Source organism: Streptomyces sp. NPDC002809, from assembly GCF_040295435.1.
In the GTDB taxonomy this organism is placed as follows: domain Bacteria; phylum Actinomycetota; class Actinomycetes; order Streptomycetales; family Streptomycetaceae; genus Streptomyces.
Map to the genome: position 1 here is coordinate 1 of NZ_JBEOVJ010000049.1, position 56,493 is coordinate 56,493.

The window sequence follows — 56,493 nt, forward strand, 5'->3', positions numbered from 1 at the left end:
AGTCGTTCAACCGTTGTTCAACCGTTTAATCTGTCTCCCGCGCGCGTCGGGCGCCGCACTGGGGGCGGCGCCGGACGGGACGTGCTGGTGCGGTCCGGGACGTGCGCCCCGGACTGCCGGCTAGACGTTGACGCCGAAGTCCTGCGCGATGCCGCGCAGACCCGAGGCGTAGCCCTGACCGATGGCACGGAACTTCCACTCCGCACCGTTGCGGTACAGCTCGCCGAAGACCATGGCGGTCTCCGTCGAGGCGTCCTCGCTGAGGTCGTAGCGCGCGAGCTCGGTGTTGTCGGCCTGGTTGACCACGCGGATGTACGCGTTGCGCACCTGGCCGAAGCTCTGCTGGCGGGACTCCGCCTCGTAGATCGAGACCGGGAAGACGATCTTGTCGACGTCGGCCGGGACACCGGCCAGGTTCACCTTGACGACCTCGTCGTCGCCCTCGCCCTCACCGGTGAGGTTGTCACCGGTGTGCTCGACGGAACCGTCGGGGCTCTTGAGGTTGTTGAAGAAGACGAAGTTGCCGTCGTTGCCGACCTTGCCCTCGGCGTTCGTCAGCAGCGCGCTGGCGTCGAGGTCGAAGTCTCCGCCGGTGGTGGTACGAGCGTCCCAGCCCAGACCCACGATGACCGCGGTCAGGTTGGGCGCGGCCTTGGTCAGCGAGACGTTGCCGCCCTTGCTGAGGCTGACTCCCACGAGTCCTCCCATTGGTTTCTTTGGGGGCCGGCCGGTGCCGGCGCCTCCACGTCGTGTTGGCATCCGATCAACGACTGGATCCTAGTGACCGGTTCCCGGCCAAAACAGGCTTTTGGCCGGGGGTCGCCCCGAGATCCACCGGATCTCGGGTCAGAGAGCGCCGAGCGCCTTGACGTACTCGTTGAGGTCGCGCGCGTCGGGCAGGCCGTTGACGACCGTCCAGCGCACCACGCCCTCCTTGTCGATGATGAAGGTCCCGCGCACCGCGCAGCCCTTGTCCTCGTCGAAGACGCCGTACGCGCGCGAGGTCTCGCCGTGCGGCCAGAAGTCCGAGACGAGCGGGTACTCGAGGCCCTCCTGCTCGGCGAAGACGCGCAGGGTGTGGATGGAGTCGTTGGAGACGGCGATCAGCTGTGTGTCGTCGTTCTCGAACGTGGGCAGCTCGTCGCGCAGCGCGCAGAGCTCTCCCGTGCAGACGCCGGTGAAGGCGAACGGGTAGAACAGCAGCACCACGTTCTTCTCGCCGCGGAAGTCGGAGAGCTTCACGGTCCGGCCGTGGTTGTCCTTCAGCTCGAAATCCGGGGCCTGGGTGCCGACCTCGATCGCCATGAAACGCGTCCCTTCGCTACGTCGCCGGGCTGGGCTGTCCGGGTGACTCCCACCCTACGCAGAGGCGTGGGGCGGCCGTGCAGCACCCGTGGAAGGTTCCTGCGGACGTGCGGGGGAATGTACGAAGGCCCCGGACGGCGCGATGCCGTCGGGGGCCTTCAGGGGCGAGTGCGGTTCAGCGCTTGGCCTTGGCCGCCTTCGGCGTGACCAGACGGCTGCCCGTCCAGTCCTTGCCCGCACTGATGCTCTTGGTCTGGGCGAGACCGGCTGTCTGGGCAGCCTCGTTGATGTCGCTCGGCTCGACGTATCCGTCACGGCCGGTCTTCGGCGTCATCAGCCAGACCGTACCGCCGTCCTCGAGCAGACCAATGGCATCCACCAGCGCGTCCGTAAGGTCGCCGTCCTCGTCGCGGAACCAGAGCAGGACGACGTCTGCGACGTCGTCGTACTCCTCATCGACGAGATCCTGGCCGGTAGTGGCCTCAATGCCCTCACGGAGCTCCAGCTCGACGTCGTCGTCGTAGCCGATCTCCTGGACCACCTGTCCGGGCTCGAACCCCAGGCGTGCTGCCGGGTTGGTCCGCTCCTCCGCGTGGTCCGCGGTCGCGCTCACGGGTTGCCTCCTGATCATGTTTCGGAAAATGCTTCAGCCACGCGCGTGCGCGGGGCGTTGGCCGTAGTCCACACGGGAGCGGCGGATCGCGCAAGTACCCAGCGTACGAGACCGCCTAAACGGTGACGTTCCCTGCCACGTCACCGCACTGTCGGCGGACCCTCTGCGGGAGCCGGCGCTGCCGTCCACACCCTTTACGTCCTTGAACAGCTTATGCGGTTTCGGTCCGGCAATCGGAGTCGAACAGCGTTTGGGAACGCTTGGCCGCCTTGGGCGTATGGTTGCGGTTTGGCCCGACCCATCCCTCCCGGCCCATCCTGCCCGATGCCTCGCGCCCCATGTCTCATGGCCCGGCGCCTCGTGTCCGGCGCCTCCGGCCCGGCCGGATCCCGGCTTCGGCGCGGCCCGTGCGCCCGTCCGGGACACGGAGTCGCGAAAGTCGCCGGTTACCTCTCGGTAGAGATGACGTTTGCGTCCTCGCGGTACACGATGGGATGGCGTACGCGCAGACACACCGGGGGGACCACTCCCGTGCCCAGGCCCCGTAGAGCAGCACCGAACAGCGAAGGAACAGCGTGGCTTCCGGATCCGATCGCAACCCGATCATCATTGGCGGCCTTCCGAGTCAGGTCCCGGATTTCGATCCCGAAGAGACCCAGGAATGGCTCGACTCCCTCGACGCCGCCGTCGACGAGCGAGGCCGTGAGCGGGCCCGCTACCTCATGCTCCGGCTCATCGAGCGCGCGCGCGAGAAGCGTGTCGCCGTGCCGGAGATGCGCAGCACGGACTACGTGAACACGATCGCCACGAAGGACGAGCCGTTCTTCCCCGGCGACGAGGAGATCGAGCGCAAGGTCCTCAACGCGACGCGCTGGAACGCGGCCGTGATGGTCTCGCGTGCGCAGCGTCCGGGGATCGGCGTGGGCGGGCACATCGCCACGTTCGCCTCCTCCGCATCGCTCTACGACGTGGGTTTCAACCACTTCTTCCGCGGCAAGGACGACGGCCGGGGCGGCGACCAGATCTTCTTCCAGGGACACGCCTCCCCCGGGATCTACGCCCGCGCGTTCCTGCTGGACCGGCTGAGCGAGACGCAGCTCGACGCCTTCCGCCAGGAGAAGTCGAAGGCTCCGAACGGCCTGTCCAGCTACCCGCACCCGCGGCTGATGCCGGACTTCTGGGAGTTCCCGACCGTGTCGATGGGCCTCGGCCCGCTCGGCGCGATCTACCAGGCGCGGATGAACCGCTACATGGAGGCGCGCGGCATCGCCGACACCTCCGATTCGCACGTCTGGGCGTATCTCGGTGACGGCGAGATGGACGAGCCGGAGTCGCTCGGCCAGCTCTCCATCGCGGCCCGTGAGGGCCTGGACAACCTGACCTTCGTCGTCAACTGCAACCTGCAGCGCCTCGACGGCCCGGTGCGCGGCAACGGCAAGGTGATCCAGGAGCTGGAGTCGCAGTTCCGGGGCGCCGGCTGGAACGTCATCAAGCTGGTCTGGGACCGTTCCTGGGACCCGCTGCTGGCGCAGGACCGCACGGGCATCCTGGTCAACAAGCTGAACACGACGCCGGACGGGCAGTTCCAGACGTACGCCACCGAGACGGGTGCGTACATCCGGGACCACTTCTTCGGTGACGACCCGCGGCTGCGCGACATGGTCAAGGACATGACCGACCAGCAGATCCTGCACCTCGGGCGCGGCGGTCACGACCACAAGAAGGTCTACGCGGCGTACGCGGCGGCCAAGGCCCACAAGGGCCAGCCGACGGTGATCCTGGCGCAGACGGTCAAGGGCTGGACGCTGGGGCCGAACTTCGAGGGCCGCAACGCGACCCACCAGATGAAGAAGCTCACCGCCGAGGACCTCAAGCGTTTCCGGGACCGGCTGCACATCCCGATCGCGGACTCGCGGCTGGAGGACGGCAACCCGCCGTACTACCACCCGGGCCGCGACTCGGAGGAGATCCAGTACATGCACGACCGCCGCAAGGGTCTGGGCGGTTACGTCCCGACGCGTGTGGTGCGGGCGAAGCCGCTGGTCCTGCCCGAGGACAAGACGTACGCGACCGCGAAGAAAGGCTCGGGTCAGCAGTCGATCGCCACCACCATGGCGTTCGTCCGCATCCTGAAGGACCTCATGCGGGACAAGGAGATCGGCAAGCGTTTCGTGCTGATCGCGCCCGACGAGTACCGCACCTTCGGCATGGACGCGTTCTTCCCGAGCGCGAAGATCTACAACCCGCTCGGGCAGCAGTACGAGTCGGTGGACCGCGATCTGCTCCTCGCTTACAAGGAGTCGCCGACCGGACAGATGCTGCACGACGGCATCTCCGAGGCGGGCTGCACGGCCTCGCTGATCGCCGCGGGTTCGGCGTACGCGACGCACGGCGAGCCGCTGATCCCGGTGTACGTCTTCTACTCGATGTTCGGTTTCCAGCGCACGGGTGACCAGTTCTGGCAGATGGCCGACCAGCTCGCGCGGGGCTTCGTGCTCGGCGCGACCGCCGGGCGTACGACGCTGACGGGCGAGGGCCTCCAGCACGCGGACGGCCACTCGCAACTGCTCGCCTCGACCAACCCGGCCTGTGTCGCGTACGACCCGGCGTTCGGGTTCGAGATCGCGCACATCGTCCAGGACGGGTTGCGCAGGATGTACGGCGGGACGCCCGACGAGAACGAGGACGTCTTCTACTACCTCACCGTCTACAACGAGCCGATCCAGCACCCGGCCGAGCCCGCCGACGTGGACGTCGAGGGCATCCTGAAGGGCGTCTACCGCTACAGCAGCGGCGAGAGGGGCGAGATCCCGGCCCAGATCATGGCGTCCGGTGTGGCGGTCCCGTGGGCGGTCGAGGCGCAGCGCATCCTCGCCGACGAGTGGAACGTCAAGGCGGACGTCTGGTCGACGACCTCCTGGAACGAGCTGCGGCGCGAGGCCGTGGACGTGGAGCGGTACAACCTGCTGCACCCGGAGGAGGAGCAGCGCGTGCCGTACGTGACGCGCAAGCTGTCCGGTGCGCAGGGGCCGTTCGTGGCCGTCTCGGACTGGATGCGGTCCGTGCCGGACCAGATCTCGCGCTGGGTGCCCGGTGCGTACCAGTCGTTGGGTGCGGACGGTTTCGGCTTCGCGGACACGCGCGGGGCGGCCCGGCGGTTCTTCCACATCGACGCGCAGTCGATCGTCCTCGCGGTGCTCACGGAGCTCGCGAAGGAGGGGCGGATCGACCGTTCGGCGCTGAAGACGGCGGTCGACCGTTACGAGCTGCTCGACGTGGCCTCCGCCGATCCCGGTGCCGCGGGCGGCGACGCGTAGGGGCGGAACGCACGACGCGGGGCGGCGGGACCCGAAGGGGTCCGGCCGCCCCGCGGTGCTGTGTGCTGACTGCTGTGTGCTCCGGTGTGCGGGCCCGTCCTCCCGGGGCCCGCACACAGCGGCCGCGGGTCCGTCCTCCCGGGCCCGGGCTGCGGGCCGGTCCTCCGCGGCCGCCTGTGGGTCAGTTCTCCCAGATCTTGAAGGCACGCACCTGGTACGGGATGCGCGGGACCCAGGTGCCGCCGCCCGGGTAGGTCTCGAACTCGCCGGTCTCGTCGCACTCCGCCGACTGGTAGGCGGTGACGGGGCGGCCCGTGCGGTTGACCAGGGCCTGGACGGTGGCCCCCGCCTTCAGCGGTACGCAGCTCTCGATGTCGATGGTGGAGAGCTCGTGGACCTGACGGGCGCCGGTGAAGTCGGGTTTCGCCCAGAGGCAGAGCTGGCCGCTTCCGCAGTCCCCGAGCCGGCCGGGTGCGGCCTGGGCCGGGACCTGTGGGAGGAGCGCGGTGGCGGCCAGGGCTGCCGCGACAACGGTCGTACGCATGTGAATCAACCCCCGTGGTGATGTGGATCTTCCGCGTCCACCCTGAGCCGCGCGGCGGCGGCCCGGGAAGGGGCCCGGGGGCGGGACCACCCTGATAGGCGACAGCCCTGCCGGAACGTTCCGGCAGGGCTGTCGTACGCGCTGTGTTGACGCCGTGGGGCGCCGGGGCGGGTCGGGTCAGATGTGACCGGCGCCCGCGCCCGCCTCGGCGTTCTCGCCGCGCTTGGTCAGGGTGGCGACCAGGGCGGCGATGACCGCGACGACGCCGGCGACCATGAACGCCGTGCTCATGCCCGAGATGAAGGTGTCGTGGGCGACGTTCACGATCTTGCCCGCGACGTCCGGCGGGGTTCCCTCGGCGACCGGCGGCATGCCGACCTTGATGGCCGAGGACGCCTGGTCGAGCTGCTCGGGCGACAGCGGCGGAAGCTGCGCTGCCTTCCAGTTGCCGGGCAGCTCGGAGTCGACGCCGGCTGCCATGATCGCGCCCAGCACCGCCGTACCGAGACTGCCACCGACCTGCATGGCGGCCTGCTGCAGACCGCCGGCGACGCCGGAGAGCTCCATCGGGGCGTTGCCCACGATGACCTCGGTGGCGCCGACCATGACCGGCGCGAGGCCGAGACCGAGCAGGGCGAACCAGATCGACATGGTCAGGGTGCTGGTGTCGACGGTCAGCTGGGACATGCCGAACATGGCGACCGCGGTACTCACCATGCCGCCGACGAGCGGAACCCGGGGGCCGAACTTGGTGATCATGGCGCCCGCGAGCGGCGAGGCGACGATCATCATCCCGGTCAGCGGCAGGAGGTGCAGACCGCTGTCCACGGGGCTCAGACCGTGCACGTTCTGGAGGTAGAAGGTGACGAAGAACAGGCCGCCCATGAAGCCGAAGGCCATCAGCACCATCAGCACCGTGCCCGCGGACAGCGGCACGGAACGGAACATCGCCAGCGGGATGAGCGGTTCCCTGACACGCTGCTGGACGAGGGTGAACGCGCCGAACAGGACGACGGCGCCCACCAGGAAGCCGACCGTCTTGACGTCGCCCCAGCCCCACTCCGCGCCCTTGATGAGCGCCCAGATCAGGCAGAACATCGCCGTCGACAGCAGCACGATGCCGGCGATGTCGAAGGAGCGCGGCGCGTTCTCGGCGCGGTGGTCCTTGAGGATCAGCACGCCCATGACGAGGGCGATCACGCCGACCGGCACGTTGATGAAGAAGACGGACTGCCAGCTGACGTGCTCGACGAGCACGCCGCCCAGGATCGGGCCGCCCGCGGTCGAGGCGCCGATCACCATGCCCCAGATGCCGATCGCCATGTTCAGCTTCTCGGCCGGGAAGGTGGCGCGCAGCAGGCCGAGCGCGGCCGGCATCAGCAGGGCGCCGAAGAGGCCCTGCAGCACGCGGAACACGATCACCAGGACGACGCTGCCGGAGAAGCCGATGGCTGCCGATGCCGCGGCAAAGCCGACGACACCGATCAGGAAGGTCTGGCGGTGTCCGAACCGGTCACCGAGCTTGCCCGCGGTGATCAGGGAGACCGCGAGGGCCAGCATGTAACCGTTGGTTATCCACTGGACGTCGGCGAGCGAGGCGCTGAGGTCATTCTGGATCGCGGGGTTGGCGATCGCGACGATCGTGCCGTCGAGCGCGACCATCATCACGCCGATGGCCACGGAGAAGAGCGTCAGCCAGGGGTGGCCGCGCAGCCCCTTGGCAGGTGCGGAGCCGGCAGGGCCCTGGGGCTCCCGCGACGCCTTCTCTAGGGTGGGCTGACTAGTCATACGCGGGAGATTAGTGTCAGTCACTGACAGTTGACAAACCAATTCACAAGTCGGTAACTGTCACGTAGCTCACAGGTAGGCTGAGCTGGACAAAGCAGGGGAAAGAGGACCAGTTCAGTGACCGACGGGCAGCGAGCCGCGGGCCTTCCGGCCGGGCTGCGTGAACGCAAGAAGCAACGCACCCGGGACGCCCTGCTCCGTGCCGCCCTCGATCTCTTCACCACCCAGGGGTACGAGGAGACCACCGTCGACGAGATCGCCGACGCCGTCGAGGTCTCCCAGCGCACCTTCTTCCGCTACTTCGCGGGCAAGGAGTCGGTCGTCTTCGCCGTCCAGGACATGGTGGAGTCGCGCTTCATCCTCGAACTGCGTCAACGTCCCGCCGCCGAAACCCCTTTCGAGGCCATGCGTCGCGCGGTCCTGAGCGCCTGGAACAGTATCGGAGAGGCCATCGAGGCCCTCATCCCGGTCGAACTCCACATGCGGGCGTACCAGATGATCGAATCGACCCCCTCCCTGCTCGCCGCCCACATGCGGCGCAGCGTCGCCCTGGAGGAGCAGATCGCCGGGCTCATCGCCGAGCGCGAGGGCCTGGACATGACACAGGACCCGCGGCCGCGCGTCGCCGTCGCCGCGTTCTCCGGAGTGATGCGGGTGACCGGGCAGCTGTGGGGGCGGGGCTGCGACGGGAGCATGGACTCGCTGCGGACACTGACCGAGACCTACCTGGACCAGCTGGGCCCGGCCCTCGCCGGGGACTGGCGTGCGCACGCGGCCGGGACGGCGCCCCTCAACTGAGGTGGTGTGCCGCACGTCTCGGGCCCGGCACATGACCGACCTCACAACAGGCGGGCCACGGCGCCCCGATGCGGCACTCCGGTGGCGCCGGGCGCGTCGGAGCGTGCCGCAAGGCCGAACACAGCGTGAGCGAAACGGTGTTCTCTTCCCCGTAGTCGGGTGATGTGCGTCACCCGCTCAACGACGTCTTGCGCGCGTCTCCTAATGTGGGCCGAAGTGACTTCCTTCGACTCCTCCCCCACGCTCACCGCCTGGCGCGCTCTTCTCGCCATCGCGGTCGTGTTCGTGATGCTGGCGACCACCGGCTGGACCGCCGTGCGTCATCAGCACTCCGGCACGCCACGCACTGTCGCACTCGCTTCCTGGGCCAAGGGTTCGATAGCGGGACACGCGCTCCCTTCGGCGGATGCGCCTCCGTACAAGCTGGCGCACTTCTTCGCCGCGCTCACGGACGCGCAGAGTGCCGGGCTGGCCCGCAAGTACCCCCTCGTGGTGGGGAATCTGAACGGCGCCCCGGTCACCCTGCGCTACCGGGCGAACCGGCTGGCGCTGGTTCAGGCGCGCACGACCGAGCAGGCCCGGGTGCACGACCCCAGGCTCTCCCCCGACGGCCGCGCCGAGGCGCAGCACCGGGCGGACCGCTTCCGGTCGATGCTCGCCGACGGCCGGCACTTCCTCGCGTTCGACCCGACGGGCCGTGGCCACGCCGCCGAGGTGTTCGGCGACCTCGACCGGGCCGACCGGGTCTCGGTGATCGTCCCGGGCGTCGATACGAACCTGCTGACGCTGGAACGCACCGGCAGCAAGACGAACGCCGCGCCCGTCGGCATGGCCAAGTCCCTGTACGCGGCCGAGCGCGCCGCACATCCCGGCGTGCGGACCGCGGTGATCGCCTGGGCCGACTACACCGCACCGGCCGGCATCGGCATGGACGCGGCGCTGGGCAACCTCGCCGAGCGCGGGGCGGTCCGGCTCGAGGCACTTGTCGGGGCGCTCCCGGGGACCGCGCCCGTCTCGTTGTTCTGCCACAGCTACGGCTCCGTCCTGTGCGGCGTCGCCGCGGACCAACTGCCCGACCGGGTGTCGGACATCGCGGTCGCGGGAAGCCCCGGCATGCGGGCCGACAACGCCGGACAGCTGCACACCCGGGCCAATGTGTGGGCGATGCGGGACCGGGACGACTGGATCGAGGACGTGCCGAACCTGGAGGTCGGGGGGCTCGGCCACGGGGCCGACCCGGTGGATCCGGACTTCGGCGCGCGGATCGCGTCAGCGGGCGACGCGGTCGGCCACAGCGGCTATTTCGAGCCGGGGACCGCGAGCCTCGGCAACTTCGCCGCGATCGGTGCCGGCGCCTACGCCTCCGTGACCTGTGCCCAGGACGACAACGGCTGCCACAACCGGATTTCCGGCCGTGAGACCTCCTGACGCGCACAAACGACCGCGCGAACAGGTCTGACGCGCGTAGAGATCCGCGACCGGCCACGAATTGTGAGGACCTCCGAAGGGGGACGAGCGGGCAAGTGCCGCATACGATGAGGCACATGGGTGATGTGCTGGCCGGAATTCAGGCCACCTGGGAGTTCGACACCGACTCCGTGCTCATCCGCTTCGAACGGGGTATCCGTACACCGAGGCTCCTCCAGAGCCTTCGTGAGCGCCGTGTGCCGCATGCGGCGCTGTCGTCGGTGACGCTGACTCCGGGCAAGCGGGGCACGGTGGTGCTGCGCGCGGTCCCGAGACCCGGTGCCGATCCATTGCTGGAGGCGGCGGCCGGGCAGCTGAAGGACGGCTGCGATCCGTACCGCCTGGTGCTCCCCGCCGAACGCGAGACCCTCGCCGAGTACTACGCGGACGAGCTGCGCGCACGGCTGGGACCCGACTCGGGCGAACCCGCCGACCGGTTCCTGGTCGCGGCGCCCGAGGCCCCGATGCACTTCAAGGCGTACGACGCCAGGGCCAGCTTCGACGGGGACCGGATCTCCTTCCGCTGGTTCTGGACGGGTGCCTCGTCGGAGAAGTGGAAAGCGGGCGACCAGACGTTCCCGGTCGCGGAGCTGAGCGGGGTCGAGTGGCGTTCGCCCGAGGCCTTCGAGGGCTATCTGCGACTGGTGCCGCGCGGCCTGGAGTCCGTGGGCCCGGCCACCGGTCCGGGCGCCGGACCGGCGGCCACCGGTCCGGGCGCGGGCCTGCTGACGAGCACCGCCCCGAGTGCACAGCCGATGGCGGCGCCTCCGACCCGCGTGGATCAGGACCCGGCCGCGGTGATCTTCGGCCTCGGCTACGGCCCGGTGCACGAGTCGCTGCCCTTCGCCGCGGCCGTACTGGAATCGGTCCGCAGGAAGCAGACCACGCCCGTCCCGACCGCGGCCGCCCTGGTGGGCGCGGGACGACGGGACCCGGCGGACATCGCGGAGCGGATCCGGCATCTCGGGGAGCTCCACCAGGCCGGTCTGGTGACGGACGACGAGTTCAGCGCGAAGAAGGCCCAGCTGCTCGCCGAGCTGTAGCGGTCTGCGGCCGCCCCTTCCGTACCGGCGGGTGATACCCCGGTACGAGTGGCGCGGCCGCAGAACGGAACCCCGGTATGACGCCGGCGGGCGGCTTCGCTGCCTACGCTGATCAGGCCATGCCCCCTTCCTCTCCGCCCCCGTCGCCATCGTCGCCGCCCGCTCCCCCGCACTCTCCGGCGGACGGTGTGCTGAGCGCCACCCTCCGCAATCTGCGCGAGATCGCCCGTGCGCTGTCCCACCCGTCCCGTCCTCCGAGACCGCTCCTGGCCGACGCGCCGAAGCAGTGGCAGCGCCTGGTGCCCTACGTCGTCGTCCTCGCGCTCGTCGCCGTCTTCGTCCCGGTCACGATCACCGTCCTGAACGATCAGTACGGCCTGCGCGGTGGCATCGCGGGAGCGCTCGCCGTCGCGCAGGCCGCGCCGCTCCTGATGCTGGCGCACCGCCCGCTGCAGGCCTGGTGGATCATCTTCCCGGCCCAGGTCCTGACCGCGATCGTGCTGCTCGGCCAGGACGGCGGGCAGAACTCCGCGTGGCCGTGGACACCGCCCGGTTTCATCAGCTACCTCTTCCTTCTCCTGGCCCTGAGCCTGCGCGAGCGTCGGCGGACGCTGATCGCCGTCTGGCTGGCGCCGGGGGCGGCGGGGCTCATCCTGTATCTGGCCTCCAGCGAGCGCGGCGACAACAACTCGATCCTGTTCCTGATCCTCGGCGCCGTGGTGCTGGTGATCGGCGCGGCGGTACGGGAACGGGGCGACGCACGGCGCCTGCTCGCCGAGCAGGAGACCATCAGCGAGGCCGAGCGGGCCCAGCGGACGCTGCTGGAGGAGCGGACCAGGATCGCCCGCGAGCTCCACGACGTGGTCGCGCACCACATGTCTGTGATCACGGTCCAGGCCGACTCCGCCCCGTACCGGTTGCAGGGGCTGCCGGACGAGGCGCGGGCGGAGTTCGCTTCGATCGCCGCGAGTGCGCGGGAGTCCCTCGGGGAGATGCGGCGGCTCCTGACGGTGCTGCGCAGCGAGGGTACGAAGGGCGAGCGGGCGCCTCAGCCGGGGCTGGACCGGGTGCAGCAGCTGGTGGAGGCGACGGTACGGGCCGGGCTGCCGGCCGAGCTGTCGCTGCCTGCCGGGCTGAAGGGCGTACCGCAGACGGTGGACCTGTCCGCGTACCGGATCGTGCAGGAGGCCCTGGCCAACGTGGTCCGGCACGCGCCGGGCGCCCGGACCCGGGTGTCGATCAGCTCCGACGGCGCCCATCTGACGGTGCTGGTCGTCAACGACCCGCCGGAGCGCACGGGTTCGTCGCTCGCTCCGCGCACTCCCGTGGAGACGACGGGGACGGGACACGGGCTGGTCGGAATGCGTGAACGCGTACGGCTGACCGGCGGCACGCTCGACACCGGACCGCTGCCGGACGGTGGTTTCCGGGTGGCCGCGCGGCTCCCCCTGCCACCCGCCTCAGCTCCTTCAGTCTCCCCTGTCCCGCCCTCGAATCCGGAGAACTCGTGACCATCCGTGTGATCATCGTCGACGACCAGGCCATGGTGCGGGCAGGGTTCGCGGCGCTGCTGGCGGCGCAGGCCGACATCGACGTGGTCGGTGAGGCGCCGGACGGCCGCCAGGGCGTCGACGTCAGCCGCCGCACTCATCCGGACGTGGTCCTGATGGATGTGCGGATGCCCGAGATGGACGGGCTGGCGGCGGCGCGCGAGCTGCTGAACCCGCCGGTGGGCGTGGTGCACGTGCCGAAGGTGCTGATGCTCACCACCTTCGACGTGGACGACTACGTGTACGAGGCGCTGCGCGCCGGTGCGTCCGGCTTCCTGCTGAAGGACGCCCCGCCCGCGGACCTGATCTCCGCGGTCCGGGTGGTGGCGGCCGGCGACGCGCTGCTGGCGCCGTCCGTGACGCGGCGCCTGATCGCGGACTTCGCCCGGCAGCGGCCGTCCGGAGCCGCCCGCAGCGGGCCCGCACTGCGGCTGAACGGGCTGACCCCGCGCGAGACCGAGGTACTGGAGCTGATCGCGCGCGGGCTGTCGAACCAGGAGATCGCGGGGCGGCTGGTGCTGGCCGAGCAGACGGTGAAGACCCATATCGGGCGGGTGCTGGCCAAGCTGGACCTGCGCGACCGCGCCCAGGCGGTGATCTTCGCGTACGAGGCGGGGCTGGTGGTGCCGGGCGCGGGGTGATCCCCCCGAACGCCTTCGGGGTGGCCCCCCGTACACCCCCTACCCCGGTATCACCCCGCACTTGGCCCCTCGGTGTGACGCCCCCGCACCCGTCGTCTTCCTACCTTCCTCCCCGACGCACCGAAGGCGTGCGGGAGCCGGCTCAGCCGGAGAGGGAGGGTCGGATGCGCCGCTATGCGAGGACCTTGGTCGCGGTCGCCCTGGCGACCACCATCGTGACAGGGACCGCCGGTTGGGCGTCGGGGAATGCCCAGCAGGCACTGACGGGGCCGCCGCCCGGCACCGCCGCCTGGCGGTCGGATCACGTACTGGGGCGGGAGCTGCCCGATCCGGCGCGGGACACTCCCGCGGAAGTGGCTTTGTTCTTCCGGGGGTTGAGTGAGGGGGAGCGCCAGTCCCTGGTCGCCCGGCATCCACTCGTCGTGGGGAACCTCGACGGCGTACCCGTCGAACTGCGCTACCGGGCCAACGCCCTTGCCCTGAAGGCTGATCACGACCCCCGGTACGCAAGCCTGGCCGCGGACCCGCAGCGCCTGATCCTCGCGTTCGACCCGCGCGGCCGCGGCCAGGTCGCCGAGGTGTTCGGGGACTTGAGCACCGCGGACCGGGTGTCCGTCGTGGTGCCGGGTTCGGACATCGACGCCGGGACCTTCGACCGTACGAACGATGTGTACGGAACGCCGGCCGGCATGGCCAAGTCGCTGTACGCGGAGACCGGTCCGGGCAGCGCGGTGATCGCCTGGGCCGGGTACACCACCCCCGTCGGGGTCGGCCTGGACGCCGCGACCGGATCGCTCGCCGAGGCCGGCGCGGACCGGCTGGCCCGGTTCACGGACGGACTCGCGGCCGCCGGTGTGCCCGCGCCCGCCGTGTTCTGCCACAGCTACGGCTCCGTCGTCTGCGGCCTCGCCGCGCCCCGGCTGCACGCCACCGACCTGGTCGTCCTCGGCTCGCCCGGGATGCGCGCCGACAACGTCCGCGATCTGCGGACCGACGCCCGGGTGTGGGCCGCCAAGGACCCCGACGACTGGATCGACGACGTACCGAACGTCGAGTTCGCCGGTCTGGGCCACGGCGCCGACCCGACCTCCGCGGAGTTCGGCGCCCGTCGGGTGCCGGCCCATGACGCACACGGGCACACCGGCTACTTCGCCCCCGGCACCGAGTCCCTCCACGCCTTCGCCGCGATCGCGGACGGCACGTACGGGGAGACGGCAGCGGAAGGGGCCACGCGATGAGCCTGCGCGCCCTCGCCTCCCGTATAGAAGCCCGTACCCCCGCCACCGCGACCGCGCCCTCGACGGTCTGCGCGCCCTGGGGCTGCGGTGCCCGGACCGACGACCGGCCCGGACACGCTCGGCTGGGTCCTGGCCCGGCTGGCCTGGATGCCTGTGTTCGCCGCGCTGCTGGTGCTGATCGCGCGGTACGCCCGGCGGTTCGAGACGCCGTGGAAGGCGGGGACGCGTGCCGCGAACGCCCGCCGCGCGACGGCGGGGGTGCTCGCGGCGGGGTTCGCGGTCTTCGCGCTGGGTCTGGCGTGAAGCAGAGCCCCCGGCCCGCTACTCGCGGGCCGCGGAGGTGGAGCTCATGTCCGGGTAGCGGTCGCCCGCCACCTGGCCGGCGATCGGCTCCAGCAGCGCCAGTTCCCCGGCCGACAGCGTGAGCCGGGTCGCGCCGACGTTCTCCAGCAGCCGGCTGCTCCTGCGGGTGCCGGGGATCGGCACCACGGCCAGCCCGTGCACCTGGGCCCGCTGCTGCACCCAGGCGAGGGCCACCTGGGCCGCGGTCGCCCCGTGCGCGGCGGCGATCTTGTGGACCGGCTCCAGCAGCGCGGCGTTCACCTTCGCGTTGTCGCCGGTGAAGCGCGGCTGGAACTGCCGGAAGTCGTTCTTCCCCAGGTCCTTGCCCGCGTCGGCGAACGCCCCGGTCAGAAAGCCCCGGCCGAGCGGCGAGTACGGCACGAAGGTCACGCCCAGCTCCACCGCGGCGGGCACCGCACTGCGCTCGACGTCGCGGCTGAAGAGCGACCACTCGGACTGGAGGGCGGCGATGGGGTGCACGGCGTGCGCCTCGCGGAGCTCCGCACCGGTCACCTCGCTCAGCCCGAGCTGCTTGACCTTGCCCTGCCGCACCAGCTCGGCCATCGCGCCGACGGACTCCGCCAGCGGTACGGACGGGTCGCGGCGGTGCATGTAGTAGAGGTCGATGACGTCGGTGTTCAGCCGGCGCAGGCTGTTCTCGACCGCCTGCCGGATGTACGCGGGGTCGTTGCGGACGCCCCGGTAGTGCTGGTCGTCCTCGCGCCGCTCGATGGCGAACTTCGTGGCGAGGGTGATCTCGTCCCGGTGCGCGCCGACGAAGGGCGCGATGAACTTCTCGTTGGCGCCGAGGCCGTACACGTCGGCGGTGTCGAACAGCGTGACGCCCGCGGAGAGGGCCGTCTCCAGCGTCTCGCGGGCCGCCGCCTCGTCGGTGTCGCCGTAGAACTCGCTCATGCCCATGCAGCCGAGCCCCTGGACGCCGACCTGCGGGCCGCCGCCGCCGAGCTCCACGGTGGCGATCTTGTTGTCAGTCATCAGGTACTGGACCTTTCCGGCACCCGCTGGGCGCCTGCATAGGACTCGATCTTGTAGTCGAGGACGGCGACGGTGTCCTGGAGCTCCGCGATCCGCTTCCGCACGTCGCGGCGGGTCGCCTCCAGCAGCTCCTTCCGCTCCTGGGAGGTGTGCTCGCCCTCACGCAGCAGTTCCGCGTAACGAACCATGTCGGCGACCGGCATTCCGGTCAGCCGCAGCTTGCCGACGAAGCCGAGCCAGTCCAGGTCGCGTCTGGAGAAGCGGCGCTGCCCCGTGTGCGACCGGTCGACGTACGACATCAGCCCGATCCGCTCGTACCAGCGCAGCGTGTGGGCGCTCAGCCCCGTGAAGGCGGCCACCTCACTGATGGTGAAGTGATCCTGGCCGTCGGCACGCGGATGGGGCCGGACGGCCGCTGCGCAGGCATCCGATGCTGCCGAACTGGTCTCCGTCACCGTCATGCCCTCCACGCTAGAACCCTGGAGTGCACTCTAAGCAAGCGCAATCGCATGCGAGTTCCGGCCACACCCTTGCTCAATGGTCAAGAATCGTTGACCATTGAGGGCATGCCTGCCGACGATCTTCCCGAGACGTTTCACGTCACCACTGACGAGCAGTTGCGCGCCGTCTCCAATCTCACGCGCCACCGGATCATGGCCGTGCTCCGCTTCGAGCCCGCGACGATCACGCAGATCGCCGGGCGGTTGGGCCTCGCGAAGGGGAGTTCCAGCTATCACGTGCGGCTGCTGGAGCGGGCCGGCCTGGTGAAGGTGGTGCGGACGCGGAAGGTCCGGGGGGTCACCGAGCGGTACTACGCGATGGCCGCCCGCACGATCGAGCTGCCGGATTCCGGGCCCGGCCGGCCCGACGCGCTGATGCGGCACGCGGTGGCGGACCTGGAGGCGGCACCGGCGGACGGCGAGCGGCACGTACGGATGGCCCATCTGCGGCTCACCGAGGAGCAGTTCGCGGAACTGGGCGCGCGGCTGGAGGCCCTGGCGGACGAGTACCGGGAGCTGTCCGATCCGTCGCTGCCGGACGTGTCACTCGCCTTCGCGCTGTTCCGCCCGGCTCCGCACCGGCAGGCCGAGGAGGACTCCGAGTGACAACGGAAGCAGAGAAGTTGCCGTCCGGATTCGGACGGCTGTGGACCGCGCAGACGGTGTCCTCACTCGGTGACGGGGTGACGCACGCCGCGCTGCCGCTGCTCGCTCTCGCGCTGACCCGGAACCCGATGGCACTCGCCGTCGTCACGGCCGCCGGGACCCTGCCGTGGCTGCTCTTCGGGGTGCTCGGCGGCGCGCTGGTGGACCGCTGGGACCGCCGGCGCACGATGTGGGTCGCGGACGCGGCACGTGCGGTGCTGCTCGCGGTACCGGCGGCGGCAGCCGCACTCGACGCGCTGAGCATTCCCCTCCTCGCGACCGTCGCCTTCCTGCTCGGCCTCGGCGGGCTCTTCTTCGACACGGCCGCCACGGCCTACCTGCCGGATCTGCTCGGCCGCACCCCCGCCCTCCTGGAGCGCGCCAACTCCCGCCTGCGCGGCGCCCAGACCGCCGCGTCCGGCTTCGCGGGGCCGCCCGTGGGCAGTGCGCTGCTCGCGCTCGGGCGGGCGGTTCCCCTGCTCGCCGACGCGGTGTCGTTCGCGCTCTCCGCGCTGCTCGTACGGTCACTGCCCGCCGCGCCCCGGCCCCTGCCGGAGGCCCGCGAGTCACTGCTCCGGCAGGCGCGGGCCGGGGCGTCGTACGTCTTCCGGGACCGGCTGCTGCTCGGGCTCGCCCTGCGTCCGGCGGTCGGGAACGTCGCCTTCCTCGCCGTGGAGACCGTGCTCGCCCTCTTCGCCCACGACCGTCTCGGCATCCACACGTTCGGCTTCGGCCTGCTCCTCACCGCGGAGGCGGCGGGCGGCCTGCTCGGCGCGGGCATCGCCTCCTTCCTCGGCCGACGCCTCGGCACCGGCACCGCGCTGACCTGCACGGCCGCGGTCGAGGGGCTTGCCGTCCTGGGGCTTGCCGCCGCCCCGAATCCGTACGTGGCCGGGCTCGCGCTCGCCGTCTGCGGGGCGGGCATGGGCGCCACGATGGTGCTCGGCCCATCCCTCCGGCAGGCGATCGTCCCGGCCCGCCTGATGGGCCGGGTCGCCTCCACCTCCCGCATGCTCGCCATGTGCGCCGCCCCGTTCGGCGCCTTCCTCGGCGGCTGGCTGGCCACCACGTACGACATACGCACCCCGCTCTACGCGGCCGCCGGGCTCCTCCTCGCCATGACCGCCGTCACAGCGACCATGACCTCCGACCGCCGGGTCGAGGCAGCGCTGCGTGGCGCCGCCCGGGACGCCGGTGCGGACCGGCCGGAATCCGAGGATGCCGCCCGGAAGGTCGCACCCGGCCTGTCGTGACGCTTTCCGCGACCGATGCCGGGAGCCCCGCGAGGTCGAAGCACCTGAAGGACCTCCGGGGCCGACCAATTAGTCTCGTACCCATGCAGAGCCTGGCGATGATCGACAACTGGCCCGTCCCCACCGCGGCAGCAGCCGTCGTACGAGCGGACGGCACCGTCCTCGGCAGGCACGGCCCGACCGGGCACCGCTTCCCGCTCGCCTCCGTCACCAAGCCGCTCGCCGCCTATGCGGCGCTGGTGGCGTACGAGGAGGGCGCGGTCGAGCTGGACGAGCCGGCCGGCCCCGAGGGGTCCACGGTCCGGCACCTGCTCGCCCACACCAGCGGTCTCGCGTTCGACGAGCACCGGGTCACGGCCCCGCCCGGCACCCGGCGCCTGTACTCCAACGCGGGCTTCGAGGTCCTCGGCGACCACATCGCGAAGGCCACCGACATCCCGTTCCCGGAGTATCTGCGCCAGGCGGTCCTGGAACCCCTGGGCATGACCGCGACCACGCTGGACGGCTCGCCCGCCCGCGACGGCGTCTCGACCGTCGACGACCTGGCGCGGTTCGCGGCGGAGGTCCAGGCACCCCGCCTCCTGGACCCGCGCACGGTGCTGGAGGCGCAGAGCGTCGTCCACCCCGGGCTGAAGGGCGTCCTGCCGGGCTACGGCCACCAGAACCCCAACGACTGGGGGCTCGGCTTCGAGATCCGGGACCACAAGTCGCCGCACTGGACGGGCAGCTCCTCCTCCCCCGCGACCTTCGGCCACTTCGGGCAGTCGGGAACGTTCCTGTGGATCGACCCGGTGGCAGGTGCGGCCTGCGTGGCGCTCACCGACCGGGCCTTCGGGCCGTGGGCGGCCGAGGTGTGGACGCCGTTCACGGACGCGGTGCTGGCGGAGCTGGGGGCGTAACCGGCGCGGCGGCCAGGCACTCGAACCACACCGCCTTGCCGCCGCCGTCCCGGCGCACCTCCACGCCCCACTTGTCCGCGACGGCATCCACCAGCAGCAGCCCCCGCCCGCCCTCGTCGAGGACGTCTCCCGCACCCACGACGGGCATCCCCGGGCAGTCGTCCGCCACTTCGACACGGACTCCCTCGCCGCCCGGGAGCCGGAAGATGAACGTCTGGCAGCGGCGGCCGGGGACATGCCGGACGACATTGGCGATCAGCTCGGTGAGCGCGAGCTCCGCCGCATCGGCCACGGCTGCCAGGCCCCACCCGTTGAGGTAGAGCCGCAGGATGCGCCGCAGATGCCGGGCCGAGTGCTCGCCCATGGCGAAGTCGGCGCGGTAGACGGGCTCTTCGGACTCCGCCCGGGGAGCAGTTACGTGATTCATGTCACCATCGTGCGAGCAGGTGACTACGCTCGGCTACGTACGGAAACGAACGCCGCAAGGCGTTGCACACCGGAGGTCCCGCCGTGGCCAACGTCCAGTCACTCGACCCCAGCGCCTCCCCCCTGGACTACTACGGCTGGGAATTACGCCGCCTGCGCGAGGCCGCGGGCCTGAACCAGGCCCAGTTGGGCGAGATCATCTTCTGTACGGGATCATTGATCGGCCAGATCGAGACCACGAAGAAGATCCCCACCCGCAACTTCTCCGAACGGGTCGACGCCGCGCTCGGTACGGACGGGACGTTCTCCCGGCTGATGGGCCTGGTCCTGCGCAGCCAGCTGCCGACGTGGTTCCAGCCGTACGCGGAGATGGAGGCCAGCGCCTCGTACATCTCGACGTATCAGGCGCAGTTGGTCTACGGGCTGTTGCAGACGGAGGGGTATGCGCGGGCGGTGCTGGCCACCGGGATGCCCGACGACCTGGACGGCCTGCTCGCCGCCCGCATGGAGCGCCAGCGCATCCTGGAGCGTGAACGGCCACCACTGGCCTGGGCCATCCTCGACGAGGCAGTACTGCACCGGCCGATCGGCGGTCATGAGGTCATGCGCGCCCAACTGGTGCGGTTGTTGGACTTCGCCACCCACCGGTGGATGCGGATCCAGGTCCTGCCCTTCGCCGCCGGTGAACACTCAAGTCTGGCTGGCTCGTTCAACCTTCTACGCTTCGACGACGACCCGGACCTCGTCTACACAGAAGACATTATCTCCGGCCATATGACCGCCAGCCCCGACACGGTCCGGGAGGGCTCGCTCCGATACGCTCACCTGCAGGCCGCCGCCCTCTCCGTGGAGGACTCGGCGGCTCTGATCGCCCGCGTGATGGAGGAGCGTTATGGAGACCGGCCCCGACCTGAAGAGCGCGCAGTGGCGTAAATCCAGCTACAGCGGAAACACCGGTGGCGACTGCGTCGAGTGCACCGTGACCGGCGGCGCCGCGTGGCGTAAGTCGTCGTACAGCGGCAGCACCGGCGGCGAGTGCGTCGAGGTCGCCGAGGGCAGCTCCTGCGGTTCCGTGCCCGTCCGCGACAGCAAGGACCCCTCCGGGCCCGTCCTCGTCGTCGGGGCAGACGCCTGGCGCGGCTTCGTGGCCGGGCTCTGCGCGAACTGAGCTCGTCCCGGTCCGTCCGGTGAGGGGCGACGAACGCACGGCACGGCCGACCTGTCTCCGGGCAGTCGCCGAAACCGCGCGGACCGTACCGCCGGGGAAGCCGTCAGCGGGGTGGGCGACATGGAGCAACCTGCTCACCTGCGCCGGCGGTTCCGGCGTGTCGTGAGGTCGGCTTTCCCGGCACGCCCCGAGGGCGGCGGGAAAGCCGACCTCACGAGAAGGGGCGAGAGATGCCCGAAGTCACCACTCCGTACGCGACCGGCACGCCGTGCTGGGTCGATCTGATGGTGAAGGACCAGCAAGCGACTCTGGACTTCTACCGCGACCTGCTCGGCTGGCAGGGGCAGCCCAGCCCGGCCGAGTTCGGCGGATACGCGGTGTGTGAGCTGAACGGCAAAGCGGTCGCCGGAATCGGCAGGACGATGGCTCCCGAAGGGATGCCGGAACCGCCGACCGTGTGGACCAGCTACCTGGCGTCCACCGATGCCCAGGCCACCCAGGACGCCATCGTCGCCGCCGGAGGCACCCTGCTGGCCCCGGTGACCGACATCGGCGACATGGGACGGATGCTGATCGCCGCCGACCCGCAGGGCGCGGTGTTCGGGGTGTGGCAGCCCGGCTCCTTCTCCGGTGCCCAGGTGGTCAACGAGGCCGGTGCGCTGACCTGGAACGAGCTGCACACCAGCGATGTGCTCGCCGCCACCGCCTTCTACGGCGAGGTGTTCGGCATCGAGATCCGGCCGCTGGACGGCACGGACTCCTACTGGGAGGTCCGGGTCGGCGACCGTGCGGTCGGCGGCGCCACTCTGCTGGCCAACGACCCGCCCGGCACACCGGCGCACTGGCTGACCTACTTCGCGGCCGACGACGTGGACTCCTCCGTGGACGCGCTGGTCCGGCAGGGCGGCAGCGTTCTGGTGCCGCCGTTCGACATGATGGCCGGCCGGATGACCGTGGTCGCCGACCCGCAGGGCGGCGTGTTCGCGATGATCAAGCCGACGCCCATGTGACCCCCCTCCCATCGCACATCGCGGCCCGCCCGGGAGTACCGGGCGGGCCGCACGCGCATGCGCCGGGCGACCCCCTCTCCGACGAAGGCCGGCGCCACGTGCGGCTTCTCGTACCGGGTGCGGTCGGTCCACGGAACGTCGCCCCGACCCGGGGACCGTCATCGGCGGCCCGGTACGTTTCCGCGTGAAGAACGTGAAGAAGCAGCGCTTCCGCAGGGGTGGGGCGGCACCGAAATGGGATCAAGCCATGACACATCGGCTGGAGGACCGCCCTTGTGGCAGGGCCGGATCCCTCCGACGGTGCGGAGATCAGGATCGGCGGGAACCTTCGGCCCGTTGCCGGACACGTACAGGGCATGGAGCTGAACGACGCTGATCCCGCCGGCCCGGTCGGAGGAATATCCGACCGGGCCCTGTGGGCGAGGGCCGTCGACGGGGACCGGGAGGCATTCGGCCGGATCTTCGACCGTCACGGGAAGACCGTCTACAACTATCTGTTCCGGCGGACGGCCGACTGGTCCGAGGCCGAAGACCTCACGTCGACCGTGTTTCTGCATGCCTGGCGCCGGCGGTCCGAGACCGTACTCGACCGCGACTCGGCCCTGCCGTGGCTGCTCGGCATCGCCGACCGCCTGGTGTCGAACACCAGGCGGCGGCTGAGGCGGGCCGAGGCGTTGCTGCACCGGCTCGTCTCGCACGACGAGCCGGTGAGCGACCACGCGGACCGCGTCGCCGTCCGGGTCGACGACGAGCGTCGTATGTCGGAGATCCACCGGGCGCTGGCCCGCCTGCCCCGCCACGAACGCGAGGTCATCGAGCTCTGTGTGTGGTCGGGCCTGGACCAGCAAGCGGCCGCGGCCACGCTGAAGGTGGCAGTCGGAACCGTGAAGTCCCGACTGCACCGGGCACGGCGAAGGCTGGGGGCCGACCTCGTCGACGGGGTCATGGTCGCGGCGTCATTCAGTTCCAGGAATCCCGTCAACGCGGAAGAGGTCGCACGATGAATGACAAGCAGGGCATTCCTGCGGCTCCTTCCGATCGTGATCTGCCGAGTCATCGGCGGACCCGAGAGGAGCTACTGATGAAGATCGACTCAGAAGGCAACCAGGCTTCGCTGCGCAGCAGGTGGGGAGTGCCGCTGGCGGTCGCCGCCGGTGTTGCGGTGCTGAGTGTCGGGGCCGTGGCCGTCTTCAGCGGGGCGGGGGAAGCCGAACCGGTTCTCGCCTCCCCCGCCGGAAACCCGAGCCCCGCCGCATCACCGAGTGCGGGCGCCACGCACGGCTCCACGTCGGGCGGAGCCGGCGAGGCGCCGTCCTCGGGTCAGGCGTCGTCCACGCCGGACACCTTCACCGTCACCAGCGGGAAGACGACCCCGATCGACGCGGGAACCGTCAGCAGGATCCTGTCCTCCTGCCTGGGTTCGGACGCATCGCGCTACCACGCGGTGATCGGGGTCCGCACTCCCGTCGCCTCGCAGGACTGGGACGGCGTGGTCGTCGCCGTCGACTCCGCCGGCCAGTACGTGCAGTGCGAGTCGAAGGGCGACAAGGGCAACAGCCCGGACTCCCCGCCCACGTTCATCAACAACCGCCTGTGGGGCACCGGTCGCACGATCGCGTACTTCGACTCCATCGGCTCACGCGTCGGCAAGAAGCAGCTCGTCATGCTGGGCGCCGGGCACCACGCGCCCAACGTTGCCAAGGTGGCCATCAGCTACGGCGACGACCCGAAGCAGTACCCGGCGGTCATGGCGGGCGGCGCGTTCGTCTACGCGGCAGCTCTCGCCACCGACTCGTCCCACCTCGACCCGCAGGACGCGGCGGGCCCGAACCCCTACGTCCATGCCTACGACGCAGCCGGCAAGGAGATCTACAACCAGGCGAAGGACCCGCAGTTCGCCCGCTGAGGGCTGTCCCGTGATCCGTGGCGGATCGGCGCACGGCGTCGGATGCGGTGCATCGCAAGGCGGAGGAGCGTCCGCATACCGGATGTATTCGGGCGTTCCGACAACGCGGCGAGGTGCCGTAACTGTCGTCGTGCGCCCGCCGGGGATTGCGGGACAGCCCTCAGCAGCGGGCCCGGGGCCGTCGCGAGACCACACCGGGCCGCCCCGGACATGAGAGGTCCCGGCCCTGCGGTGGGGCCGGGACCTCTCGCTTCGGTCAGCGGTCCGTCACCGCCGTCGTCAGAGCGTCGACACACGCCCCGCGTACCGCTGGGTCCACCCTGTGCCGGTGTTGGCGGTGAGCACCACGTCGTAGTAGCCGTGCTCGGTGGGCCAGTGCACGACGGTGGAGGAGCCACCGGGGACGATGAACTTCCGGGTGCCGCCGAGGTAGTCGTTGGCCTTCAGGGTGTAACGGACGGGGTGCTTGCCGTCGTTGTGCAGCCGCAGCCTGACCTCGGCGCGCCTGCCCCCGACCAGCTCCGCCCGGACGCGCGGAATGCCGATGCGCTTGCTGCTCGCGCTCTCGGGGATCACCTGTCCGGCGAAGGAGCGGAGGAACCCGTCGGGCCCGTAGACGGAGAAGGCGTACTTGCCGTCGGTCTCGTTCGTGTCCCAGGTGTACGAACCGGGGGTCGCCGCGCTCACCGTGTACGGCGTGTTGGCGAAGGCGAGGTACTGGTCGGGGAAGACCTGGAGGCTCACTGCCTTGCCCTCCGGGCCGCCGGCCAGCGTCATGGACGCGGTCACCGTGCCGGAGGCGCGGTCCTCGGTGAAGGTGGCGTGCGGGTGGAAGGAGAGGCCGCGCGGCTTCATCCGGTCCTCCGGCAGCTTCGGCGGGGTCCCGGTGACCGGGTCGGCGATGACGACCGGGCCCGGGCGCGGGTGCGCGAAGTCGATGGCGCTGGTGAGGTCGCCGGCGATGGAGCGGCGCCAGTCGGTGATGTTCGGGCAGGTGAACGGCTTGCCCAGATGACCGGCCCAGGTCTCCAGGAACTTCACCGTCGAGGTGTGGTCGAACACCTCCGAGGCGACATAGCCGCCTCGTGTCCACGGGGAGACGAGCAGCATCGGCACCCGGGGGCCGAACCCGTACGGAGTGGTGCCGGAGAACTCACCGGGCGTGCCCGCCTCGGGGCGCGGGGGCAGGACGTGGTCGAACTTTCCGTCGTTCTCGTCGTAGGTGATGATCACCAGGGTGTGGTTCCAGATGTCCTCGTTGCTCTGGAGCGTCTGGAGCACCTTGTTCATGTAGCGCTCGCCGTGGACGGTGTCGAAGCCCGGGTGCTCACTCCACGCGGCGGGCATCACCACCCAGGAGACCTCGGGAAGCGGGTGCTCGGCGCCCGGCTCGCAGGCCGCGATGAGGTCGCGGAGCACGGCGTCGAGGTTCGCATCGGAGTCGTCGTTGGGCGTGGTGGCGCCCTCGTAGACGAAGGAGTTGGCCTTCCAGATCCTGCCGGTGCCGGGTTCCAGGTCGGCCGCGTCGGCCGTGCGGGGGTCGAAGGAGGCGAAACTGTTGGTCACGTTGCAGCCGTACTCGCCGACGTAGCCGCTCTGGAGGCTGCCCCGGACACCGTTGCCGCTGTTGTCGGAGTAGACCCGCCAGTCGATGCCGGCCTGCTGGAGCTGCTCGGGGACGGTGGTCCAACTGCGGCTGTAGTCGTTCTGCTTGGCGTTGGTGACCTCGCCGCCCGCCGAACCGGTCATCAGGTAGTAGCGGTTCGGGATGGTCGGCCCGTGCAGCGAGCAGAAGTTCATGTCGCAGACGGTGTACTGGGAGGCGAGCGAGTACATCCACGGCATGTAGTCGGGTGTGTAGTACCACATGCAGTGGTCGCCCTTGTCCTTCACCCAGGTGTTCCACCGCCCGTCGTTGGCACCGTAGAAGTTGTGGTTGTCGCTCCAGGTCGCGGTCGACACGGCGGGCGTCACGATGGCGCCGGTGGCGTCGCGCTGCTGGAAGACGTCGGTGCCGTCCTGGAACTTCAGGACCTGCTTGTCGTCGTGCCCGCGTACACCGGGCAGCTGACCGAGGTAGTGGTCGAAGGAACGGTTCTCCTGCATGAGGATCACCACGTGCTTCAGATCGGATATGTCGCCGTTGAAGCCCTTGGGCAGGTGGTACTCGGCCGCACTGGCCTGCGCCCCGACGGCCGCCTCGGCGACCGGGCCGGCAGTCATGGCACCGAGGGTGACGGCGGCGGTCTGGAGCATCCGGCGCCGGGTGATGCGGAACTCGTCGGCGGGGCTCACGGTGCTCTCGATGTCGGGGCGCGGGGATTCGGTGGTGCTGGGAGTCATCAGGGGGACCTCTGGGGGAGAGTGGTTCAGGGGGAAGGTGTCGGCGCGTGCCTGCGAAAACTAGGCCGCCGGGGCGAACGGGGGGCGAACCAAGGACGTATTCCTGAAGCACCGGCAGATTTCCACGGGGTCCGATGCCGGGTCGAGGTGGTTCACGGTGACAGCCGAAACTCGCGCCCCGTTGGCCGGTCGGCCGGTCTTGCCATCCCGCTGGCCGGTGATCGCGGGGACCGGTACCCTCCCCGGCCATGACCGACACAGTCCGCGCCACCGCCTCCGACGTCCCGGCGCTCGCCACCGTCCTCGCCAGCGCCTACGCCGAGGACCCCGTCTGGTCCTGGCTGATGCCGCACGACCGGGACCGGCGGCTGCGGCTGCTGTTCACCGCGCATCTGGCCCAGCAGGTCCCGGCGGGCCGGGTGTGGACCGATCCGGACCGCACGGTCGCGGCGGTGTGGGCGGAACCCGGGCAGTGGAAGCTCCCGGTGAGCTACCTGCTGCGCAACGCGGGCACGCTGCTGCGGGCGGGACGAACCCAACTCCCCCGGACCGGGATGCGGTTGCTGGCACTGGAGCACCGCCATCCGGCCGGCCCCGCGCACTGGTACGTGGAGTACATCGGCACCCATGCCGACGCGCGCGGCACGGGGCGCGGCTCACAGGTGCTGGGCGGGCTGCTGGAGCAGGCCGACGCGGACGGGCGGCCCGTGTTCCTGGAGTCCAGCAACCGGCGCAATCTGACGTTCTACGAGCGGCACGGTTTCGCCGTGCACGAGGAGATGACCTTCCGGTCCGGGCCGCCGATGTGGTCGATGTGGCGGCGGGACGCCGGGCGGTAGACACCGGCGCGGTCGCGTCGGTCCCGGTTCCCTCTCTCCGCCCACCGTGCGAAGTGGCCTGCGCCGACGCGGAGTCGACGAACACCCGCGCTTGAAGCTAGCCTGCCCGACGGGCGACAGCCTGTGCGTCGGCGGACCGTACGGGCCTACGGCGTCGCCCCTCACCGAAGGCCTCGACCGCACCGCACGAGTCGCACGACCGGATGACAGGGGGGCCGCGCCGTGACCGGACCGACGGACCGCGCCACGCTGCGTTTCAACGTGACGCCGGACCAGATGAGCCACTGGTTCGCGGAAGTGGAACGCCACACACCACCAGGGATCACCCACGACCTCACCCGGCGCTTCCTGGCCGAGATCGGGCTGCCCCGGACAGCCGCCCTGATCCGGTTCGAGCCGGGCGGGCCGGACACCACCTGGCCCGAACTCCATCGCATCGGTGCCTACGGCGACCACGGCCACGTCCTGCTCGACCCCGGAACCGGCCACGTGTACTCGTACGACACGGGCGTCGGCGGAGTCCAGCCGGACCCGATGAGCGTCGACGTGTCCGCGCTGGTCCGCGACGCCCACCTGGCCGAGGATCTGCGGAACGACCGGGAGCCGCGGCACACCGCCGACGAACTGCTGGAACTGCTGGCGGTGACCGAGCCGGAACTCCCCACGACCGGTTCGTTCTGGCCGACGGCGTACGTGATGTGGCAGCTGCGCCGCGCGGCCGTCCCCGGGGACGGGCTCGCCGTACGCGTCTCGGGAGAGATGCTCGATCTCGTCTACGAAGGGGAGCACTGGGGGTTTCCGGACGAGTTGCTGCCCGACGCTCTGGTGCACGGCCCGACAAGGCGGTTCCTCCGCGAGACCGGGGTCGTCGACGCCTGGGCCTACCTGGAGATGTCCGGCCACGAGGAACGGCTGCCGACCCTCGCCGAGGTCACCGCCCGCCGGACCGAGGAAGGAGAGGACCTTCCCGGTCCACCGCCGGACGCCGAGCACCTGATCGTGCTGGGGTACGTCTTGGAGGACACCGACCTGGTGGTGGACGGCCGCACGGGTCTGGTCCTGATGTGGAACCCGTACGAGGCCGGGTTGACCCCGTGCAACACGGACCTCTCCACCCTCGCCTTCACCATGTGGGCGGTCGCCCACGCGGGGGCGGAGGGCCGGCGGCTCGGAGTCGGGATGGACGGCGTCTGGAAGACGATCATCAGGGACCTGCTGGGCGGGATCGACCCGGTGGCGTGGGCCGACCCCTGGGGCTACTGGCCGAACCTGCTCTTCGACGGAGTCAACGGCATCGCGCTCGAATGAACGGTCCGCGCGCGGTGGTCGAGTCGTTCACGACTCGACACCGGCGCAACGCCGATGGGCCGCGGCTACGGCGGGGTGGTGAGCGCCGCCGCGCGACACGCTGCCCCCGGCCGTCCCAGGCGGCCGTCGGCCGTCCTTCAGACGGCGCTGAACTCCCACACCAGCACTTCCGCCGCCCCCACCGCGACCAGCTCAAGCCCCGTCTCCCCGGCGATCCGCACCGCGTCCCCCGCCGCCAGCACCTCGTCGCCGAGCCGCACGTCCCCGGCCACCACGTGCACGTACACCTGCGGCGCGTCCGGCACAGCGGTGCGCTCCCCCTCGGCCGGCCGGCGCACATGGAGCATCGCACCGGCTTCCGGCAGGGCGTACGGGGTGGAGTCGGCGATGCCGGGGACGGTCGTGTACGAGGGCTCACCGCCCGGCTCCAGGGGCGCCAGCCACATCTGAAGGAACGTCAACGGCATCTCCCCGTCGTTGCGTTCGACGTGCCGGACGCCGGAGGCGGCGCTGAGGTGCTGGACGTCCCCGGGCCGTACGACCGTGGCATGACCGGCCGAATCGCGATGGGTCAGCTCGCCCTCCACGACCCAGGTGACGATCTCGGTGTGGCTGTGCGGGTGCTCCTCGAAGCCCGCGCCCGGGGCGAGGCGCTCCTCGTTGCAGGCCAGGACCGGGCCGAAGCGGAGGTTGTCGGGGTCGTAGAAGGTACCGAAGGAGAAGGAGTGCCGGGACTCGATGCCCACCGCCCCGTCCCCACCCCTGAATCGGTCGCCCGAGCGACGTACGGAAATCACCTCTCCACGGTAGCCCGGCCCGGCCGGACGGGACGTCCTACGGGAATTCACACGAAGTGAGATGATCTTGCCCCGGCCCGGACGGGCCCACGGCTCCGGCGGGCTGCCCCGGTACGACCCGCGGACCGCCCCGCCTTCGGGCACCCGTCCGGATAGGGCAGTCTTGTCCCCGTGCCCCGACCCGATCCTGAGCAGCCCGCCGCCAACGCCGCCCACCTCCACGCAGCGACCCTGAAACGGCTGGAGCAGTCCTCCGGCCGGCTGGCCGCGAACGCGATCGCCCGCATGGACGAGTCGCTGTCCTGGTACCGGGCCATGCCACCGGAGAACCGGTCCTGGATCGGCCTGGTGGCCCAGGCCGGCATCGCCGCGTTCACCGAGTGGTTCCGGCATCCGGAGACCCCGCAGGCCATCTCGACCGACGTCTTCGGTACGGCGCCGCGCGAGCTGACCCGGGCGATCACGCTGCGGCAGACCGTCGAGATGGTGCGGACGACGATCGAGGTCATGGAGGCGGCGATCGACGAAGTCGCCGCGCCCGGCGACGAGTCGGTGCTGCGCGAGGCGCTGCTCGTCTACGCGCGGGAGATCGCCTTCGCGACCGCCCAGGTGTACGCGCAGGCCGCCGAGGCCCGCGGCGCCTGGGACGCCCGCCTCGAATCCCTCGTGGTCAACGCGGTGCTGTCCGGGGAGGCCGACGAGGGCGCCGTGTCCCGGGCCGCGGCGCTCGGCTGGAACTCGCCCGAGCACGTCTGCGTGCTGCTCGGCACGGCCCCCGACGGCGACAGCGAGCTGACCGTGGAGGCGATCCGCCGGGCCGCCCGGCACGCCAAGCTCCAGGTCCTGACCGGGGTGCTCGGCAACCGCCTGGTCGTCATCGCGGGCGGCAGCGACAATCCGCTGCAGGTCGCGAAGGCGCTGATCGGCCCGTATGCGGCGGGCCCGGTCGTCGCCGGGCCCGTGGTGCCGGACCTGCTGGCCGCCACCCGCTCCGCGCAGGCGGCCGCCGCCGGGCTCAAGGCCTGCAGCGCCTGGCAGGACGCCCCGCGGCCGGTACTCGCGGACGATCTGCTGCCGGAGCGCGCGATGGCGGGCGACCCGGCCGCGCGGGATCAGTTGGTGGAGGAGATCTACAGACCGCTCGAAGAAGCAGGTTCTGCCCTCCTGGAGACGCTGAGTGTGTATCTGGAACAGGCGAGCAGCCTCGAAGGCGCGGCCCGCATGCTGTTCGTCCATCCCAACACCGTGCGCTACCGGCTCCGACGTGTGACAGACGTCACCGGATGGTCGCCTTCCGATGTCCGCTCGGCGTTCACTCTGCGGATCGCCCTGATTCTGGGGCGCCTGGCCGACAGGGATCTCCAGTCCTAGACTTTTGTCGGACATCAACAAATCCCCCCACGGTTCTTCGTCCCTGTCCCCACGGGCGTTCCGGACCATTGACAAGAGAGAGTGTGAGGGTGCTCGTACTCGTCGCTCCCGGCCAAGGCGCTCAGACGCCCGGCTTCCTTACTCCCTGGCTCGACCTCCCCGGTGCCACCGACCGCATCGCGGCCTGGTCCGACGCCATCGAGCTCGACCTTGCCCACTTCGGCACGAAGGCCGACGCGGAGGAGATCCGTGACACCGCGGTGGCTCAGCCACTGCTGGTCGCCGCCGGTCTGCTCTCCGCCACCGCACTCAACGCTTCGCCGGGTGTCGTCGCAGGTCACAGCGTTGGCGAAATCACCGCGGCCGCTCTCGCCGGAGTCATCGGCGACGAGGCGGCGCTGCGTTTCGTACGCACCCGTGGACTCGGCATGGCCGAGGCCGCGGCGGTCACCGAGACCGGCATGGCCGCGCTGCTCGGCGGTGACCCGGAGGTCACCGTCCCGCACCTGGAGAGGCTCGGTCTGACACCGGCGAACGTCAACGGGGGCGGCCAGATCGTCGCCGCCGGCACCGCCGCACAGATCGCCGCTCTCGTCGAGGACAAGCCCGAGGGCGTGCGCCGGGTGGTCCCGCTCAAGGTCGCCGGCGCGTTCCACACGCACCACATGGCACCCGCGGTCGACCGTCTCCGTGAGGCCGCCACGGCCCTGAAGGTCTCCGACCCGGCCGTGACATATGTCTCGAACGCCGACGGGAAGACCGTCGCCACCGGCGCGGAGGTCATCTCGCGGCTGGTCGGCCAGGTCGCCAACCCCGTTCGCTGGGACCTGTGCATGGAAACGTTCAAGGCGCTGGGCGTCACCGCCCTCATCGAGGCCTGCCCCGGCGGCACGCTGACCGGCCTGGCCAAGCGCGCGCTGCCCGGCGTGCAGACCCTCGCGCTCAAGACCCCCGACGACCTCGACGCGGCCCGCGCGCTCATCGCTGAGCACGCAGGCGTCTAAGGAGCCCGAGAGTATGTCGAAGATCAAGCCCAGCAAGGGCGCCCCGTACGCCCGGATCATGGGCGTCGGCGCCTACCGCCCGACCCGCGTCGTGCCCAACGAGGTGATCCTCGAGACGATCGACTCGTCCGACGAGTGGATCCGCTCCCGGTCCGGCATCGCCAGCCGCCACTGGGCCTCCGACGAGGAGACCGTGTCCGCGATGTCCGTCGCGGCGTCCGGCAAGGCCCTCGCCGAAGCCGGGATCATGCCGGACCAGATCGGCGCGGTCGTCGTCTCCACCGTCTCGCACTTCAAGCAGACCCCGGCCATCGCGACCGAGATCGCCCACAAGGTCGGCGCGGGCAAGCCCGCCGCCTTCGACATCTCGGCCGGCTGCGCGGGCTTCGGCTACGGCCTGGCCCTCGCCAAGGGCATGATCGTCGAGGGCTCGGCGGAGTACGTACTCGTCATCGGCGTGGAGCGGCTGAGCGACCTCACCGACCTGAGCGACCGCGCGACGGCGTTCCTGTTCGGCGACGGAGCCGGTGCCGTCGTCGTCGGCCCGTCCGACGTCCCAGCCATGGGCCCCACGGTCTGGGGCTCCGAGGGCGACAAGTCCGACGCGATCAGGCAGACCGTGGCGTGGGACGCCTTCCACGCCGACCGTCCGGAGAAGTTCCCCGCCATCACGCAGGAGGGCCAGGCGGTCTTCCGCTGGGCCGTCTTCGAGATGGCGAAGGTCGCCCAGCAGGCGCTGGACGCGGCCGGGATCGCCCCGGAAGACCTGGACGTCTTCATTCCGCACCAGGCCAACATGCGGATCATCGACTCGATGGTGAAGACCCTGAAGCTGCCGGAGCACGTCGTGGTCGCCCGTGACGTCGAAACCACCGGCAACACCTCCGCCGCCTCGATTCCGCTCGCAATGGAGCGACTCCTGGCGACCGGTCAGGCCAAGAGCGGCGACACCGCGCTCGTCATCGGCTTCGGGGCGGGTCTCGCCTACGCCGCGACGGTCGTTACCCTCCCCTAGGCACACCGGGTCTTTTCGCCCGGACGCCCGAACCCAGCAGAAACACACCGAAGGAGCGCCAACATGGCCGCCACGCAGGAAGAGATCGTCACCGGTCTCGCCGAGATCGTCAACGAGATCGCCGGTATCCCGGTCGAGGACGTCCAGCTGGACAAGTCCTTCACCGACGACCTGGACGTCGACTCGCTGTCCATGGTCGAGGTCGTCGTCGCCGCCGAGGAGCGCTTCGACGTCAAGATCCCCGACGAGGATGTCAAGAACCTCAAGACGGTCGGCGACGCCGCCGACTACATCCTGAAGCACCAGGCCTGATCCAGCCGACTCGTGTGTCGCCACCCGGCGGTGGCGCCGCTGATTCACGACCCTCTACACGTGGAGAAGATTTTCCAGTGAACTCGACCAATCGCACTGTGGTCGTCACCGGTATCGGCGCAACCACTCCGCTGGGTGGCGATTCCGCATCGACCTGGGAAGGTCTGATGGCCGGCCGTTCCGGCGTCAAGCCTCTTGAGGGCGAACGTTTCGCCGAACTGCCTGTCCGGATCGCGGCCCTCGCGGCCGTCGACCCGGGTGACGTCCTGCCCCGCCCGCTCGCCCGCAAGCTGGACCGCTCGGCGCAGTTCGCGCTGATCGCGGCCCGCGAGGCGTGGGCGGACGCGGGCTTCACCGGCCCTGCCGGTGAGGACGAGAAGATCCAGCCCGAGCGACTGGGTTCGGTCATCGCTTCCGGCATCGGTGGTGTGATCACCCTGCTCGACCAGTACGACGTGCTGAAGGAGAAGGGCGTACGCCGCGTCTCCCCGCACACCGTGCCCATGCTCATGCCCAACGGCCCGGCCGCCAACGTGGGTATCGAGGTGAACGCCCGGGCGGGCGTCCACACCCCGGTCTCCGCCTGTGCGTCGGGTGCCGAGGCCATCGGGTACGCCGTCGAGATGATCCGCACCGGCCGTGCCGACGTGGTCCTCGCCGGTGGCACCGAGGCGGCGATCCACCCGCTGCCGATCGCCGCGTTCGCCAACATGATGGCGATGTCCAAGAGCAACGACGAGCCCGAGAAGGCCTCACGTCCGTACGACACGGGCCGCGACGGCTTCGTCCTCGGCGAGGGCGCCGGTGTCGTCGTCCTGGAGTCCGCGGAGCACGCCGCCGCGCGTGGCGCCCGGGTCTACTGCGAGGTGCTGGGCCAGGGGCTGTCCGCCGACGCCCACCACATCGCCCAGCCCGAGCCGACCGGGCGCGGCATCGCCGCGGCGATGCAGAACCTGCTGGACCAGACGGACCTCAAGCCGTCCGAGGTCGTGCACCTCAACGCCCACGCGACGTCCACGCCGCAGGGCGATGTCGCGGAGCTGAAGGCGCTGCGCAAGATCCTGGGCGACGACCTGGACCATGTCGCGATCTCCGCGACGAAGTCGATGACGGGTCACCTGCTCGGTGGCGCGGGCGGTATCGAGACCGTGGCGACGGTCCTGGCCCTGCACCACCGGATGGCTCCGCCGACCATCAACATCGACAACCTCGACGAGGCGGTCGAGGCGGACATCGTGCGCGGTGAACCGCGGCCGCTGCCCGAGGGGCCGATCGCGGCCATCAACAACTCGTTCGGCTTCGGCGGACACAACGTGGTGCTGGCGTTCCGTAGCGTCTGATCACTTTCCCGCTGTACGCGTGAAGCCCGCTTCCCCTGGAATTCGCCGTGAGGGGAGGCGGGCTTCAGGCTTTCGGGGGCTCCGCCTCCGGACCCCCGCTCCTCGGTCGCCGGAGAGGCTTGATCCGGGCCGATCGCCGCCCGGCAGGGTGCGGGGCGGAGCCCCGCTCGGGCCTCAGTGCTCAGCCTCGCCTCCCCGGCAGCGGGGCAGCGCCCCGGTGGGTCACACCACCTGGTGGAGCCACCGCACGGGCGCGCCCTCGCCTGCGTGGCGGAAGGATTCCAGCTCGTCGTCCCACGGTTTCCCCAGGAGCTTGGCGATCTCACCCTCCAGGTCGCTCTCCCCGCTCAGCGACCGCGCCAGGGCGGCCCTCAGCCGGTCCTCGGGGACCAGGATGTCGCCGTGCATGCCGGTGACGGCGTGGAAGATGCCGAGCTCGGGCGTGGAGCTGTAGCGCTCGCCCTCCGCGGTCGGCGACGGTTCCGCCGTCACCTCGAAACGCAGCAGATCCCAGCCGCGCAGCGCGGAGGCCAGCTTCGACGCCGTGCCCGGACGGGCCTGCCAGGAGAATTCGGAACGCCAGGTGCCGGGTGCGGCCGGCTGTCTGATCCAGTCGAGCTGGACCCGCACGCCCAGTACGCCCCCCACCGCCCATTCGACGTGTGGGCAGAGCGCGCGCGGGGCTGAGTGGACGTACAGGACTCCACGTGTCGTCACCGGGACCTCCAGTGTGGGACGAGGTTCGCCTTCCCCAGCGGCTTCGCGCCCGCACCGCCTCCTACCGGCCGCTGCCCAAGGCTGTCATCAGTAAACAGTATCGGGCGTTAATGTCCGGAGAAGGGAGGGTATGTGACGTGATGTGATGTTCGAGATCCACCCGAGTGGAGCCGGGCGGCCGAAAGAGCCACTGGTTCGACGGGGAAAAGCTACCGTGCGGCGGCGTCCGAGGTGTGACGTACCGTCGGTCCTGGGCCCATGATTCGCTCAGCATTCACCCGGCAGGGCGCGCGGACCCGCCGACCGGTGCCACAAGGGTGTGCCGGAGGCATGGGACAGGAGGGACGAGGACATGCCGGATCGCTCCGTACGGCACCGCTCGCGGACCGCACTGGCCGCACTGGCCGCCGTGTCGTTCCTCGGCACGGCCGTCCTGACGGGCTGTGACTCCGGGTCCGACAGGACGACGAAGGGCGCGACGGCCGAAGCGGGCAGGCGGCCGGCGGCCGCACCGCTCTGGGACCGCAGCCCGGAGTCGGTGGCCGCGGTCGGGGACTCCATCACCCGCGGCTTCGACGCCTGTTCGGTGCTGGCCGACTGCCCCGAGGCCTCCTGGTCGACGGGCTCGGACAGTGCGGTGCGCAGCCTGGCGGTGCGACTCCTCGGCACCTCGGGCGCGGCGTCCCACAGCTGGAACCACGCCGAGACGGGCGCCCGGATCGCCCAGTTGCCGGAGCAGATGGCGCTGGCCGCGAAGGAGGACCCCGCTCTGGTGACGGTGATGATCGGCGCCAACGACGCGTGCCGGGACTCGGTGCGGGCGATGACGCCGGTGGCCGACTTCCGCGCGTCGTTCGAGGCGTCGATGCGTCAGCTGCGCAGCGCGGCGCCGAAGGCGCAGGTGTACGTGTCGAGCGTGCCGGACCTCAAGCGGCTCTGGTCGACGGGCCGGGGCAGTCAGCTGGGCAAGCAGATCTGGAAGCTGGGCATCTGCAAGTCGATGCTGAGTGACGCGGACGACATGAGCGCCTCGGCGGTGGCCCGGCGGGCAGCGGTGCAGGACCGCGTCATCGCGTACAACGGGGTGCTGCGCGAGGTGTGCGCGAAGGACGCGCGCTGCCGTGACGACGGCGGGGCGGTGTTCGACTACCGGTTCACCGGAAAGCAGCTCAGCCAGTGGGACTGGTTCCACCCGGGACGGAACGGGCAGGCCCGGCTGGCCGAGATCGCCTACCGCAACGTCACGGCGGCGCGGCCTCCCGCGTAAGACCGGCCGCCTCCCCACGCACCGGTCAGGCTAGAGTTTCCGATCATGGAGACGGGTTCGAACACGGTGATGCGTACGGAACACTTCGGCACCCTCGGGGACGGCACCGCCGTGGACCGCTGGACGCTGGAACGTGGCGGTACGCGCGTGCGGGTGCTGACGTACGGCGCCACCGTGCAGTCCGTCGAGGTGCCCGGCCGGGACGGCGCCCGGGCCGCGGTGGCGCTCGGGCTGCCCGATCTCGACTCGTACATCCAATACCCGGGGCCCTACTTCGGCGCACTGGTCGGGCGGTACGCGAACCGGATCGGCGGGGCGTCGTTCGTCCTCGACGGGACGACGCATCACGTCACGCGCAACGAGGGCCGCAACCACGTGCACGGCGGGGCCATCGGCTTCGACAAGCGCGTGTGGGACGCCCGCGAGACCGCCGACGGGGTGGAGCTGTCACTGGTCGCGGCGGACGGCGAGGAGGGGTTCCCGGGGCGCCTGGAGCTCTCGGTGGCCTACACGCTGGACGAGGACGGGGCGCTGCGGATCGCGTACCGGGCGACGACGGACGCGCCGACCGTGCTGAACCTGACGAACCACACGTACTGGAACCTGGCGGGCGCCGACTCCGGCAGCGCACTGGGCCAGCGGCTGCGGATCGCGGCCGGGCGGATCACCCCGGCGGACGCGGAGTCGCTGCCGACGGGTGAGTTCCTGCCGGTGGACGGAACCCGGTTCGACTTCCGGGAGCCGCAGCCGGTCTCCAAGGAGTACGACCACAACTTCGTGCTGGACGAGGATGTGACGGGCCCGGTGGCCGAGCTGTACGACGAGGCGTCGGGGCGCGTCCTGACCGTCACGACGACGGAGCCGGGCATGCAGCTGTACACGGCGGACCACTTCGACGGCCGGCCGTTCGGGCCGTGCGCCGGGATCGCCCTGGAGACCCAGCACTTCCCGGACTCGCCGAACAGGCCGGAGTTCCCGAGCACGGTGCTGCGGCCGGGCGAGGAGTACGTGTCGACGACCGTGTACGGCTTCTCGGTGCGCTGACGCAGTGCCGTTTCCGACGCCTCGGCGTTCTCGCAGGCGAGCGTCCTGACCTGCGGGAACGCCGATAATACAAGATCGCTAAGCGGCACCTGGGAGTGATTCCGGGCGGTCTACGCGCGTTCGCGCAATGCGCCCCTTTCCGCGCCCCCCAGGGTGGCGGCATGACTTCCAAGCCTGCCGAGCCGACTTCCGGCCTGCCCTCTTCCGGTCTTCCTTCTTCCGACCTGCCCTCCAGGCGCACCGTGATCGCGGGTGCCGCCGCGGGGGCCGCCGCCCTCGCCGCGACCGGCGCGACCGCGGCGCACGCGGCCGCGCCCGGGTCCCTCGCCGCCCCCGCCGCCGCCCCCGGCTCCGACTGGAACGCCTGCCTGACCGTCGCCCGCGCCGTCCTCGTACGCGACGAGCAGGACGAGTCGCTGGTGCCGCACTACCGCGACGTCCTGCTCTCCAAGGGCCTGCCGCGCAGCGGCAAGGGCCCGAAGAAGGTGCTGATCATCGGCGCCGGCCCGGCCGGGCTCACCGCCGCCCATCTGCTCCGCGAGGCCGGGCACACCGTCACCGTGATCGAGGCCAACGGCAACCGGGTCGGCGGCCGGATCAAGACCTTCCGCACGGGCGGCCACGAGAACGCGAAGTCGCCGTTCGCCGACCCCAAGCAGTACGCCGAGGCCGGGGCGATGCGCATCCCGGACAGCCACCCGCTCGTCACCGGGCTGATGGACGGCTTCGGGCTGAAGCGCCGCCGCTTCCACCTCGTCGACGTCGACGCCGAGGGGCAGCCCGTCAACCACACCTGGATCCATGTCAACGGCATCCGGGTCCGCAAGGCGGACTACGCGAAGAAGCCGCAGGCGGTCAACCGCTCCTTCGGGGTCCCCGCCGAGTTCGAGGACAAGACCGCCTCGACCATCGTGCGCGAGGCATTCGCCCCCGTACGCAAGGAGTTCGAGGGCAAGGAAGGCTCGGAGCTCGTCAAGGGCTGGGCCCGGGTCATCCAGAACTACGGCCACTGGTCGATGTTCCGGTTCCTGACCGAGGAGGCCAAGCTCGACGAGCGCACCATCGACCTCATCGGCACCGTCGAGAACCTCACTTCGCGGCTGCCTCTCGCCTTTGTGCACAGCTTCATCGGGGCCTCCCTGATCAGCCCGGACACCGCGTTCTACGAGCTGCCGGACGGCACGGCGACGCTGGCCGACGCCATGTACGCACGGGTCAAGGACCTGGTGCGGCTGGACCGCCGGGCCGCCAGGATCAGTCACGGGGAGGACGGCGTCCGCGTCGAGACGGTGTCGGAGGGGCGCGACGGGAAGGTCGTGCGGGAGACGTTCACCGGCGACCGGGCGATCGTCACCGTGCCGTTCTCCGGGCTGCGCCACATCCCGGTCACCCCCGCGCTCTCGTACGGCAAGCGGCGAGCGATCACCGAGGTCCACTACGACGTGGCCACCAAGGTGCTGCTCGAATTCAGCCGCCGCTGGTGGGAGTTCGAGGAGAAGGACTGGAAGGAGGAGCTGGAGAAGGTCCGACCCGGCCTGTACGACGAGTACCGGCTCGGCAAGGCGCCGGCCGACGGCTCGCTGCTGGGCGCACACCCCTCCGTACCGTCGGGGCACATTCCGCCCAACCAGCGCGTGCACTACGCGGCGTACCGCGCGACCGCCCGCAACCAGCCCGAGGCGGCCCACGTCATCGGCGGCGGATCGGTCACCGACAACGCCAACCGCTTCATGTACCAGCCCTCCCACCCGGTCGAGGGGAGCAAGGGAGGCGTGCTCCTCGCCTCGTACAGCTGGGCCGACGACGCCCTGAAGTGGGACTCCCTGGACGACGACGAGCGCTACCCGCACGCCCTGGGCGGGGTCCAGGACGTGTACGGGCAGCGCATCGAGGTCTTCTACACGGGGGCCGGTGCCACCCAGTCGTGGATGCGCGACCCGTACGCGTACGGCGAGGCGTCCGTCCTGCTGCCCGGCCAGCACACCGAACTGCTCGCCGATGTGCGGTCGGCCGAGGGGCCGTTGCACTTCGCGGGCTGCCACACGTCCGTCAAGCCCGCCTGGATCGAAGGGGCGTTGGAGTCCGCGGTCCGCACGGCGCTGGAGGTGCACACGAGCTGACCTCCGAGGGTGAGCTCAGCGAGCTCAGTCGTTCACGCGGTGGGGCGGCGAGGCAGGGAGCGCACCCTCGCCCTCCTCGTCGTCGGCGTCCTCGTCATCGCCGTCGCCGCCGTCCTCCCCCATCAGGTCGCGCGCCAGCAGGGTCGCTCCCGCGACGGCCCCCGGCATCAGGAAGACGGCGACGAACGGGACCAGGAAGGCGAGCCCCAGCGGTACGCCGAAGCCGAGGATCATCAGGCGGCGGCCGCGCAGCAGGACGAGCCGGTCCTTCAGCACCATCCCGCGGCGCTGGAGCGCGACGGCGGTGAGTTCCTCGGCGAGGAAGTACCCCGTGACGCAGAACCCGATGAGCGGGACGACGGTCTGGCCTGCGACCGGGATGAACCCGAGGGCGAAGAGCAGGACCGCGTACAGCGCGACGCGCACCAGGATGCGCACGCTGTCGCGGGCGGAGATCCACAGCTCCCGCCAGAGCGGCAGCCCGGACTCGGGGACCTCGCCGCCCTCGGCGCGGTCCACCTCCTCGGAGAGCGACTCGTAGAAGGGCTGCCCGACGAGCAGGGTCACGGCGGTGAACGTGATGACGGCCAGGAAGAGGCCGAAGGCGAAGACCAGCACGGTCAGGGTGGTGCGGAGCAGGCCGAGCCAGGGCGAGGACCAGCCGTCGGCGAACGGGGTCACCCAGTCCGCCAGGTCGTCGGCCCCGTAGCCGAGGCCGACGAGGGCGCCCGCGTACAGGAAGAGGGTGATCAGGCCGGGCAGCAGCCCGATGCCGAACCACTTGCCGTGTCGGGCGACCCAGCGCTGCCCCTTGATCAGATGGCTGAAGCCCGCCCCGAGATCACGCATGGCGTCAGCCTACGAGATCGCGGAGGGCGTCGGCGCCACGGGGAGTCGCACCTGAACTCCCCCGGCTCCCCGGGGCTTCGTACGCGCAAGCCCCGGGGGCCGTGCAGCGCTGTGCCCGGCTCCGCCGGGTTCAGACGAGGCGGATCACGTTCCAGGACATCGGCTCCAGCACGGCCCGCAGCACTCCCCCGTCGAGCACGGTGCCCTCCGCCGGGTGCGGGGCGACCCGTCCGGGCTCGGTGAGGGTGTTGCGGGCGTCCGGGTCCGCGTCGGCGAGGACCTGGTGCTCCGCGATCTCCGCCAGGTCGAAGCCGTGGAGGGCGACTTCGAGCGGGAGGGCCGCCGACTGGCTGCGGTTGACCGCGAAGACGGTGACCGCGCCGGTCTCCGGGTCACGGACGGCGGTCGCGTGCAGCAGGTCCGTCTCGCCGTACCTGGCCGTCCCGTACGTGGGCGAGTCCACCCGCACGTCCAGGACCTGGCCCCGGCCGTGCTGTGCGGCCTGGGCGAACGGGAAGAAGGTGGTCTGCCGCCAGGCCGGGCCGCCGGGCTCGGTCATGATCGGGGCGATCACGTTGACCAGCTGGGCCAGGCAGGCCACGGTCACCCGGTCGGCGTGGCGCAGCAGGGCGATGAGCAGGGTGCCGAGGACGACGGCGTCGGTGACCGAGTAGTTGTCCTCCAGCAGGCGGGGTGCCTCGGGCCAGTCGAGGGGGTTCGCCTCGGCCTCCTGCTGGCTGCGGGTCATGTACCAGACGTTCCACTCGTCGAACGAGAGGTTGATCTTCTTCGTGGACTTCAGCCGCGCCCCGACGTGGTCGCAGGTGGCGACGACGTCCTCGATGAAGGACTCCATGTCCACGGCGGACGCCAGGAACGAGTCGCGGTCGCCGTCGAGTTCCTCGTAGTAGGCGTGCAGCGAGACGTGGTCGACGAGGTCGTAGGTCTCGGCGAGGACCGTCGCCTCCCAGGCGGCGAACGTGGGCATGGACCGGCCCGAGGAACCGCAGGCGACGAGTTCGACGGCCGGGTCGATCCGGCGCATCGCGCGTGCTGTCTCGGCGGCGATCCGGCCGTACTCCTCGGCGGTCTTGTGACCGGTCTGCCAGGGGCCGTCCATCTCGTTGCCCAGGCACCACAGCTTGATGCCGAAGGGGTCCTTGTCGCCGTGCGCGATGCGGCGGTCGGAGAGTTCGGTGCCGGCCGGGTGGTTGGCGTACTCCTGGAGCTCGATGGCCTCCTGGACGCCCCGGGTGCCGAGGTTCACGGCCATCATGGGTTCGGCCTGCGGCCCGATCTTCCGGCAGAAGGCGATGAACTCGGAGAGCCCGAAGCGGTTCGTCTCGGTGGAGCGCCAGGCGAGGTCGAGGCGGCGCGGCCGCTCGTCGGCGGGGCCGACGCTGTCCTCCCAGCGGTAGCCGGAGACGAAGTTGCCTCCGGGGTAGCGGATGGCGGTGACGCCCAGTTCGCGGATCAGTTCCAGGACGTCGGTGCGCAGACCGGCCTCGTCGGCCGAGGGGTGGCCGGGCTCGTATATGCCGTCGTAGACACAGCGGCCGAGGTGCTCCACGAACGAGCCGAAGAGGCGGGGGTCGACATCGCCGACGGTGAACGCCGGGTCGAGGGTGAAGCGGGCGGTGCGGGTCATGACTTCCTTCGGGGTGTCGGTACGGAGCTCGGTGCGGGTCACTGGCCGGCCAGGCCGGTGTGGGCGACGCCGCTGACGATCTGGCGCTGGAAGAGGACGAGGACGAGGACGACGATGAGCGGCAGTCCGGCCGTCAGCCCGCCGGCCATGGGCTGGGCCCACTGGATGCCGTGGGAGTTCCTGACGGTCGCAATGCCGTTCGGCATGGTCATCAGGCCGGGGTTGTCGGTCACCGTGTACGGCCGCAGGAAGTTGTTCCAGGACGCGATGAAGGTGAAGGTGCCGACCGCGGACAGGGAGGGCTTCGACAGCGGCACGATGATGGTGGAGAACACCCGCCGGAGGCCGGCTCCGTCGACGTACCCGGCCTCCTCCGGCCCCCTCGGGATGCCCTGGAAGAGCTGCCCCACTGGAGGGTCGGATCCTTCACCTCGACACCGGGGTTGGCCCTGCGGAAGGAGTCCGGCATCGCGATCATGTCGTAGCCGTCGCCGCCGCTGAAGAGGTTCCAGCAGCGGACCCGGGCGGCGGCACTCGACGCGAGGGCGTCCGCGCCGCTTCCCGGCGCCGCGAAACCGAAGCTGCCGGCGACGGCCGCCCCGCCCAGCCCTGTGATCAGTTGCCTGCGATTCAGGCCAGGTCGTCCCATGCCCGCCCACTATTCGAAATATCGAATGCTGCCCGTAACTTCGAACGGACCGTAGAATCGAAGCGCTTGCGCGTCAACGGGTCGCGCAAGAATTCCGAACAACGTCCGGGATACCGAACGCGAGATGCCTGGCAGGGGTGGCGAAACGGCCGAGGGCCGCACCCTCGCGGGTGCGGCCCTCGGCTGCGTACTTACGGGTGGTGCGGGCGGTCAGGCGACCGAGAGCGCCACCTTTACGTTGCCGCGCGTGGCGTTCGAGTACGGGCACAGCTGGTGCGCCTTCTCGATGAGCGTCTGCGCGGTCACCGCGTCGACGTTCGGAATGGCCGCGCAGATCGCGGCCTCCAGGCCGAAGCCACCGGCCTCCGTCTTGCCGATGGAGACCGAAGCGGTCACCGTGGAGCCGGTGATGTCGGCCTCCTCCTGGCGTGCCACCACACCCAGCGCGCCCTGGAAGCAGGCGCTGCAGCCCGCCGCGAAGAGCTGCTCGGGGTTGGTGCCCGCGCCACTGCCGCCCATTTCCTTCGGCGGGCCGGCGACCACGTCGAGCCTGCCGTCGTCCGAGGCGACCCGGCCGTCACGGCCGCTCGAAGCGGTGGCTACGGCGGTGTACGCGACAGCTGTGTCATGAATGGTCACGCTCGAGGATTCCTCCTGCTGATGCGCCGCGACTCGCGCCCACGATCGCGACGGCCCGGGACGAGCCCAGCCCGTACCCATGAGGCGGTTCAGCCGAGGGAGACGATCATCTTTCCGGTGTTCTCGCCGCGGAGCAGACCGAGGAACGCCTCGAAGCCGTTCTCGATGCCCTCGACGACGGTCTCGCGGTACTTGAGCTCGCCGGAGGCCAGCCAGCCGGCCACCTCCTGGACGAACTGCCCCTGGAGATCGGCGTGATCGCCGACGAGCATGCCCTGCAGGCGCAGCCGCTTGCCGATGACGAGGGCGAGGTTGCGGGGGCCGGGGGTCGGCTCGGTCGCGTTGTACTGGGCGATCATGCCGCAGATCGTCGCGCGGCCGTGCACGTTGAACGAGGAGATCGCGGCTTCGAGGTGCTCGCCGCCGACGTTGTCGAAGTAGACGTCGATGCCGTCGGGGGCGGCCTCGCGCAGCTGCTCGGCGACGGGGCCGTTCTTGTAGTTGAAGGCGGCGTCGAAGCCGTACTCCTCGACGAGCAGCTTGACCTTCTCGTCGGAGCCGGCGGAGCCGATGACGCGCGAGGCGCCCTTGAGCTTCGCCATCTGGCCGACCTGGCTGCCGACCGCGCCGGCGGCGCCGGAGACGAAGACCGCGTCCCCCTCCTTGAAGGAGGCCACGTCGAACAGGCCGGCGTAGGCGGTGAGCCCGGTCATGCCGAGCACGCCGAGGTAGGCGGAGAGCGGGGCGAGGGAGGCGTCGACCTTCACCGCGTGCTTCGCGGGGACGTCGGCGTACTCGCGCCAGCCGAGACCGTGCAGGACGTGGTCGCCCACCTCGAAGCCCTCGGCGCCGGACGCGACGACCTCGCCCACCGCGCCGCCCTCCATGGGGTGGTCCAGCTTGAAGGGCGGGGTGTACGACTTCACGTCGTTCATCCTGCCCCTCATGTAGGGGTCGACCGAGAAGTGCAGGTTGCGGACGAGGATCCGGCCCTCGGCGGGAGCGGCGACCGGAGCCTCACGCAGCGCGAAGTCCTCGGCCTTCGGCCAGCCGTGCGGTCGGGCTACGAGGTGCCATTCACGGCTGGACGTGGGAAGAGCTGCAGACATGGGCTCGGTGTCTCCTCGGTCTGTGAGTCGGTCTCTGAGGGAGTGGGGGAAGCGGTTCGGCCGGAGCGGAAAAGCTTCACGATGTGAAACAACCATGCGCCTGGATATTTCACCTTGTCAAGTAACCGGCTATCCTGGGTGTCATGGCCACCACTCGTACGGACCCACTGACCCTCGAAGTCGTCGACCTGATCGGCGCGGTCGTGGCGCGCTACTACGAGGAGTACGAGCAGGCCGCGGCCGCCCACAGCCTCACCGGCGCCCAGGCCCGGGTCCTCGGCCTCCTCTCGCTGGATCCGCTGCCCATGCGCCGGATCGCCCAGAAGCTGAAGTGCGAGCCGTCGAACGTGACCGGCATCGTGGACCGGCTGGAGGCGCGCGGCCTGGTGGAGCGGCGGCCCGACCCTGCCGACCGGCGGGTGAAGCTGGCCGCCCCCACGGAGAAGGGCGCCCGGACGGCCCGGGAACTCCGCGACTCGCTCGACTTCGCCCGTGAGCCCCTGGCCGGCCTCTCGGACACGGACCGCGCGGTGCTGCGGGACCTGCTGCGCCGGATGCTCGGCGTGGAACCGGCGGCCCCGAGGGCCTGAGCGCTCAGGCCCTCAGCAGAACCACAAGAACCAGCACGTGTCGTCCGGCGGGGCCGGCGGCGGTGTGGGTGTCGGGGTCGGGGTGGGCGTGGGCGTGGGCGTGGGCCGCTGCGGCGCCGCGGACGGTGACGGCGGGTTGTCGCCCGGGCCGCCCGGTTCCGACGGTCCGCCGGTGGTGACCGACGGAGCAGCCGACGACGGCACGGAGGCCGGGGCGGACGACACCGGGGCGGAGGTGACACCCCCGGGGCGCGCCTCGTCCGTGGCCCGGCCGGTCGGGGTGGTGCCCGGGGAGTGGGCGTCGGTGGCCGGGACGACCGAGGGGCTGCCCACGGGCCTCCTCACCGGTCCGGGCGGCTCCGCCGTGTCACTCGCCGACGGCTCCGGGGCGGGAGCGACGGTGGCGGACGTCGATTCGCGTACGTAGTCCGAGGCGCCGTCACCGCCGTCCGGTTCGGTCGCCAGCTCGGCCAGGCTCAGCGCACCGGCCGCGAGGACCACCCCGAGCAGGACCAGCAGGACCTTACGGCCCCGGCGGCTGCGGCCCCGGCGGCCCCGGCGCGGCCGCTCGTCCGGTGCCGCGCGCCTGCGGCCCGGCCCGCCTCCGCCGTGCGTACCGCCCCGCGTCCGGGCAGCATCGTGCCCCCGGCGGCGGCCCCCGGACGGGTGCGGCGCGTCCGCCTGTTCGTCCCGCGCTTCCGGCTCGTGGCCGAGGGGCGCCGACGCGGCGTAGGGGCTCAGCGCCTCCGCGGGGGTTCCGCATCCGGCGCAGGCCAGGGCGCCGTTGAGATGTCGCTGACAGGGCTGGCAGAAATCCATGGCGCCCGCAGATTAGATGCCTGCCGGACAACGGAGAAAGCCGCTCAGGTGAGGATCCTGTGTGGAACCGTTGGTTCCATGACCGCTGCCGCCCCTTTCGGCCCCCGTGAGTTCCAGCTCGTCCTGCTCCGCCGGATGGCCGACCACCAGCCCGGCCTCGTCGAGGACGCCCGGCACGAGCTGAGCGCCACGCTCGCCGAGATGCGCGAGGCCAACCGCCGATGGCAGGCCATGACACGGGCGCCCCGGGGGCGGGGGGCGCTGCGCCGCTACCGTGCCGTGCTCGGTGAGCCCGAGTCGTCGCTGCGCCGCGCGGTCGGCGATCTGGAGTGCGACGCGCTGTTCTGGCCGGTGCCGCTCTGGCCGGACCTGCGGTTCGAGGTGATGGTGGCGCCGGGCGGGGCGGTGTGGAACGAGTGGCTGGTCCGGGCCCCGGGCTCGGCCGCCCCCGTGCTCGGCCCGGCCGGGGATCTGCGCCCCTGGTCGTGCACCGTGAACGAGGTCGCGCGGGCGTTCGCGCCGGCCCGTCCGATGGAGGGCAGCGCGCCGACCCGGTGGGCCCTCGCGATCACCGACCCGGCCACCGGCACCCCGTACGTCGCCGAGTTCACCTGGGGGCTGTTCCAGCGACTGCTCCCCGGTCCGCCGGGCGGCTGACCCACGGGCCGACGCTCCGTCAGCTCCGTACCTCCTCCGGCGTATCCCAACGCGCACGACGCCCCCGAACGGCGCACGATGCAGAGAGAACCGGCTGCCCGTCGGTCCCCCCATCAGCGCTCTCGGGAGAACCTGCCGTGACCGTCAGCCTTGAGCAGTTGCGCCGTTGCCATGTCGCCGTCGACCTCGGGGCCGCCCGCACCCGGGTGTACGTCAAGGGGCTCGGGCTCGTCGTCGACGAACCGAGCGCCGCCGCCGTCAACACCCGTACGGGCTCGCTCATCGCCGTCGGCGCGCTCGCCGAACAGATGACGGGGCGCACCCCCGACTACATCCGGGTGGTCCGTCCGGTCTCCGGCGGAACCGTCGTCGACATCGACATGGCCCAGCGCATGCTGCGCCAGTTGCTCGGCGAGAAGCTCCGCCGCCAGTTGCGCCGCAAGCCGCGGCTGCGCGCCGCCGCCTGCACCCCGCACGACAGCGATCCGCTCGCCCAGCGCGCCGCCGTCGAGACCCTGGTCGGACTCGGGGCCCGCCGGGTCGAGCTCGTCGACACCCTGATCGCGGCGGCCGTCGGGTGCGGACTGCCGGTCGAGCAGCCGACCGCCACCATGATCATGGTGTGCGGGGCCGCGACCACCCAGATCGCGGTGCTCTCGCTCGGCTCGATCGTCACCGCGGTACGTATCCCCATCGGCGGCGACGCCATCGACCACGCGGTGATCCAGCACCTGCGCCAGTACCACGAGCTGATGCTGCCCAGCCAGTCCGTACGCCCCCTCCAACTGGCGCTCAGCGGCAACGGGCTGACCCCGCACGGCCCCTCGGTGACCGAGATCCACGGCCGGGACGTGGCGACCGGCCTGGCCCGTTCCGTGCAGGTCGACACCGCCGCGGTGCGGCAGGCGATCCACCGCCCGCTGACCGCGGTCCTCGACGGACTGGGCAAGATCCTGCGGGACTGCCCGCCCGATCTGGTGGCCGACCTCGCCGACTGCGGGATCATGATGGTCGGCGGCAGCGCGCTGCTGCCCGGCCTGGACCAGATGCTGCGTGACGCGACGGGCATGCCGGTGCACATCGCCGAGCGGCCCGACGTCTGCTCCGTCCTCGGGCTGGGCGCCATGCTGGACGGCAGGATCAGCCCCATGGTCCTCGACCCGCTCGCCGGCTGAGTCCCGCACGGGCCCGGCACATGACCGACGAACCGCACGACGCGGCACCCAGCCGCGGCATCCCCGAGTCGCCGCGGCTGCCGATGCTGCTGGAAGCGGTGCTGAGCGTCGGCACCGACCTCGAACTGCGGGCCACCCTGCAGCAGATCATCGACACCGCCACCGCGCTCACGGAGGCCCGCTACGGCGCGCTCGGGGTCCTGGACCCCGGGAGCGGAAAGATCAGCGAACTGTTCGTCACCGGCCTGAGCGAGAGCGAGCGGGCGGCCATCGGCGGCCTCCCCGACGGGCACAAGGGCCTTATCGGCGCGCTCATCGAACAGACGGAACCGGTGCGCTCCGACGACCTGACCACCGACCCCCGCTCCTGTGGCGTGCCGCCCGGCCACCCCCCGATGCACTCGTTCCTCGGCGCCCCGATCCGGGTCCGCCACAGGGTCTTCGGGAACATCTACCTGGCCGAGAAACGCACCGGGCACTTCAGTGACACCGATATGACGCTGCTCCGGGTTCTCGCCGCGCAGGCCGGCATCGCGATCGGCAACGCCCGGCTGTACGAGAGCGCCCGGCAGCGGGAACGCTGGATCGAGGGCGCGGCGGCAGTCACCAACACGCTGCTGACCGGCGAGAGCGCGTCCGACGCCCTGATGACCGTGGCCGAACGGGCCAGAATCCTCAGCGACGCGTCGGCCGGGGTGATCCTCCAGCCCAACGAGGAGGGCGGCATGGAGATCGTCGTCGCCTCCACCCTGGAGGACCCGGCCGGGCTCGTCGGCACGGCGATCGCCCCCGGCTCCCCCGTCCTGGTCCAGCTGCTGGGCGGCGAGGCGGTGTTCGTCGACGACTCGGCGACCGATCCCCGGATGACCACCCCGGTACGCTCCCGCTTCGGCCCCAGCATGATGCTGCCGCTGCAGAGCGGCGGGCGGCTCATCGGCACCCTCGCCCTGCCCCGGCGGCGCGGCGCCCGTGCGTACACCGACGTGGACCGGCTGCTGGCCGCCCAGTTCGCCTCGCAGGCCGCGCTCGCCCTGGTCCTGGCGGACTCCCAGCACGACCGCGAGCAGCTGGCGGTGTACGAGGACCGGGACCGGATCGCCCGCGATCTGCACGATCTCGTGGTCCAGCGGCTGTTCGCCACCGAGATGATGCTGGAGTCGACCCGCAGGCGGGCCGGTGCCGGGGACGCGGACGCGCTGCTCGGCCGGGCCGTCGACGAGCTGGACTCCACGATCCAGGAGGTGCGGACGGCCATCTTCGCTCTTCAGCAGCCGCCCGCCGAGGCGCCCGCCACCTTCCGCGGCCGGGTGCTGCGGGAGACCAGCGGCGCGGCCGCGGTGCTCGGGTTCCAGCCCTCGGTGCACTTCACCGGTGCGGTGGACGCGCTCGTACGGGAACCGGTGGACGGGCAGCTGCTTGCCGCGTTGCGCGGTGCGCTGGCGGCCGCGCACCGGCGGCCCGGGGTGTCGGCGATCGAGGTGGAGGTGGACGCGACGGCCACGTTGCCCGACGGCCGGTCCGCGGTCCGCCTCGCGGTCGCCGACGACGGGCGCGAACCCGACGGTTCACGCGCGCCCACCGTCATCTGGCAGGCGCCGCTCTGAGCGCGATCCTGGTGCTGGAGTGGGCGACGCCGGCCTCGCGCTTGAGTCGGCGCAGCAGCCCGTCCAGAGCTGCGGTGTCGGCGGCCGTGGCCCGTACGAGGTAGTCGTGCCCGCCCGTCACATGGACCACTTCGGTGATGCCCGGCAGGGTCAGCACCGCCCGCTCGAACACCTCGTTGGTGGTGTCCGTCCGCAGGGTCACGTCGATGAAGACGACGAGCCCGGTCCTGGTGTCGGCGGCCGGGTCGATGATCACGGTGAAGCCGCGGATGACGCCGTCGCGGCGCAGCCGGCGCACCCGGTCGGCTGCCGCGTTGGCGCTGAGCCCGACCCGTGTCCCCAGATCGCGGTACGAGATCCGTGCGTCCTCCTGGAGGACGCCGAGGATTTCCCTGTCCAGACGGTCCATACCGCGATTGTCCCAGCTTCCGGCCGATCGCGACTGCGGAGACGTCGGCAACCCCTGGCCGGCCCGCTGTCGCGGGCTCCCGTTCGGCGTAACCCGACGGGCTCGGCCCCCCCTTCCCCACTTGACTGACCGTGTGGACACCACAACCAAGCAGTCACCGGCTCCGGCCGCCGAGAAGCCCTCCGGCGCGGCCTACCGCAACCTCGTCATGGCCACGATCGGTTTCGGGCTCACCTTCTGGGCCTGGAACCTGATCGCGCCCATGTCCGCGGACTACAAGGACCGGCTCGGCCTGAGTTCGTTCCAGCAGTCCCTGCTGGTCGCCGTGCCGGTGCTCGTCGGCTCGCTGGGCCGCATCCCGGTGGGTGCGCTCACCGACAAGTACGGTGCGCGGCTGATGTTCCCGCTGGTCTCGGCGCTCACCGTCCTGCCGGTGCTGCTGCTGATCCCGGCGAGGGACTCCTACGGAGCGATGCTGGTCGTGGGCTTTCTGCTGGGGCTGGGCGGAACGACGTTCGCGATCGGCATCCCCCTGGTCAACTCGTGGTTCCCGCCCGCCGATCGCGGCCTCGCGCTCGGTGTGTTCGGTATGGGCATGGGCGGCGTCGCTCTGTCCGGCTACTTCACCCCGCGGATCGCCAAGCACGGCGACAACCTGCCGTTCCTCGTGGTCGCCGGCGCACTCGTGGTGTACGCGGCGCTGGCGGCGGTTCTGGTCAACGACCGTCCGGGCCGCCAGGTGCCGGCCGACTCGCTGGCCCACCGGCTGGGCTCGGCCGGCCGGCTGCGGGTCACCTGGGAGCTGTCGGCGCTGTACGCGATCGGCTTCGGCGGCATCGTCGCGTTCGGCGTCTATCTGCCGACGTACCTGAAGACCTGGTACGACCTCTCGCCGACCGACGCCGGCACGAAGGCGGCCGGATTCGCCCTGGTCACGGTCATCTTCCGGCCGATCGGCGGCTGGCTCTCGGACCGGATGCACCCGGCGCTGGTGTCCTCGGCGGCGCTCGGCGTGGCCGCCCTGATGGCCATCGTCCAGGCGTTCGACCCGAAGCTGATGCCCGGCGGCACGATCGCCCTGCTGATCATGGCGGCCGGCCTCGGCACCGCGAGCGGCAGCGTCTTCGCCCTGGTCTCGCAGGTGACACCGCAGGCGAAGGTGGGCAGCGTCACCGGCATCGTCGGCGCGATGGGCGGCCTCGGCGGCTTCGTGCCACCGCTGGTGATGGGGGCGATCTACAGCTCGAAGGGCTCCTACTCGATCGGCTTCATGCTGCTGTCCGACCTGGCGCTGGCGGGCTGTGTGTACGCGTACGGGCGGATGCGCAACATCCAGCGGGACGCCTGAGCACCCTTCGGAGCCGGAACGAGAGGCCCTGAGGGCTGTCCCGTAATCCGGGTTGATCAGCGCGCGGCGTCGGATGCGGTGCATCGCAAGGCGGAGGAGCGTCCGCATCCCGGATGTATTCGGACGTTCCGACAACGTGGCGAGGTGCCGTAGCCGTCGTCGCGCGCCCGCCAGGGATTACGGGACAGCCCTTAGGGTTCGCAGGGTGATGCCACTTCTGCCTGCACTCCAGGACGCGGCCGCCCCGGCGGCCGCCCGCGAAGCCGTCCGTTTCGACGAAGTCTCCCTGTCCTACGCACAGCTGGCCGCCGCAGCGGACTCCCTCGCGGCCCGGATCGCCGACGCGGGCCGGGTCGCGGTGTGGGCCACACCCACCGCGCAGACCGTGATCGCGGTGGTGGCCGCGCTCCGGGCAGGGGTCCCCGCCGTACCGCTGAACCCGAAGACGGGCGAACGGGAACTGGCGCACATCGTCGCCGACAGCACACCGACGACGGTACTGGCCTCGGCCTCCGACGTGCTGCCGCCCGCCCTGGCCGCGCTGGAACGGCTCGACGTGACCACGGACGGGGGCTCCTCGCCCGCCGGTGCGGGATTGGCCGAACCGTCGCCCGAGTCCCCCGCCCTGGTCGTGTACACCTCCGGCACCACCGGCCCGCCCAAGGGAGCCGTTCTGCCGCGCCGGGCGATCGCCGCCTCGCTGGACGCGCTGGAGGACGCCTGGCAGTGGACCGGGGACGACGTCCTCGTCCACGCGCTGCCGCTGTTCCATGTGCACGGCCTGATCCTCGGCGTCCTCGGCCCGCTGCGCCGGGGCGGCTCGGTGCGCCACCTCGGCCGGTTCTCCGCCGAGGGCGTGGCCCGGGAGCTGGGCACCGGCGGCACGATGCTGTTCGGCGTGCCGACGATGTACCACCGGCTGGCGGACGTGCTTGCGGACCCCTCGGCGTCGGACGGCCTCGCGAAGGCCCTCGCGGGTGCCCGGCTCCTGGTCTCCGGGTCGGCCGCCCTGCCGGTCCACGACCACGAACGGATCGCGGCCGCGACCGGCCGCCGGGTCATCGAGCGGTACGGCATGACGGAGACACTGATGAACACGGGCGTGCGGGCCGACGGCGAACCGCGCCCCGGTACGGTCGGCGCACCGCTGCGCGGCGTGGAACTCCGCCTGGTGGAGGAGGACGGCACCCCGCTCGCGGACCCCGCGTCCATCGGCGAGATCCAGGTGCGCGGTCCGAACCTGTTCACCGAGTACCTGAACCGCCCCGACGCCACGGCCGCGGCGCTCACCGCCGACGGCTGGTTCCGTACCGGCGACATGGCCACACTCGATCCCGACGGGTACGTGCGGATCGTCGGCCGCAAGGCCACCGACCTCATCAAGAGCGGCGGCTACAAGATCGGTGCCGGCGAGATCGAGAACGCGCTCCTGGACCACCCGGGCGTCCGCGAGGCCGCCGTCACCGGCGAGCCGGATCCGGACCTGGGCGAGCGGGTCGTCGCCTGGGTGGTGCCGGCCGATCCCGCCGCCCCTCCCTCGGCCGCCGCGCTGGCGGACCATGTCGCGGCCCAGCTCTCCCCGCACAAGCGCCCGCGCACGGTCCGCTACCTGGACGCGCTGCCGCGCAACGACCTGGGCAAGATCATGAAGCGGTCCCTCCATGGCTGACCGGCTGACGGCCCGGGCGGCGATCGCCGCCCTCACGGCCGACTTCACCGAGTCCGCACCGCCCACCGGGACCGGGACGCCCGCCCGGTCCGGGACACCCGCCGGGACCGACGGCCCGGCCCTTACCGGGGCGCCCGCCCCGGGCGAGGCGGCCGACGGACCGCTCGGCTGGTCCGGTTACGCCGACTCGCGGGCCCGGGCCGCCGCCCGTACCGGTGAGCAGGAGTCCGTCGTCCACGGCACCGCCACGATCGGCGGCCTGCCCTGCGTCCTGATCTCCTTCGAGTTCGGCTTCCTCGGCGGCTCGCTCGGGCAGCGCACGGGCGACCGGCTGGAGGCGGCGTACGAGGAGGCCATGGCCCGGCGGCTCCCCCTCGTCTCGCTCATCGCGACGGGCGGCAGCCGGATGCAGGAGGGCATGATCGCGCTCACCCAGCTACACCGGGTGGCCCGTGCGTCGGCCCGGCTGCGGGCTGCCGGACCGGCCCAGCTCGCGGTCCTGCGCGACCCGACGACCGGCGGCGGCTGGGCGACCCTGGGTGCGGGCGCCGACGTGATCCTGGCGCTGCCCGGGGCGCAGGTGGGGTTCGCCGGTTCCCGGGTGCGGCCGGCCGACGCGGACCCCAGTGCCTACACCGCCGAGGGCCAGCTGGCGGCCGGCCAGATCGACGCGGTCGTCCCGCCCGGCGAGCTGCCGGCCGCGGTGGGTCACTGGCTCCGGCTGCTCGCCCGCCGCGACGCCCCGCCCGCCCCCGCCCCGGTCCCGGCCGCGCTCTCCTCGGCGGGGCTCCCCCGGACCGGCTGGGACGCCGTGCTCCGGGCCCGGTCCGCGGCCCGGCCGCACGCCGAGGCGTATCTGGACGCCTACTTCACCCTGCGGCTCCCCCTGAGCGGGGACCGCTGCGGCGGCACGGACCCGGGGCTGCTCTGCGGGTTCGGGCTGCACGAGGGGGAGCCGGTCGCGTACGTGGCACAGTGCGGCACGGCGACCCGGCCGGCCGGCTACCGCACCGCCGCCCGGGTGATCCGGCTGGCCGACCGGCTCGGGGTCCCCGTCCTCACCCTGGTCGACACCCCGGGCGCGGCCAACGACGCGGCGGCGGAGCGGGCCGGCGCGGGCGCGGCCATCGCCGACGCCTTCGCGGCGATAGCGGCGGCCCGGGTCCCCGTCACCACCCTGGTGATCGGCGAGGGGGGCTCGGGCGGGGCACTGGCCCTGGCGGCGCCCGGCAGCACCCACGTCACCGCGGACAGCTACTTCTCCGTCATCGCCCCGGAGCTCGCCGCGGCGATCCTGAAGCGCGCCCCGGACCAGGTGCACGCCACGGCCGAGCAGCTGCGACTGCGCCCGCAGGACCTGGTGGACCTCGGTGTCGCCCGTTCGGTGGTCCGTTCCGTCGGCCGGGCGGACCCGCCGGATGGGCACTGACCCGTGTCCGACGCGCAGAGGAGGCGAGGGATGGCTAGCGTGTCAGAGGGGCCATTCACACCTGAGGAGATGACCGGTCATGGCCGCAGAACCGGAGGGCACACCGTGCTGGGCCGACGCGACGTTCGGCGACCTCGAAGGGGCGAAGCGCTTCTACGGTGAGGTGCTGGGCTGGACGTACGGCGACTCGCTCCCCGAATTCGGCAACTACACGCAGGCGTACGTGGACGGCAAGGCGGTCGCCGCCCTGATGCCGCCCGTGCCCGGCCAGGACGTACCCGCCGCCTGGTGTCTGTACATCGCGTCCCCGGACGCGGCGGCCACCGCCGCGAAGGTCCGCGAGCACGGCGGCACGGTCCTGGTGGAGCCGATGCAGGTCGGCGAGTTCGGCACGATGGTGCTGGCGAGCGACCCGGGCGGAGCGGCTTTCGGGGTGTGGCAGGCGGGCACCCACGAGGGCTTCGAGGCGCGGGCGGTGCCCGGCGCGTACAGCTGGGCCGAGATCTTCACCCGTGAGCCGGAGAGGGCCGACGCCTTCTTCCCCGCGGTCTTCGGGTACGGGGTGAAGCGGATGGACGACGACGCGGTCGACTTCGGGCTGTACGACCTGGGCGCGGACCCGGTCCTGGGCCGGATGAAGATGACGGAGGAGTTCCCGCCCGAGGTGCCGCCGCATCTGAACGTGTACTTCACGGTCGCGGACTGCGACGCCGCGGTGGAGAAGGCGAAGTCGCTCGGGGCGGAGCTCCGGTTCGGCCCGATGACGATGCCGTTCGGCCGGTTCGCCGCGCTGACCGACCCGCAGGGCGCCACGTTCTCGCTGATCGACGGCACGACCACCGGGGGCGACATGCCCACGCTGAAGGACGTCTCCTGACCGGTCGCCCGGACCCGTCCGGTCAGGCCCCGGGTTCGCGCGCGTCATAGCGCGCGAAGCCGGGCCACCGCAGTGCCAGCAGCGCCACCGCGACCACACACGCGATCCCGCCGCCGGTCACGGCGAGGCCCGGGGACGTCAGGTCGGCGACGGAACCCGCCAGGAAGTCGCCGAGCCGCGGTCCGCCCGCCACCACCACGATGAACACGCCCTGGAGCCGGCCCCTCATCTCGTCGGGCACGGCCGCCTGGAGCATGGTGTTGCGGAAGACCATGGATGTGGTGTCGGCGGCACCGGCGAGGGCCAGGAAGACCAGCCCGAGCCAGAGCTGCCGGGTCAGCCCGAAGACGGCGACGGCGGTGCCCCAGCTCGCGACGGCGAGCAGCACCGCGAGGCCGTGCCGCCGGATCCTCCCCAGCCAGCCGGAGAACACCCCGCCCAGCAGAGCCCCGAGCGCCGGGGCTGCGACCAGCAGCCCGGTGGTCCTCGCGTCGCCCCCGTACCAGAGCACGGCGACGACGGGGAAGAGGGCGCGGGGGTGGGCGAGCACCATGGCGCACAGATCGCTGAGGAAGGTCATCCGCAGGGTGGGCCGGGTCCCGAGGAACCGCAGCCCGTCCATGACGGACGCACGTTTCGCGTCCCCGTCCTTCTTCTCGCCCCGCTCCGGCAGCATCGAGGGCAGCCGCCACATCGCGTACAGCGAGGCCGTGAAGGTGACCGCGTCGACGCCGTACGCGGCCCGGTACCCCCACCAGCCGACGATGAGCCCGCCGAGCATCGGTCCGACGAGCATGCCCGTGGTGCTGGTGATGGAGTTCAGCGCGTTGGCGGCGGGCAGCTGCTCGGCCGGCAGCAGGCGCGCGATCATCGAGCTGCGGGCGGGCGAGTTGAGCGCGAAGCAGACGGCCTGGAGGGCGACGACCCCGTACAGCAGCCCGACCTTCTCCACTCCGGCCACGGTGACCGCGACCAGGGACACCGACAGCAGGAACGACCCGAAGGCGCTGACCAGACCGAGCTTGCGCCGGTCGACGGTGTCGGCCACGGCGCCGCCGTACAGTCCGAAGACGGCCAGCGGCACGAGAGAGCAGAATCCGATGAGCCCGACGGAGAAGGCGGAGCCGGTGAGGTCGTACACCTGGAGCGAGACGGCGAGCGACGTCATGCCCTGCCCGACCCAGGAGACCGTGTTCCCGAACCAGAGCCGCCGGTAGTCGGGGGAGGTGCGCAGCGGGGTCAGGTCGGCGAATATCCGGGATCGAGGAGCCGGCTCGTCGGCCGCTTCCGCCGGTTCGGTCAGGGATTCGGTCACGGGGAATGGTAACGACCGGTCCCGGCGGGCGGATCGAGCCCGTACGAGTGCCGGGAGGGGGCTCCGGAGTCCGAGCGACCCGGGCGACGCGAAGTCCGCCGCTCAGGGGAGTCCGCCACTCCCCCGAGGCCGAACCGAATCCCTTGTCCCGCTGTCCGCTGTCCCGCTGTCCCGCTGTCCCGCTTCGATCAACCGACTCCGAACCCTGGTCCGAATCAGGACTCCGGCGCTCGGCGGTGTACGTTCTGGCAGAACCTGTGAAGTATGTGTGCCCCGCGTGGGGCCGCAGGGTGAGGAACGAGGGGTGGGGCTGCGTGAAGCGGCGTCGGATATGGGGAACGGCTGCGGCCGTGGTGACCGGGCTGACCGGGGTCCTGATCTTTCAAGGAGTGACAGGCGATACGGACAACGACGCGGTCGCGGGAAGCGATTCGAAGCCCGTGGCCGCCCATGCGTCGACCGTGCGGCTGCGGAACGCCGACGACGGGACGGGTGCCTCACTGGCACGCCGTGACGCGGAGCGGTTCAGCATGCTGGGCATGACCTGGACGGATCCGAACGCCCGTGTCACGGGCAGGGTCGAAGTACGCACCCGCTCATTGACGACCGGGAAGTGGTCGCCGTGGCTGCGGCTGGACGGGGACAGCGGCCAGGGAGAGAACGGGGCTGCCCGCGGCGGGACCGAGCCGGCCTGGGTAGGGCCCTCCGACGGGGTCGAGGCCCGAGTGGCGTCGAACGGGCGGACATCCGCCGGGCTGCCCGCCGGTCTGCGGCTGGACAT

General features: G+C 71.3%; 52 protein-coding genes and 3 pseudogenes (1 of these 55 only partly in view). 35 read left to right on the forward strand and 20 right to left on the reverse strand.

Features of this window, described 5'->3' with window-relative positions:
- Positions 1–120 precede the first annotated feature (120 nt).
- From ABT025_RS25525 to ABT025_RS25535, 3 genes are all read right to left on the reverse strand, one after another.
- Positions 121–696, reverse strand: a complete 576-nt coding sequence (locus ABT025_RS25525) for a TerD family protein (protein WP_266930369.1) — start codon at positions 694–696, stop codon at positions 121–123.
- 150 nt (positions 697–846) lie between these two features.
- The gene (locus ABT025_RS25530) at positions 847–1,305 is read right to left on the reverse strand and encodes a peroxiredoxin (RefSeq protein ID WP_350998881.1); all 459 of its coding nucleotides are present in this window, start codon (positions 1,303–1,305) and stop codon (positions 847–849) included.
- Between the two features lie 175 nt (positions 1,306–1,480).
- Positions 1,481–1,918, reverse strand: a complete 438-nt coding sequence (locus ABT025_RS25535; protein WP_148017457.1) for a DUF3052 domain-containing protein — start codon at positions 1,916–1,918, stop codon at positions 1,481–1,483.
- A gap of 575 nt (positions 1,919–2,493) precedes the next feature.
- Between ABT025_RS25535 and aceE the strand changes: the two genes are divergently transcribed.
- A complete protein-coding gene (gene aceE, locus ABT025_RS25540; RefSeq protein ID WP_350998883.1) occupies positions 2,494–5,235 on the forward strand; it encodes a pyruvate dehydrogenase (acetyl-transferring), homodimeric type in 2,742 nt (913 codons plus the stop codon).
- Between the two features lie 181 nt (positions 5,236–5,416).
- Here the strand turns inward: aceE and ABT025_RS25545 are convergent, their stop codons facing one another.
- Together ABT025_RS25545 and ABT025_RS25550 are read right to left on the reverse strand one after the other, a co-directional pair.
- Positions 5,417–5,779: a peptidase inhibitor family I36 protein gene (locus ABT025_RS25545; RefSeq protein ID WP_350998886.1), complete on the reverse strand. Its 363-nt coding sequence runs from the start codon at positions 5,777–5,779 to the stop codon at positions 5,417–5,419.
- A 177-nt stretch (positions 5,780–5,956) separates the two neighbouring features.
- A complete protein-coding gene (locus ABT025_RS25550; protein WP_350998889.1) occupies positions 5,957–7,567 on the reverse strand; it encodes an MFS transporter in 1,611 nt (536 codons plus the stop codon).
- Between the two features lie 117 nt (positions 7,568–7,684).
- Here ABT025_RS25550 and ABT025_RS25555 point away from each other — a divergent pair, with 117 nt between their 5' ends.
- The 7 genes and pseudogenes from ABT025_RS25555 to ABT025_RS25585 all read left to right on the forward strand — a co-directional run.
- Positions 7,685–8,365: a TetR family transcriptional regulator gene (locus tag ABT025_RS25555; RefSeq protein WP_350998892.1), complete on the forward strand. Its 681-nt coding sequence runs from the start codon at positions 7,685–7,687 to the stop codon at positions 8,363–8,365.
- Between the two features lie 216 nt (positions 8,366–8,581).
- The gene (locus ABT025_RS25560) at positions 8,582–9,793 is read left to right on the forward strand and encodes an alpha/beta hydrolase (protein ID WP_350998894.1); all 1,212 of its coding nucleotides are present in this window, start codon (positions 8,582–8,584) and stop codon (positions 9,791–9,793) included.
- Between the two features lie 116 nt (positions 9,794–9,909).
- Positions 9,910–10,875 carry a DUF4429 domain-containing protein gene (locus ABT025_RS25565; protein WP_350998897.1) on the forward strand — a complete coding sequence of 322 codons (966 nt, stop codon included), beginning with the start codon at positions 9,910–9,912 and terminating at the stop codon, positions 10,873–10,875.
- A gap of 119 nt (positions 10,876–10,994) precedes the next feature.
- The gene (locus ABT025_RS25570; RefSeq protein ID WP_350998900.1) at positions 10,995–12,386 is read left to right on the forward strand and encodes a sensor histidine kinase; all 1,392 of its coding nucleotides are present in this window, start codon (positions 10,995–10,997) and stop codon (positions 12,384–12,386) included.
- Positions 12,383–13,066, forward strand: a complete 684-nt coding sequence (locus tag ABT025_RS25575; RefSeq protein WP_350998903.1) for a response regulator — start codon at positions 12,383–12,385, stop codon at positions 13,064–13,066. Before ABT025_RS25570 ends, ABT025_RS25575 begins: the two co-directional genes overlap by 4 nt.
- Positions 13,067–13,230: 164 nt before the next feature.
- A complete protein-coding gene (locus ABT025_RS25580; RefSeq protein ID WP_350998906.1) occupies positions 13,231–14,304 on the forward strand; it encodes an alpha/beta hydrolase in 1,074 nt (357 codons plus the stop codon).
- Between the two features lie 78 nt (positions 14,305–14,382).
- Positions 14,383–14,607 (forward strand): annotated as a pseudogene (locus ABT025_RS25585) (acyltransferase family protein); the annotation flags it as partial.
- Between the two features lie 18 nt (positions 14,608–14,625).
- On the opposite strand, the gene ABT025_RS25590 reads toward ABT025_RS25585, so the two are convergent.
- Both ABT025_RS25590 and ABT025_RS25595 read right to left on the reverse strand, forming a co-directional pair.
- The gene (locus ABT025_RS25590; protein WP_350998909.1) at positions 14,626–15,642 is read right to left on the reverse strand and encodes an aldo/keto reductase; all 1,017 of its coding nucleotides are present in this window, start codon (positions 15,640–15,642) and stop codon (positions 14,626–14,628) included.
- Positions 15,642–16,103 (reverse strand): MerR family transcriptional regulator, encoded by a 462-nt coding sequence (locus ABT025_RS25595; RefSeq protein WP_350998911.1) that lies wholly within the window; start codon positions 16,101–16,103, stop codon positions 15,642–15,644. Before ABT025_RS25595 ends, ABT025_RS25590 begins: the two co-directional genes overlap by 1 nt.
- A gap of 105 nt (positions 16,104–16,208) precedes the next feature.
- Here ABT025_RS25595 and ABT025_RS25600 point away from each other — a divergent pair, with 105 nt between their 5' ends.
- The 3 genes from ABT025_RS25600 (at position 16,209) to ABT025_RS25610 (ending at position 18,939) form a co-directional block, all read left to right on the forward strand.
- Entirely contained in the window at positions 16,209–16,748 is a 540-nt protein-coding gene (locus tag ABT025_RS25600; RefSeq protein ID WP_350998912.1) for an ArsR/SmtB family transcription factor, read from the forward strand.
- A gap of 17 nt (positions 16,749–16,765) precedes the next feature.
- A complete protein-coding gene (locus ABT025_RS25605) occupies positions 16,766–18,040 on the forward strand; it encodes an MFS transporter (RefSeq protein ID WP_502972026.1) in 1,275 nt (424 codons plus the stop codon).
- 83 nt (positions 18,041–18,123) lie between these two features.
- Entirely contained in the window at positions 18,124–18,939 is an 816-nt protein-coding gene (locus tag ABT025_RS25610; protein WP_350998917.1) for a serine hydrolase domain-containing protein, read from the forward strand.
- On the opposite strand, the gene ABT025_RS25615 is transcribed toward ABT025_RS25610, so the two are convergent.
- A complete protein-coding gene (locus ABT025_RS25615) occupies positions 18,905–19,366 on the reverse strand; it encodes an ATP-binding protein (protein WP_350998919.1) in 462 nt (153 codons plus the stop codon). The genes ABT025_RS25610 and ABT025_RS25615 overlap by 35 nt on opposite strands.
- An 83-nt stretch (positions 19,367–19,449) precedes the next feature.
- On the opposite strand from ABT025_RS25615, the gene ABT025_RS25620 reads away from it, so the two are divergent.
- The 5 genes from ABT025_RS25620 to ABT025_RS25640 all read left to right on the forward strand — a co-directional run bounded on the left by ABT025_RS25620 (position 19,450) and on the right by ABT025_RS25640 (position 23,449).
- Complete coding sequence (locus ABT025_RS25620) at positions 19,450–20,298, forward strand: helix-turn-helix domain-containing protein (protein ID WP_350998922.1); 849 nt, start codon at positions 19,450–19,452, stop codon at positions 20,296–20,298.
- Positions 20,258–20,533, forward strand: a complete 276-nt coding sequence (locus ABT025_RS25625; protein ID WP_350998925.1) for a DUF397 domain-containing protein — start codon at positions 20,258–20,260, stop codon at positions 20,531–20,533. Before ABT025_RS25620 ends, ABT025_RS25625 begins: the two co-directional genes overlap by 41 nt.
- A gap of 230 nt (positions 20,534–20,763) precedes the next feature.
- The gene (locus ABT025_RS25630) at positions 20,764–21,543 is read left to right on the forward strand and encodes a VOC family protein (RefSeq protein WP_350998928.1); all 780 of its coding nucleotides are present in this window, start codon (positions 20,764–20,766) and stop codon (positions 21,541–21,543) included.
- A 356-nt stretch (positions 21,544–21,899) separates the two neighbouring features.
- Positions 21,900–22,547: an RNA polymerase sigma factor gene (locus ABT025_RS25635; RefSeq protein WP_350998931.1), complete on the forward strand. Its 648-nt coding sequence runs from the start codon at positions 21,900–21,902 to the stop codon at positions 22,545–22,547.
- Positions 22,548–22,624: 77 nt separating this feature from the next.
- Complete coding sequence (locus tag ABT025_RS25640) at positions 22,625–23,449, forward strand: hypothetical protein (RefSeq protein ID WP_350998934.1); 825 nt, start codon at positions 22,625–22,627, stop codon at positions 23,447–23,449.
- A 279-nt stretch (positions 23,450–23,728) separates the two neighbouring features.
- On the opposite strand, the gene ABT025_RS25645 is transcribed toward ABT025_RS25640, so the two are convergent.
- Positions 23,729–25,792: an alkaline phosphatase family protein gene (locus ABT025_RS25645; protein ID WP_350998937.1), complete on the reverse strand. Its 2,064-nt coding sequence runs from the start codon at positions 25,790–25,792 to the stop codon at positions 23,729–23,731.
- Between the two features lie 248 nt (positions 25,793–26,040).
- Here ABT025_RS25645 and ABT025_RS25650 point away from each other — a divergent pair, with 248 nt between their 5' ends.
- Positions 26,041–26,631 carry a GNAT family N-acetyltransferase gene (locus ABT025_RS25650; protein ID WP_350998939.1) on the forward strand — a complete coding sequence of 197 codons (591 nt, stop codon included), beginning with the start codon at positions 26,041–26,043 and terminating at the stop codon, positions 26,629–26,631.
- 222 nt (positions 26,632–26,853) lie between these two features.
- Positions 26,854–27,939, forward strand: coding sequence for an SUKH-4 family immunity protein (locus tag ABT025_RS25655; RefSeq protein ID WP_350998941.1), 1,086 nt, complete (start codon positions 26,854–26,856; stop codon positions 27,937–27,939).
- A 137-nt stretch (positions 27,940–28,076) separates the two neighbouring features.
- Here ABT025_RS25655 and ABT025_RS25660 read toward each other — a convergent pair whose 3' ends face one another.
- On the reverse strand, positions 28,077–28,736 hold the full coding sequence (locus tag ABT025_RS25660; RefSeq protein ID WP_350998944.1) for a pirin family protein: 660 nt from the start codon (positions 28,734–28,736) through the stop codon (positions 28,077–28,079).
- Positions 28,737–28,907: 171 nt separating this feature from the next.
- Here ABT025_RS25660 and ABT025_RS25665 point away from each other — a divergent pair, with 171 nt between their 5' ends.
- From ABT025_RS25665 to fabF, 5 genes are all read left to right on the forward strand, one after another.
- Positions 28,908–30,107, forward strand: coding sequence for a PucR family transcriptional regulator (locus tag ABT025_RS25665; RefSeq protein WP_350998946.1), 1,200 nt, complete (start codon positions 28,908–28,910; stop codon positions 30,105–30,107).
- Between the two features lie 89 nt (positions 30,108–30,196).
- Entirely contained in the window at positions 30,197–31,111 is a 915-nt protein-coding gene (locus ABT025_RS25670; RefSeq protein ID WP_350999004.1) for an ACP S-malonyltransferase, read from the forward strand.
- Between the two features lie 13 nt (positions 31,112–31,124).
- Positions 31,125–32,126, forward strand: a complete 1,002-nt coding sequence (locus ABT025_RS25675) for a ketoacyl-ACP synthase III (protein ID WP_350998948.1) — start codon at positions 31,125–31,127, stop codon at positions 32,124–32,126.
- Positions 32,127–32,189: 63 nt separating this feature from the next.
- Positions 32,190–32,438 carry an acyl carrier protein gene (locus ABT025_RS25680; RefSeq protein ID WP_024490626.1) on the forward strand — a complete coding sequence of 83 codons (249 nt, stop codon included), beginning with the start codon at positions 32,190–32,192 and terminating at the stop codon, positions 32,436–32,438.
- Between the two features lie 77 nt (positions 32,439–32,515).
- Entirely contained in the window at positions 32,516–33,778 is a 1,263-nt protein-coding gene (gene fabF / locus ABT025_RS25685; protein WP_350998951.1) for a beta-ketoacyl-ACP synthase II, read from the forward strand.
- Positions 33,779–34,000: 222 nt separating this feature from the next.
- On the opposite strand, the gene ABT025_RS25690 is transcribed toward fabF, so the two are convergent.
- Positions 34,001–34,495 carry a DUF3145 domain-containing protein gene (locus tag ABT025_RS25690; RefSeq protein ID WP_350998954.1) on the reverse strand — a complete coding sequence of 165 codons (495 nt, stop codon included), beginning with the start codon at positions 34,493–34,495 and terminating at the stop codon, positions 34,001–34,003.
- Between the two features lie 352 nt (positions 34,496–34,847).
- On the opposite strand from ABT025_RS25690, the gene ABT025_RS25695 reads away from it, so the two are divergent.
- The 3 genes from ABT025_RS25695 to lgoX all read left to right on the forward strand — a co-directional run bounded on the left by ABT025_RS25695 (position 34,848) and on the right by lgoX (position 38,926).
- Positions 34,848–35,762, forward strand: a complete 915-nt coding sequence (locus tag ABT025_RS25695) for an SGNH/GDSL hydrolase family protein (RefSeq protein WP_350998957.1) — start codon at positions 34,848–34,850, stop codon at positions 35,760–35,762.
- Positions 35,763–35,807: 45 nt separating this feature from the next.
- The gene (locus tag ABT025_RS25700) at positions 35,808–36,806 is read left to right on the forward strand and encodes an aldose epimerase family protein (protein WP_350998959.1); all 999 of its coding nucleotides are present in this window, start codon (positions 35,808–35,810) and stop codon (positions 36,804–36,806) included.
- A 161-nt stretch (positions 36,807–36,967) separates the two neighbouring features.
- Entirely contained in the window at positions 36,968–38,926 is a 1,959-nt protein-coding gene (gene lgoX / locus ABT025_RS25705) for an L-glutamate oxidase LgoX (protein WP_350998962.1), read from the forward strand.
- A gap of 24 nt (positions 38,927–38,950) precedes the next feature.
- Here the strand turns inward: lgoX and ABT025_RS25710 are convergent, their stop codons facing one another.
- From ABT025_RS25710 to ABT025_RS25735, 6 genes and pseudogenes are all read right to left on the reverse strand, one after another.
- Positions 38,951–39,775, reverse strand: coding sequence for an EI24 domain-containing protein (locus tag ABT025_RS25710; RefSeq protein WP_350998969.1), 825 nt, complete (start codon positions 39,773–39,775; stop codon positions 38,951–38,953).
- Between the two features lie 130 nt (positions 39,776–39,905).
- Complete coding sequence (gene arfA, locus ABT025_RS25715) at positions 39,906–41,423, reverse strand: arabinosylfuranosidase ArfA (RefSeq protein ID WP_350998972.1); 1,518 nt, start codon at positions 41,421–41,423, stop codon at positions 39,906–39,908.
- A 38-nt stretch (positions 41,424–41,461) separates the two neighbouring features.
- Positions 41,462–41,824, reverse strand: a pseudogene (locus tag ABT025_RS25720) (ABC transporter permease subunit); the annotation flags it as partial.
- Positions 41,824–42,072: pseudogene (locus ABT025_RS25725) on the reverse strand (extracellular solute-binding protein); the annotation flags it as partial. The pseudogenes ABT025_RS25720 and ABT025_RS25725, both read right to left, overlap by 1 nt.
- Before the next feature lie 210 nt (positions 42,073–42,282).
- A complete protein-coding gene (locus ABT025_RS25730) occupies positions 42,283–42,711 on the reverse strand; it encodes an organic hydroperoxide resistance protein (protein WP_350998975.1) in 429 nt (142 codons plus the stop codon).
- Positions 42,712–42,800: 89 nt separating this feature from the next.
- Positions 42,801–43,820 carry an NADP-dependent oxidoreductase gene (locus ABT025_RS25735; RefSeq protein ID WP_350998978.1) on the reverse strand — a complete coding sequence of 340 codons (1,020 nt, stop codon included), beginning with the start codon at positions 43,818–43,820 and terminating at the stop codon, positions 42,801–42,803.
- A gap of 143 nt (positions 43,821–43,963) precedes the next feature.
- Here ABT025_RS25735 and ABT025_RS25740 point away from each other — a divergent pair, with 143 nt between their 5' ends.
- Positions 43,964–44,410 carry a MarR family winged helix-turn-helix transcriptional regulator gene (locus ABT025_RS25740; RefSeq protein ID WP_350998981.1) on the forward strand — a complete coding sequence of 149 codons (447 nt, stop codon included), beginning with the start codon at positions 43,964–43,966 and terminating at the stop codon, positions 44,408–44,410.
- A 12-nt stretch (positions 44,411–44,422) separates the two neighbouring features.
- On the opposite strand, the gene ABT025_RS25745 is transcribed toward ABT025_RS25740, so the two are convergent.
- Positions 44,423–45,229: an SCO2400 family protein gene (locus ABT025_RS25745; RefSeq protein ID WP_350998982.1), complete on the reverse strand. Its 807-nt coding sequence runs from the start codon at positions 45,227–45,229 to the stop codon at positions 44,423–44,425.
- 78 nt (positions 45,230–45,307) lie between these two features.
- On the opposite strand from ABT025_RS25745, the gene ABT025_RS25750 reads away from it, so the two are divergent.
- From ABT025_RS25750 to ABT025_RS25760, 3 genes are all read left to right on the forward strand, one after another.
- The gene (locus ABT025_RS25750) at positions 45,308–45,886 is read left to right on the forward strand and encodes a hypothetical protein (protein ID WP_350998984.1); all 579 of its coding nucleotides are present in this window, start codon (positions 45,308–45,310) and stop codon (positions 45,884–45,886) included.
- A gap of 137 nt (positions 45,887–46,023) precedes the next feature.
- A complete protein-coding gene (locus ABT025_RS25755) occupies positions 46,024–47,061 on the forward strand; it encodes a rod shape-determining protein (RefSeq protein ID WP_350998986.1) in 1,038 nt (345 codons plus the stop codon).
- A gap of 20 nt (positions 47,062–47,081) precedes the next feature.
- Entirely contained in the window at positions 47,082–48,665 is a 1,584-nt protein-coding gene (locus ABT025_RS25760; protein WP_350998988.1) for a GAF domain-containing protein, read from the forward strand.
- On the opposite strand, the gene ABT025_RS25765 is transcribed toward ABT025_RS25760, so the two are convergent.
- Entirely contained in the window at positions 48,643–49,074 is a 432-nt protein-coding gene (locus ABT025_RS25765) for an Lrp/AsnC family transcriptional regulator (protein ID WP_326736033.1), read from the reverse strand. The genes ABT025_RS25760 and ABT025_RS25765 overlap by 23 nt on opposite strands.
- A gap of 133 nt (positions 49,075–49,207) precedes the next feature.
- Here ABT025_RS25765 and ABT025_RS25770 point away from each other — a divergent pair, with 133 nt between their 5' ends.
- From ABT025_RS25770 to ABT025_RS25785, 4 genes are all read left to right on the forward strand, one after another.
- Entirely contained in the window at positions 49,208–50,422 is a 1,215-nt protein-coding gene (locus ABT025_RS25770) for an MFS transporter (RefSeq protein ID WP_350998991.1), read from the forward strand.
- Between the two features lie 208 nt (positions 50,423–50,630).
- Positions 50,631–52,091 (forward strand): acyl-CoA synthetase, encoded by a 1,461-nt coding sequence (locus ABT025_RS25775; protein WP_350998994.1) that lies wholly within the window; start codon positions 50,631–50,633, stop codon positions 52,089–52,091.
- Entirely contained in the window at positions 52,084–53,520 is a 1,437-nt protein-coding gene (locus tag ABT025_RS25780; RefSeq protein WP_350998997.1) for a carboxyl transferase domain-containing protein, read from the forward strand. The genes ABT025_RS25775 and ABT025_RS25780 overlap by 8 nt, the downstream gene beginning before the upstream one ends.
- 79 nt (positions 53,521–53,599) lie before the next feature.
- On the forward strand, positions 53,600–54,397 hold the full coding sequence (locus ABT025_RS25785) for a VOC family protein (protein ID WP_350998999.1): 798 nt from the start codon (positions 53,600–53,602) through the stop codon (positions 54,395–54,397).
- Positions 54,398–54,419: 22 nt separating this feature from the next.
- Here the strand turns inward: ABT025_RS25785 and ABT025_RS25790 are convergent, their stop codons facing one another.
- Positions 54,420–55,712 (reverse strand): MFS transporter, encoded by a 1,293-nt coding sequence (locus ABT025_RS25790; protein WP_350999002.1) that lies wholly within the window; start codon positions 55,710–55,712, stop codon positions 54,420–54,422.
- A gap of 362 nt (positions 55,713–56,074) precedes the next feature.
- Here ABT025_RS25790 and ABT025_RS25795 point away from each other — a divergent pair, with 362 nt between their 5' ends.
- Positions 56,075–56,493 carry the beginning of a peptidoglycan recognition protein family protein gene (locus tag ABT025_RS25795; RefSeq protein WP_350999007.1) on the forward strand. Its footprint extends 1,822 nt past the window's final position, so the window shows 419 of its 2,241 coding nt (coding positions 1–419); its start codon is at positions 56,075–56,077; its stop codon lies off the right edge, out of view.

Excerpts from the sequence above, each read along its gene's own strand:
- ABT025_RS25530 (WP_350998881.1), bottom strand. The coding sequence starts at position 1,305 with ATGGCGATCGAGGTCGGCACCCAGGCCCCGGATTTCGAGCTGAAGGAC.
- ABT025_RS25545 (WP_350998886.1), bottom strand. The coding sequence starts at position 5,779 with ATGCGTACGACCGTTGTCGCGGCAGCCCTGGCCGCCACCGCGCTCCTC.
- ABT025_RS25550 (WP_350998889.1), bottom strand. The coding sequence starts at position 7,567 with ATGACTAGTCAGCCCACCCTAGAGAAGGCGTCGCGGGAGCCCCAGGGC.
- ABT025_RS25565 (WP_350998897.1), top strand. The coding sequence starts at position 9,910 with ATGGGTGATGTGCTGGCCGGAATTCAGGCCACCTGGGAGTTCGACACC.
- ABT025_RS25570 (WP_350998900.1), top strand. The coding sequence starts at position 10,995 with ATGCCCCCTTCCTCTCCGCCCCCGTCGCCATCGTCGCCGCCCGCTCCC.
- ABT025_RS25580 (WP_350998906.1), top strand. The coding sequence starts at position 13,231 with ATGCGCCGCTATGCGAGGACCTTGGTCGCGGTCGCCCTGGCGACCACC.
- ABT025_RS25590 (WP_350998909.1), bottom strand. The coding sequence starts at position 15,642 with ATGACTGACAACAAGATCGCCACCGTGGAGCTCGGCGGCGGCGGCCCG.
- ABT025_RS25595 (WP_350998911.1), bottom strand. The coding sequence starts at position 16,103 with ATGACGGTGACGGAGACCAGTTCGGCAGCATCGGATGCCTGCGCAGCG.
- ABT025_RS25600 (WP_350998912.1), top strand. The coding sequence starts at position 16,209 with ATGCCTGCCGACGATCTTCCCGAGACGTTTCACGTCACCACTGACGAG.
- ABT025_RS25610 (WP_350998917.1), top strand. The coding sequence starts at position 18,124 with ATGCAGAGCCTGGCGATGATCGACAACTGGCCCGTCCCCACCGCGGCA.
- ABT025_RS25615 (WP_350998919.1), bottom strand. The coding sequence starts at position 19,366 with ATGAATCACGTAACTGCTCCCCGGGCGGAGTCCGAAGAGCCCGTCTAC.
- ABT025_RS25625 (WP_350998925.1), top strand. The coding sequence starts at position 20,258 with ATGGAGACCGGCCCCGACCTGAAGAGCGCGCAGTGGCGTAAATCCAGC.
- ABT025_RS25630 (WP_350998928.1), top strand. The coding sequence starts at position 20,764 with ATGCCCGAAGTCACCACTCCGTACGCGACCGGCACGCCGTGCTGGGTC.
- ABT025_RS25635 (WP_350998931.1), top strand. The coding sequence starts at position 21,900 with ATGGAGCTGAACGACGCTGATCCCGCCGGCCCGGTCGGAGGAATATCC.
- ABT025_RS25640 (WP_350998934.1), top strand. The coding sequence starts at position 22,625 with ATGAAGATCGACTCAGAAGGCAACCAGGCTTCGCTGCGCAGCAGGTGG.
- ABT025_RS25645 (WP_350998937.1), bottom strand. The coding sequence starts at position 25,792 with ATGACTCCCAGCACCACCGAATCCCCGCGCCCCGACATCGAGAGCACC.
- ABT025_RS25650 (WP_350998939.1), top strand. The coding sequence starts at position 26,041 with ATGACCGACACAGTCCGCGCCACCGCCTCCGACGTCCCGGCGCTCGCC.
- ABT025_RS25675 (WP_350998948.1), top strand. The coding sequence starts at position 31,125 with ATGTCGAAGATCAAGCCCAGCAAGGGCGCCCCGTACGCCCGGATCATG.
- ABT025_RS25680 (WP_024490626.1), top strand. The coding sequence starts at position 32,190 with ATGGCCGCCACGCAGGAAGAGATCGTCACCGGTCTCGCCGAGATCGTC.
- ABT025_RS25695 (WP_350998957.1), top strand. The coding sequence starts at position 34,848 with ATGCCGGATCGCTCCGTACGGCACCGCTCGCGGACCGCACTGGCCGCA.
- ABT025_RS25700 (WP_350998959.1), top strand. The coding sequence starts at position 35,808 with ATGGAGACGGGTTCGAACACGGTGATGCGTACGGAACACTTCGGCACC.
- lgoX (WP_350998962.1), top strand. The coding sequence starts at position 36,968 with ATGACTTCCAAGCCTGCCGAGCCGACTTCCGGCCTGCCCTCTTCCGGT.
- ABT025_RS25710 (WP_350998969.1), bottom strand. The coding sequence starts at position 39,775 with ATGCGTGATCTCGGGGCGGGCTTCAGCCATCTGATCAAGGGGCAGCGC.
- arfA (WP_350998972.1), bottom strand. The coding sequence starts at position 41,423 with ATGACCCGCACCGCCCGCTTCACCCTCGACCCGGCGTTCACCGTCGGC.
- ABT025_RS25735 (WP_350998978.1), bottom strand. The coding sequence starts at position 43,820 with ATGTCTGCAGCTCTTCCCACGTCCAGCCGTGAATGGCACCTCGTAGCC.
- ABT025_RS25740 (WP_350998981.1), top strand. The coding sequence starts at position 43,964 with ATGGCCACCACTCGTACGGACCCACTGACCCTCGAAGTCGTCGACCTG.
- ABT025_RS25745 (WP_350998982.1), bottom strand. The coding sequence starts at position 45,229 with ATGGATTTCTGCCAGCCCTGTCAGCGACATCTCAACGGCGCCCTGGCC.
- ABT025_RS25750 (WP_350998984.1), top strand. The coding sequence starts at position 45,308 with ATGACCGCTGCCGCCCCTTTCGGCCCCCGTGAGTTCCAGCTCGTCCTG.
- ABT025_RS25760 (WP_350998988.1), top strand. The coding sequence starts at position 47,082 with ATGACCGACGAACCGCACGACGCGGCACCCAGCCGCGGCATCCCCGAG.
- ABT025_RS25765 (WP_326736033.1), bottom strand. The coding sequence starts at position 49,074 with ATGGACCGTCTGGACAGGGAAATCCTCGGCGTCCTCCAGGAGGACGCA.
- ABT025_RS25775 (WP_350998994.1), top strand. The coding sequence starts at position 50,631 with ATGCCACTTCTGCCTGCACTCCAGGACGCGGCCGCCCCGGCGGCCGCC.
- ABT025_RS25780 (WP_350998997.1), top strand. The coding sequence starts at position 52,084 with ATGGCTGACCGGCTGACGGCCCGGGCGGCGATCGCCGCCCTCACGGCC.
- ABT025_RS25785 (WP_350998999.1), top strand. The coding sequence starts at position 53,600 with ATGGCCGCAGAACCGGAGGGCACACCGTGCTGGGCCGACGCGACGTTC.